The organism is Methylobacterium sp. GXS13, assembly GCF_001455965.1.
GTDB lineage: Bacteria > Pseudomonadota > Alphaproteobacteria > Rhizobiales > Beijerinckiaceae > Methylobacterium.
In genome coordinates this window covers 1-57,671 of sequence record NZ_LKKO01000018.1, presented here as the reverse complement: position 1 = coordinate 57,671, position 57,671 = coordinate 1, and the positions used below count along the sequence as shown (strand labels likewise).

The 57,671-nt window shown below is 64.9% G+C and carries 48 protein-coding genes, 2 tRNA genes and 2 pseudogenes (1 of these 52 running past the window's edge); 27 read left to right on the top strand and 25 right to left on the bottom strand.

Annotated features, from left to right (window positions below):
• The 3 genes from AO398_RS05345 to AO398_RS05335 form a co-directional block, all read right to left on the bottom strand.
• Positions 1 to 192, bottom strand: the start of a protein-coding gene (locus AO398_RS05345) for a Gfo/Idh/MocA family oxidoreductase (protein ID WP_058190996.1). The gene continues 744 nt to the left of window position 1, outside the view; 192 of the gene's 936 nt are visible here — the first part of the coding sequence; its start codon is at positions 190 to 192; its stop codon lies off the left edge, out of view.
• A 1-nt stretch (position 193) separates the two neighbouring features.
• Positions 194 to 1,174, bottom strand: a complete 981-nt coding sequence (araD1, locus tag AO398_RS05340; protein ID WP_058190995.1) for an AraD1 family protein — start codon at positions 1,172 to 1,174, stop codon at positions 194 to 196.
• Positions 1,175 to 1,249: 75 nt separating this feature from the next.
• Positions 1,250 to 2,857, bottom strand: a complete 1,608-nt coding sequence (locus AO398_RS05335; RefSeq protein WP_058190994.1) for an aldehyde dehydrogenase (NADP(+)) — start codon at positions 2,855 to 2,857, stop codon at positions 1,250 to 1,252.
• A gap of 145 nt (positions 2,858 to 3,002) precedes the next feature.
• Between AO398_RS05335 and AO398_RS05330 the strand changes: the two genes are divergently transcribed.
• Complete coding sequence (locus tag AO398_RS05330; RefSeq protein WP_058190993.1) at positions 3,003 to 3,743, top strand: FadR/GntR family transcriptional regulator; 741 nt, start codon at positions 3,003 to 3,005, stop codon at positions 3,741 to 3,743.
• A 40-nt stretch (positions 3,744 to 3,783) separates the two neighbouring features.
• On the opposite strand, the gene AO398_RS05325 is transcribed toward AO398_RS05330, so the two are convergent.
• The 3 genes from AO398_RS05325 to AO398_RS05315 form a co-directional block, all read right to left on the bottom strand.
• Positions 3,784 to 5,583: an IlvD/Edd family dehydratase gene (locus tag AO398_RS05325; RefSeq protein WP_058190992.1), complete on the bottom strand. Its 1,800-nt coding sequence runs from the start codon at positions 5,581 to 5,583 to the stop codon at positions 3,784 to 3,786.
• Positions 5,580 to 6,731, bottom strand: coding sequence for an aldose epimerase family protein (locus AO398_RS05320; RefSeq protein ID WP_058190991.1), 1,152 nt, complete (start codon positions 6,729 to 6,731; stop codon positions 5,580 to 5,582). Before AO398_RS05320 ends, AO398_RS05325 begins: the two co-directional genes overlap by 4 nt.
• Before the next feature lie 173 nt (positions 6,732 to 6,904).
• The gene (locus tag AO398_RS05315; RefSeq protein WP_058190990.1) at positions 6,905 to 8,008 is read right to left on the bottom strand and encodes an aldose epimerase family protein; all 1,104 of its coding nucleotides are present in this window, start codon (positions 8,006 to 8,008) and stop codon (positions 6,905 to 6,907) included.
• Positions 8,009 to 8,224: 216 nt separating this feature from the next.
• Between AO398_RS05315 and AO398_RS05310 the strand changes: the two genes are divergently transcribed.
• The 5 genes from AO398_RS05310 to AO398_RS05290 all read left to right on the top strand — a co-directional run bounded on the left by AO398_RS05310 (position 8,225) and on the right by AO398_RS05290 (position 13,436).
• Complete coding sequence (locus tag AO398_RS05310) at positions 8,225 to 9,532, top strand: sugar MFS transporter (RefSeq protein WP_058190989.1); 1,308 nt, start codon at positions 8,225 to 8,227, stop codon at positions 9,530 to 9,532.
• Positions 9,533 to 9,602: 70 nt separating this feature from the next.
• Positions 9,603 to 10,466 (top strand): SMP-30/gluconolactonase/LRE family protein, encoded by an 864-nt coding sequence (locus AO398_RS05305; protein ID WP_058190988.1) that lies wholly within the window; start codon positions 9,603 to 9,605, stop codon positions 10,464 to 10,466.
• 560 nt (positions 10,467 to 11,026) lie between these two features.
• On the top strand, positions 11,027 to 11,251 hold the full coding sequence (locus AO398_RS05300; RefSeq protein WP_058190987.1) for a hypothetical protein: 225 nt from the start codon (positions 11,027 to 11,029) through the stop codon (positions 11,249 to 11,251).
• Positions 11,252 to 11,396: 145 nt separating this feature from the next.
• A complete protein-coding gene (locus AO398_RS05295; RefSeq protein ID WP_152997423.1) occupies positions 11,397 to 11,726 on the top strand; it encodes a hypothetical protein in 330 nt (109 codons plus the stop codon).
• A 6-nt stretch (positions 11,727 to 11,732) separates the two neighbouring features.
• Positions 11,733 to 13,436 carry an HWE histidine kinase domain-containing protein gene (locus AO398_RS05290; RefSeq protein ID WP_058190985.1) on the top strand — a complete coding sequence of 568 codons (1,704 nt, stop codon included), beginning with the start codon at positions 11,733 to 11,735 and terminating at the stop codon, positions 13,434 to 13,436.
• 37 nt (positions 13,437 to 13,473) lie between these two features.
• Here AO398_RS05290 and AO398_RS05285 read toward each other — a convergent pair whose 3' ends face one another.
• The 3 genes from AO398_RS05285 to AO398_RS05275 all read right to left on the bottom strand — a co-directional run bounded on the left by AO398_RS05285 (position 13,474) and on the right by AO398_RS05275 (position 15,550).
• Positions 13,474 to 13,863, bottom strand: coding sequence for a phage holin family protein (locus AO398_RS05285; RefSeq protein WP_058190984.1), 390 nt, complete (start codon positions 13,861 to 13,863; stop codon positions 13,474 to 13,476).
• Between the two features lie 89 nt (positions 13,864 to 13,952).
• The gene (locus tag AO398_RS05280; RefSeq protein WP_058190983.1) at positions 13,953 to 14,381 is read right to left on the bottom strand and encodes an RNA polymerase sigma factor region1.1 domain-containing protein; all 429 of its coding nucleotides are present in this window, start codon (positions 14,379 to 14,381) and stop codon (positions 13,953 to 13,955) included.
• An 80-nt stretch (positions 14,382 to 14,461) separates the two neighbouring features.
• Positions 14,462 to 15,550, bottom strand: coding sequence for an acyltransferase (locus tag AO398_RS05275; protein WP_058190982.1), 1,089 nt, complete (start codon positions 15,548 to 15,550; stop codon positions 14,462 to 14,464).
• Positions 15,551 to 15,769: 219 nt separating this feature from the next.
• Here AO398_RS05275 and AO398_RS05270 point away from each other — a divergent pair.
• From AO398_RS05270 to AO398_RS28125, 3 genes are all read left to right on the top strand, one after another.
• Positions 15,770 to 15,846, top strand: a tRNA-Arg gene (locus tag AO398_RS05270).
• 105 nt (positions 15,847 to 15,951) lie between these two features.
• Positions 15,952 to 17,016, top strand: a complete 1,065-nt coding sequence (locus AO398_RS05265; protein WP_058190981.1) for a site-specific integrase — start codon at positions 15,952 to 15,954, stop codon at positions 17,014 to 17,016.
• 385 nt (positions 17,017 to 17,401) lie between these two features.
• Positions 17,402 to 19,270: a DEAD/DEAH box helicase gene (locus tag AO398_RS28125; protein WP_348272347.1), complete on the top strand. Its 1,869-nt coding sequence runs from the start codon at positions 17,402 to 17,404 to the stop codon at positions 19,268 to 19,270.
• Positions 19,271 to 19,814: 544 nt separating this feature from the next.
• Here AO398_RS28125 and AO398_RS27310 read toward each other — a convergent pair.
• From AO398_RS27310 to AO398_RS05260, 3 genes are all read right to left on the bottom strand, one after another.
• Positions 19,815 to 21,386, bottom strand: coding sequence for a DUF262 domain-containing protein (locus tag AO398_RS27310; RefSeq protein ID WP_210171924.1), 1,572 nt, complete (start codon positions 21,384 to 21,386; stop codon positions 19,815 to 19,817).
• A 32-nt stretch (positions 21,387 to 21,418) separates the two neighbouring features.
• Entirely contained in the window at positions 21,419 to 22,462 is a 1,044-nt protein-coding gene (locus AO398_RS28120; protein WP_152997421.1) for a hypothetical protein, read from the bottom strand.
• A 365-nt stretch (positions 22,463 to 22,827) separates the two neighbouring features.
• Complete coding sequence (locus AO398_RS05260; RefSeq protein WP_152997420.1) at positions 22,828 to 23,010, bottom strand: hypothetical protein; 183 nt, start codon at positions 23,008 to 23,010, stop codon at positions 22,828 to 22,830.
• 178 nt (positions 23,011 to 23,188) lie between these two features.
• Between AO398_RS05260 and AO398_RS27305 the strand changes: the two genes are divergently transcribed.
• From AO398_RS27305 to AO398_RS28755, 5 genes and pseudogenes are all read left to right on the top strand, one after another.
• A complete protein-coding gene (locus AO398_RS27305; RefSeq protein ID WP_152997419.1) occupies positions 23,189 to 27,589 on the top strand; it encodes a HEAT repeat domain-containing protein in 4,401 nt (1,466 codons plus the stop codon).
• 528 nt (positions 27,590 to 28,117) lie between these two features.
• On the top strand, positions 28,118 to 28,321 hold the full coding sequence (locus tag AO398_RS29790; protein WP_348272348.1) for a transposase domain-containing protein: 204 nt from the start codon (positions 28,118 to 28,120) through the stop codon (positions 28,319 to 28,321).
• A gap of 1,059 nt (positions 28,322 to 29,380) precedes the next feature.
• Positions 29,381 to 29,602: pseudogene (locus AO398_RS29785) on the top strand (SH3 domain-containing protein); the annotation flags it as partial.
• Positions 29,597 to 29,872 carry a YARHG domain-containing protein gene (locus AO398_RS05255; RefSeq protein WP_058191043.1) on the top strand — a complete coding sequence of 92 codons (276 nt, stop codon included), beginning with the start codon at positions 29,597 to 29,599 and terminating at the stop codon, positions 29,870 to 29,872. The pseudogene AO398_RS29785 and the gene AO398_RS05255, both read left to right, overlap by 6 nt.
• Positions 29,873 to 31,231: 1,359 nt before the next feature.
• Positions 31,232 to 31,408: a hypothetical protein gene (locus AO398_RS28755; protein WP_160329308.1), complete on the top strand. Its 177-nt coding sequence runs from the start codon at positions 31,232 to 31,234 to the stop codon at positions 31,406 to 31,408.
• Between the two features lie 78 nt (positions 31,409 to 31,486).
• Here the strand turns inward: AO398_RS28755 and wrbA are convergent, their stop codons facing one another.
• Positions 31,487 to 32,140 (bottom strand): NAD(P)H:quinone oxidoreductase, encoded by a 654-nt coding sequence (wrbA, locus tag AO398_RS05240; RefSeq protein WP_058190978.1) that lies wholly within the window; start codon positions 32,138 to 32,140, stop codon positions 31,487 to 31,489.
• A gap of 562 nt (positions 32,141 to 32,702) precedes the next feature.
• On the opposite strand from wrbA, the gene AO398_RS05235 reads away from it, so the two are divergent.
• On the top strand, positions 32,703 to 33,173 hold the full coding sequence (locus tag AO398_RS05235; protein ID WP_058190977.1) for a hypothetical protein: 471 nt from the start codon (positions 32,703 to 32,705) through the stop codon (positions 33,171 to 33,173).
• Positions 33,174 to 33,222: 49 nt separating this feature from the next.
• Here the strand turns inward: AO398_RS05235 and AO398_RS05230 are convergent, their stop codons facing one another.
• The 6 genes from AO398_RS05230 to AO398_RS05205 all read right to left on the bottom strand — a co-directional run bounded on the left by AO398_RS05230 (position 33,223) and on the right by AO398_RS05205 (position 38,162).
• A complete protein-coding gene (locus AO398_RS05230; protein ID WP_152997418.1) occupies positions 33,223 to 33,501 on the bottom strand; it encodes a hypothetical protein in 279 nt (92 codons plus the stop codon).
• Positions 33,502 to 33,744: 243 nt separating this feature from the next.
• Positions 33,745 to 34,131 (bottom strand): hypothetical protein, encoded by a 387-nt coding sequence (locus tag AO398_RS28115; RefSeq protein ID WP_152997417.1) that lies wholly within the window; start codon positions 34,129 to 34,131, stop codon positions 33,745 to 33,747.
• Between the two features lie 155 nt (positions 34,132 to 34,286).
• Positions 34,287 to 34,697 (bottom strand): DUF1236 domain-containing protein, encoded by a 411-nt coding sequence (locus AO398_RS05220; protein ID WP_058190974.1) that lies wholly within the window; start codon positions 34,695 to 34,697, stop codon positions 34,287 to 34,289.
• Between the two features lie 36 nt (positions 34,698 to 34,733).
• Positions 34,734 to 34,916, bottom strand: a complete 183-nt coding sequence (locus AO398_RS28110; RefSeq protein ID WP_152997416.1) for a hypothetical protein — start codon at positions 34,914 to 34,916, stop codon at positions 34,734 to 34,736.
• A gap of 217 nt (positions 34,917 to 35,133) precedes the next feature.
• Positions 35,134 to 36,525, bottom strand: a complete 1,392-nt coding sequence (locus AO398_RS05210) for an HD-GYP domain-containing protein (protein ID WP_058190972.1) — start codon at positions 36,523 to 36,525, stop codon at positions 35,134 to 35,136.
• 533 nt (positions 36,526 to 37,058) lie between these two features.
• Positions 37,059 to 38,162, bottom strand: coding sequence for an L-dopachrome tautomerase-related protein (locus AO398_RS05205; protein ID WP_058190971.1), 1,104 nt, complete (start codon positions 38,160 to 38,162; stop codon positions 37,059 to 37,061).
• 232 nt (positions 38,163 to 38,394) lie between these two features.
• On the opposite strand from AO398_RS05205, the gene AO398_RS28750 reads away from it, so the two are divergent.
• Positions 38,395 to 38,670, top strand: coding sequence for a hypothetical protein (locus tag AO398_RS28750; protein ID WP_160329307.1), 276 nt, complete (start codon positions 38,395 to 38,397; stop codon positions 38,668 to 38,670).
• Between the two features lie 69 nt (positions 38,671 to 38,739).
• Here the strand turns inward: AO398_RS28750 and AO398_RS05195 are convergent.
• Positions 38,740 to 38,814, bottom strand: a tRNA-Val gene (locus AO398_RS05195).
• Positions 38,815 to 39,132: 318 nt separating this feature from the next.
• Between AO398_RS05195 and AO398_RS05190 the strand changes: the two genes are divergently transcribed.
• The 9 genes from AO398_RS05190 to scpA all read left to right on the top strand — a co-directional run bounded on the left by AO398_RS05190 (position 39,133) and on the right by scpA (position 51,398).
• Positions 39,133 to 40,176, top strand: coding sequence for a hypothetical protein (locus AO398_RS05190; RefSeq protein WP_058190969.1), 1,044 nt, complete (start codon positions 39,133 to 39,135; stop codon positions 40,174 to 40,176).
• Positions 40,176 to 42,362, top strand: coding sequence for a glycosyltransferase family 2 protein (locus AO398_RS05185; protein WP_058190968.1), 2,187 nt, complete (start codon positions 40,176 to 40,178; stop codon positions 42,360 to 42,362). The genes AO398_RS05190 and AO398_RS05185 overlap by 1 nt, the downstream gene beginning before the upstream one ends.
• Positions 42,363 to 42,552: 190 nt before the next feature.
• Positions 42,553 to 43,890, top strand: coding sequence for an MFS transporter (locus AO398_RS05180; protein ID WP_058190967.1), 1,338 nt, complete (start codon positions 42,553 to 42,555; stop codon positions 43,888 to 43,890).
• Between the two features lie 118 nt (positions 43,891 to 44,008).
• Positions 44,009 to 45,265 (top strand): ubiquinol oxidase subunit II, encoded by a 1,257-nt coding sequence (cyoA, locus tag AO398_RS05175; RefSeq protein WP_058190966.1) that lies wholly within the window; start codon positions 44,009 to 44,011, stop codon positions 45,263 to 45,265.
• Positions 45,266 to 45,340: 75 nt separating this feature from the next.
• On the top strand, positions 45,341 to 47,341 hold the full coding sequence (cyoB, locus tag AO398_RS05170; protein WP_058190965.1) for a cytochrome o ubiquinol oxidase subunit I: 2,001 nt from the start codon (positions 45,341 to 45,343) through the stop codon (positions 47,339 to 47,341).
• Between the two features lie 4 nt (positions 47,342 to 47,345).
• Entirely contained in the window at positions 47,346 to 47,978 is a 633-nt protein-coding gene (gene cyoC / locus AO398_RS05165) for a cytochrome o ubiquinol oxidase subunit III (RefSeq protein WP_058190964.1), read from the top strand.
• Entirely contained in the window at positions 47,975 to 48,379 is a 405-nt protein-coding gene (cyoD, locus tag AO398_RS05160) for a cytochrome o ubiquinol oxidase subunit IV (protein ID WP_058190963.1), read from the top strand. The genes cyoC and cyoD overlap by 4 nt, the downstream gene beginning before the upstream one ends.
• 14 nt (positions 48,380 to 48,393) lie before the next feature.
• Positions 48,394 to 49,176: an SURF1 family protein gene (locus AO398_RS05155; protein WP_058190962.1), complete on the top strand. Its 783-nt coding sequence runs from the start codon at positions 48,394 to 48,396 to the stop codon at positions 49,174 to 49,176.
• Positions 49,177 to 49,232: 56 nt separating this feature from the next.
• Complete coding sequence (gene scpA, locus AO398_RS05150) at positions 49,233 to 51,398, top strand: methylmalonyl-CoA mutase (RefSeq protein WP_058190961.1); 2,166 nt, start codon at positions 49,233 to 49,235, stop codon at positions 51,396 to 51,398.
• 43 nt (positions 51,399 to 51,441) lie between these two features.
• On the opposite strand, the gene AO398_RS05145 is transcribed toward scpA, so the two are convergent.
• Positions 51,442 to 52,566: an alpha/beta hydrolase gene (locus AO398_RS05145; protein WP_058190960.1), complete on the bottom strand. Its 1,125-nt coding sequence runs from the start codon at positions 52,564 to 52,566 to the stop codon at positions 51,442 to 51,444.
• A 218-nt stretch (positions 52,567 to 52,784) separates the two neighbouring features.
• Here AO398_RS05145 and AO398_RS05140 point away from each other — a divergent pair, with 218 nt between their 5' ends.
• Positions 52,785 to 54,419: an alpha-D-glucose phosphate-specific phosphoglucomutase gene (locus AO398_RS05140; protein ID WP_058190959.1), complete on the top strand. Its 1,635-nt coding sequence runs from the start codon at positions 52,785 to 52,787 to the stop codon at positions 54,417 to 54,419.
• A 67-nt stretch (positions 54,420 to 54,486) separates the two neighbouring features.
• On the opposite strand, the gene AO398_RS05135 is transcribed toward AO398_RS05140, so the two are convergent.
• From AO398_RS05135 to AO398_RS05125, 3 genes and pseudogenes are all read right to left on the bottom strand, one after another.
• Positions 54,487 to 54,861 (bottom strand): VOC family protein, encoded by a 375-nt coding sequence (locus tag AO398_RS05135; RefSeq protein WP_058190958.1) that lies wholly within the window; start codon positions 54,859 to 54,861, stop codon positions 54,487 to 54,489.
• A 64-nt stretch (positions 54,862 to 54,925) separates the two neighbouring features.
• Positions 54,926 to 55,622 (bottom strand): annotated as a pseudogene (locus tag AO398_RS05130) (YafY family protein).
• Between the two features lie 50 nt (positions 55,623 to 55,672).
• Entirely contained in the window at positions 55,673 to 56,170 is a 498-nt protein-coding gene (locus AO398_RS05125) for a GNAT family N-acetyltransferase (RefSeq protein ID WP_058190957.1), read from the bottom strand.
• Between the two features lie 198 nt (positions 56,171 to 56,368).
• Between AO398_RS05125 and rpsD the strand changes: the two genes are divergently transcribed.
• Entirely contained in the window at positions 56,369 to 56,986 is a 618-nt protein-coding gene (rpsD, locus tag AO398_RS05120; protein WP_058190956.1) for a 30S ribosomal protein S4, read from the top strand.
• Positions 56,987 to 57,097: 111 nt separating this feature from the next.
• Here the strand turns inward: rpsD and AO398_RS05115 are convergent, their stop codons facing one another.
• Positions 57,098 to 57,367 (bottom strand): hypothetical protein, encoded by a 270-nt coding sequence (locus tag AO398_RS05115; protein WP_058190955.1) that lies wholly within the window; start codon positions 57,365 to 57,367, stop codon positions 57,098 to 57,100.
• Positions 57,368 to 57,671 lie beyond the last annotated feature (304 nt).

Genomic DNA, 57,671 nt, shown 5'->3' with positions numbered 1-57,671 from the left:
GAGGTCGGGCTGACCCGCCAGCATCTCCGTCAATGTACGGTAGTTCGGCACCCCCTCGTGGCGCCCTTCCCGGCTCGCCACCGCCGTCAGGGTATAGTCCGGCGAGGCGCCGATCACCGGCAGGTGCTGGTCCCGGGCAATCTTGCCGACGCCGACCAGCCCGATGCGGATCGTCCCGTTCGAAGCCGACATCTCAGAGCACCTTCACGGACAGGTCGCGGGCGGGCGCGATCGCGAGGGGATTGCGCAGCGGCAGGGTGAAGGGGGCGGCCTCGATCTCGAACACGTCCCCGGGCTGCGCCGTGACGCCGTCGCTGAACGACAGGGTGGCGGTGCCGAAGAAGTGGACGTGCAGGTCGCCGGGGCGTCGGAACGGCGCGTATTTGAAGTGGTGCCGCTCCAGGTTCTCGATCGTGTGGGACATGTTCGCCTCACCCGAGAGGAACGGCTTCTCCCACAGCACGGCGCCGTCGCGCCGGATCCGGCTGAGGCCGCGCACGTCGGCGGGCAGATCCCCCAGCCACAGTTCCGGGCCGAGCGCGGCCGGGCGCAGCTTCGAATGGGCCAGCCACAGGTAATTGCCGCGCTCGGTGACGTGGTCGGAGAACTCGTTGGCCAGCGCGAAGCCGAGGCGCACCGGATTGCCGTCCGGGTCGATCAGGTAGATGCCGGCGATCTCCGGCTCCTCGCCGCCGTCGAGGGCGAAGGCGGGCGACAGGAGCGGCTCGCCGGTGCCGACGATCGCGGCGCCGTCGCCCTTGTAGAACCATTCGGGCTGGACCCCGGTCTCGCCTGGCCTGGGCTTGCCGCCCTCGACCCCCATCTTGAACATCCGCATGGAATCGGTCGGGGCCGGATCCGCCGCCGCGGCGCGGTGCATCTTGTCCCGGCCCTCGGCCGAGCCGAGATGGGTCAAGCCTGTGCCGCTGAGCAGCAGATGCGCGGGATCCGCGTGGTCGATCGGCGGCAGCAGCCGCACGGCATCGAGATCCAGGGCGTCGCCGAGGCCGAGCCGGGACGCCGTCTCGGCCAGGCCGTCCCCCGCCGCGAGGGCGCGCCGGGCCAGATCCAGGACGCTGTCCACGCCGGACACGCTCCGCGCCCGGCCGTCCTCCAGCACCGCCACACCCCGCTGCCCGTCGGGTCTGCGGAATTGTAGGAGTGATTGACCCATCGTGATCCTCCCGGGGCCGGCCTTCGTCGGGCCGGCTCGAAATTGGGTTGCCGCGCGCGTCGGCGCGTCGGCGCGTCAGCGCTCGAAGGCCGGGCTGAGGGTGCCGTCGACCCTGCGAGTGAGATGCCAGGGATTGTCCGGGCGCAGGGGCTGCGGCAGCAGCGCCTCGGGCAGGTCCTGGTAACAGACGGGGCGCAGGAAGCGCTCGATCGCCAGGGTGCCGACGGAGGTGGTGCGCCCGTCCGAGGTCGCCGGGAACGGGCCGCCATGGACCATCGCGGGGGCGACCTCCACGCCGGTGGGCCAGCCATTGGCGAGGATGCGGCCGACCTTGCGGGCCAGGGCCGGGACCAGGCCGGCGGCGATATGCTCGTCGGCGCGGTCGAGGTGCAGGGTGGCGGTGAGCTGGCCCGGGAGCGCGGCGACGATGCGATTGACCTCGTCGAGGTCCGCCGCCGCCACCAGGATCGCCGCGGGTCCGAACATCTCGTCGGCGAGGCCGGGATCCGCCAGGAACCGCGCCCCGTTCGTCCGCAGCAGAGCGGCGGGGGCGCCCCCCGGCCCGGCCCCCTCCCCGCGGGCCGCCACGGTCACTCCCGGGCGGGCCGCCATCTCGGCGACGCCCTGCTCGAAGCGGGCGCGGATGTCGGCGGTCAGCATCGCGTGCGGCGTGCTCGCGCGGATCGCCGTCGCGGCGGCCTCTGCGAAGGCGTCGAGGTCGGAGCCTGCAATTCCGATCAGCAGGCCCGGATTGGTGCAGAACTGCCCGGCCCCCAGGGTCAGGGACTGGACGAAGCCGGCGGCCAGGCTCGCGCTCCGCGCCCGCAGGGCGCCCGGCAGCAGCAGGACGGGATTGACCGCGCTCATCTCGGCATAGACCGGGATCGGTTCGGGCCGGCCGGCCGCCACCCGCATCAGGGCGAGGCCGCCGCCGCGCGAGCCGGTGAAGCCCACCGCCTTGATTCGCGGGTCGGCGACCAGCGCCGTCCCGAGATCGTTCGACGGCCCGGGCAGGTAGGAGAACACGCCCGGATGCAGGCCGCTGGCGGCGACCGCCGCCCGCACCGCCCGGGCGACCAGTTCGCCGGTGCCGGGATGGGCCGGGTGGCCCTTCACCACCACCGGGCAGCCGGCCGCGAGCGCGGAGGCGGCGTCGCCTCCGGCTACCGAGAAGGCCAGCGGGAAGTTGCTGGCGCCGAACACCGCCACCGGTCCGGCGGCGACGTGGCGGCGGCGCAGATCGGGCCGCGGCAGGGGCGTGCGCTTGGGCTGGGCCGGATCGATCGTGGCCTGGACCCAGTCGCCCGCGCGGACGACGGAGGCGAACAAGCGCAGTTGGCCGACGGTGCGCGCGCGCTCACCCTCCAGCCGAGCACGCGGCAGGCCGGTCTCGGCCATGGCCCGCGCGATCAAGGACTCGCCAAGAGCGTTCACGGCCTCGGCCACGGCGTCCAGGAAATCGGCCCGCACCGCGGGGGGCGATTCGGAAAAGCTCGGGAACGCCGCATCCGCCAGGGCGCAGGCGGCCTCGACCTCAGCCGGGCCGGCCGCCGAGAAGGCGGGCTCCAGCGCTGCTCCGCTTGCCGCATCGACGGCTCGGAAGGTATCTGCCGTGGCCGAATCCGCGGCGCCGATCAGGATCGTGCCGCGAATCTCGGCGAGGGCACTCAGCTCTTTACTCATACAAATAACTTAGAGCAGTTGTGCAGTGGCTGCAAGCGCCACGGCACTATGATGCCTGCGGGTGTCGGCGCTTGCACTCCTACAACTTCCGGGTACGATCGCGGCGATCCTGCCCCGTCCTGGCGGCTCGGACTGGAGGTATCAGGTGAGGGGGGATCCGGCGTTCGAGGACATCAAGCTGCCGCTGGCCTCGGGCTCGCGCCGAATCCACGGCTCGGTGGCGCGCGATCTGGGCATCGCTATCCTGGCCGGCCGCTACGCGCCGGGGGACGTGCTGCCCGGCGAGATCGAGTTCTCGGAGCAGCTGAAGGTCTCGCGCACCGCCTATCGCGAGGCGGTCCGCATCCTGAGCGCCAAGGGGCTGGTCGAGAGCCGGCCCCGCACCGGCACCCGCGTGACCCAGCGCAGCCGCTGGAATCTGCTCGACCCGGACATCCTCGCCTGGGCCTTCGAGGCCGAGCCGAGTGAATCGTTCATCCGGGATCTGTTCGAATTGCGGATGATCGTCGAGCCGGCGGCGGCGGCTCTGGCGGCGGAGCGGCGCTCGGGCCTCGACATTTCCCGGATGGGCCACGCCCTGGAGGAGATGGGTCGCTACGGACTTTCCACCGAGATCGGGCGCGCCGCCGACCAGGCCTTCCACAACACGATCCTGGAGGCGGCGCGCAACGGGCCGCTGATGGCCCTGTCCAGTTCCATTGCTGCGGCCGTGACGTGGACGACGATCTTTAAACAGCGCCGTAGCGCCCTGCCCCGGGATCCGATGCCGGACCACCGAATCCTGTACGAGGCAATCGTGGCCGGCGACGTCGAGGCGGCGCGCACGGCGATGACCGAACTGGTCCGCCTCGCGCTCGCCGACACCGAGCTCTCGCTCAAGGCATAACAAACCCCGCCGCCATCGCTCGCGGCGGCGGGGCTTCGGCTCAGTGGTTGTCGCGCGGCAGCCCGCTGGTCTGCGCAATCCGCTGGAAGCGCTCGGCGCCCTCGAGGATCGCGCCGGTGTGCATCTGCCCCACGGATGCGCGTTGGATCGCCTGCCACGGGGTCTGGGACGCCGGATAGGCGTAGCCCCCTGCCTCCTCGAGGGCCTTGCGCCGACGCTCGATCTCGTCCGCGTCGAGCAGCATGTCGGCAGTGCCGCGCTTCAGGTCGATCCGCACCCGATCGCCGGTGCGCAGCAGCGCAAGGCCGCCGCCGACCGCCGCCTCGGGCGAGGCGTTAAGGATGGACGGCGAGGCCGAGGTGCCGGATTGACGCCCGTCGCCGAGGCACGGCAGCGCGTGCACCCCGGAGCGGATCAGGTAGGCGGGCGGGCGCATGTTCACCACCTCGGCCGCGCCCGGATAGCCGACGGGGCCGGCGCCCCGCATGATCAGGATGCTGTTGTCGTCGATCCCCAGCGCCGGGTCGTCGATGCGGTGGTGGTAATCCTCCGGTCCGTCGAACACCACGGCCCGGCCCTCGAAGGCCTCCGGATCCTCGGGGTTCGAGAGGTAGCGCAGCCGAAATTCCTCTCCGATCACGCTGGTCTTCATGATCGCGGCGTCGAACAGGTTGCCGCGCAGCACCAGGAAGCCTGCCGCCTCCTTCAGCGGCCGGTCGATCGGGCGGATCACATCCTCGTCCTCGATCACCGCGTCGCGGCAATTGTCGCCGATGGTGCGGCCGTTCACCGTCAGGGCGTTCTCGTGGAGCAGCCCGCGTTGCATCAACTGCGCGGCCACCGCCGGGAGGCCGCCGGCGCGATAATAATCCTCACCGAGATACTCGCCCGCCGGTTGCAGATTGACGAGCAGCGGCACGTCGAGGCCGTGCGTCTGCCAATCGGCGATGTCGAGCTCGACCCCCGCATGGCGGGCGAGCGCGGCCAGGTGGATCGGGGCGTTGGTGGAGCCGCCGATCGCCGAGTTGAGCACGATCGCGTTGAGAAAGGCCTCGCGGGTCAGGATGTCGGTCGGCTTCAGGTCCTCAGCGACCATCTCCACGATACGCTTGCCCGTGCGGTAGGCGACCTCCTGGCGGTCCCGGTAGGGCGCCGGGATCGCCGCGGAGCCCGGCAGCATCATGCCGAGCGCCTCGCCGAGGGCATTCATCGTCGTCGCCGTACCCATGGTGTTGCAGTAGCCGGTGGAGGGCGCAGACGAGGTCACCAGCTTGATGAAGCCGTCGTTGTCGATTTCCCCCGCGGCCAGCATCTGGCGCGCCCGCCACACGATCGTGCCGGAGCCGGTGCGCTGACCCTTGTACCAGCCGTTGAGCATCGGCCCCACCGACAGGGCGATGGCCGGGATGTTCACGGTGGCGGCCGCCATCAGGCAGGCCGGGGTGGTCTTGTCGCAGCCGGTGGTCAGCACCACGCCGTCGAGGGGGTAGCCGTACAGGAGCTCGACCAGGCCGAGATAGGCGAGGTTGCGGTCGAGGCCGGCGGTGGGCCGCTTACCGGTCTCCTGGATCGGATGGACCGGGAATTCGAGCGCGATGCCACCGGCCTCGCGGATGCCCTCGCGCACGCGCTCCGCCAGGACGAGATGGTGCCGGTTGCACGGCGACAGGTCCGAGCCGGTCTGGGCGATGCCGATGATCGGCTTGCCCGAGCGGAGTTCCTCCAGGCTCAGGCCGAAATTCAGGTAGCGCTCCAGGTAGAGCGCGGTCATGTCGATATTGTCAGGGTTGTCGAACCAGGCGCGCGAGCGCAGGGGGCGGTTGGTCGGGCGATCGGTCATGGCTGAGTCCGGGGTGCGGAGCTGGCGGAGAAGCGGTAGGTGATCACGTTCCGGTATGTGGCGCCGGGGTCGAGCCGGGCCGAGCCGAAGGCCGGCTGGTTCGGCGTGTCGGGGAACAATTCGGGCTCGATCGCGAGGGCGTCCGACTGCCGGTAAACGAGGCCGGATTTACCCACCACGGTCGCATCGATGAAGTTTCCGGTGTAGAATTGCACACCTGGCTGGTTGCTGGCGACCTCCAGAACCCGGCCCGAGTGAGGATCCTCGATCTTCGCAACGGGGTGCGGCTCGGCGGTGGGCGTCTCGGTCACGACCCAGTTATGGTCGTAGCCGCGCCCGCGCACGATCTGGATGTCCCGCCCGTCGCGGATGTGCGACCCGATCACCGTCGGCTTGCGGAAGTCGAACGGCGTGCCCGCCACCGGGACCTGCTCACCCGTGGGGATCTGCGTGGCGTCGACCGGGGTGTAGCGCTCGGCCGGGATGGTCAGAATCTGGTCGAGGACCGAGCGACCTGAGCCCTCGCCGGCCAGGTTGAAGAAGCTGTGGTTGGTCAGGTTGACGACGGTCGGCTTGTCGGTGGTGGCCTGGTAGGTGATGGTGAGCGTGTCGGCGGCGTCCAGCGCGTAGGTCGCGGTCACGGTGAGCGTGCCGGGAAAACCCTCCTCGCCGTCCGGGCTGACGTAGCGCAAGGTGACCGATGGCGTGGCACCGCCTTTCACCTCGGTGATGGTCCAAAGCCGCTTGTCGAAGCCGGCATTGCCGCCGTGCAGGGTGTTCGGGCCGTCATTGGTGGCCAGGGTGTAGGTCCGGCCGTCGAGGGTGAAATGCCCGCCTCGGATCCGGTTGGCGTAACGCCCGACGGTCACCCCGAACCGCTTCGGCTTGTCGAGATACGTGGCGAGATCGTTGTAGCCGAGGACGATGTCGGCGGGCTTCCCGGCGCGGTCCGGGACTTCGAGGGTCCGCAGCAGGGCGCCCCAGGCAATCACCCGGGCGGTGACGCCCTTGCCGTTGGTCAGCGTTACCTCCTCGACGGTGCGGCCATCCGGCAGGGTGCCGAACACGGTTCGGACCGGCTCGGCCGCCTGGGCGACCACCGGGATCGCCGCACAAGCGCAAAGCACCAACCAACTCAACCCACGCATCCGCACTTTCCTTTGCCGTCGGCGGGTTGGCCTGCCGATTACGTGCAGGCCACACCGTTTACTCATACACATCAGGTTGTGGTGCCTGGGGCGGTCGCAGTGTCCCGGCGCCGATGCTGAAATCAGGCGCGCCCTCGGGGATCGCGGTCATGTCGATCCTGCGGGGCAACCCGTCACTCGTGGCCTCGCTGCGCCGCGCTGGTGGAGAAGCGATAGGTGATCACGTTCCGATAGGTCGCGCCCGGATCGAGCCGGGCCGAGCCGAAGGCCGGCTGGTTCGGGGTGTCGGGGAACAGCCCGGGCTCCAGCGCCAGGGCGTCCGATTGCCGATAAGCGAGGCCGGATTTGCCCACCGCGGTCGCATCGAGGAAGTTGCCCGCGTAGAACTGCACGCCGGGCTGGTTGCTGGCGACTTCGAGGACGCGGCCCGATGCCGGATCCTCGACCCGGGCCACGAGGTGCGGCTCGGCAGTGGGTGCGTCGGTCACGACCCAGTTGTGGTCGTAGCCGCGCCCGCGCACGATCTGGATGTCGCGTCCGTCGCGGATGCGGGACCCGATCACCGTCGGTTTGCGGAAATCGAACGGCGTGCCCGCCACCGGGACCTGCTCCCCCGTGGGGATAAGCGTCGCATCGACCGGCGTGTAGCGGCCGGCCGGAATGGTCAGGATGTTATCCAGGACCGCGCGGCCGGAGCCCTCGCCGGCGAGGTTGAAGAAGCTGTGATTGGTCAGGTTGACGATGGTCGGCTTGTCGGTGGTGGCGAGGTAGGTGACCGTGAGGGTGTCGGTGTCGTCCAGGGCGTAGGTTGCGGTGACCGTGAGCGTGCCGGGATAGCCCTCCTCGCCGTCCGGGCTGACGTAGCGCAAGGTGACCGATGGCGTGGCACCGCCTTTCACCTCGGTGATGGTCCAGAGCCGCTTGTCGAAGCCCGCGATGCCGCCGTGAAGGGCGTTGGGGCCGTCGTTGGTGGCGAGTGTGTAGGTCCGACCGTCGAGCGTGAAGCGGCCACCACGGATCCGGTTGGCGTAGCGCCCGACGCTGACGCCGAAATAGTTGGGTTGGGCGAGGTAGCCGGCGAGATCGCCGTAGCCGAGGACGATGTCGGCGGGTTTGCCGGCGCGGTCGGGCACCTCGAGGCTCCGCAGCAGGGCACCCCAGGCGATCACCCGGGCGGTGACGCCCTTGCCGTTGGTGAGCGTCACCTCCTCGACGGTGCGGCCGTCCGGGAGGGTGCCGAACAGCGTCCGGACCGGTTCGGCCGCCTGTGCGGCCATCGGGATTGCTGCACAGGCACCCAGCGCTACCGATCCTGCTCCACGCATGCGATCCCCCCGTGCGATGCCCACCGCGTCGTGCCGACCGTTTGCCGACCGGGCGCGGGTCCTCGACGGAGGCCGCGGTTGACGTCCGTAGAATCGCTATATACTCATACAATTGTCTTCTACAACAAGGGGCCCCGGTAAGGCGGCTGCGGCAAGAGGAAACGTTCGATGGCAGGACCGATCGCGAGCCTCGGGTCGCCCGCGGCGGGGACGATGACGCGGGAGGAGGGCAGCTACCGCCCGGCTCTCTCGCTGCTCGCGAGCCTGTTCTTCATGTGGGGCTTCATCACGGTCATCAACAACACGCTGCTGCCCCATCTGCGGAGCGTGTTCGACCTCAGCTACACGCAGACCACGCTGATCGAGTCGGTGTGGTTCATCGCGTATTTCATTGCGTCGATCCCGGCGGCGAAGCTGATCGCGCGCATCGGCTACCAGCGCGCCCTGGTGGTGGGCCTCTGCATCATGGCGCTGGGGACCCTCGGCATGGTCCTGGCCTCGCACCAGGTCTCGTACGCGATCACGCTGACCGCCCTGTTCGTGATCGCCAGCGGCATCACCCTGCTCCAGGTCGCCGCCAACCCCTACGTGGCGGTGGTCGGGCCGCAGGAGGGCGCCCCGGCGCGCCTCAACCTCGTCCAGGCCTTCAACTCGTTCGGCACGACCCTGGCGCCTTTGTTCGGCGGCTACCTGATCCTCGGCCGCTCCGCCTCGGGCAACGTCGCCGCCGGCGTCACCCTGAGTCCGGCCGAACGGCTAGCCGACGCGCAGTCGGTGCAACTCCCCTACCTGATCGTGGCGGCGATCCTCGTCGTACTGGCCGTGGTGATCGCGCGCTTCCCGCTGCCGGCCATCGGAAGCGGCGGCGCGAAGCGCGCCGCCAGGGTCGAGCGCGCGGGCCTGTCGCTCTGGCGCCACCGCAACCTCGTGTTCGGCGTGCCGGCGATCTTCATCTACCTGATCGCCGAGATCGGGGTCTCGAACCTGTTCATCAACTTCGTCTCGCAGCCGGAGATCGGCAACCTCACGCACACGCAGGCCTCGCATTACCTGTTCCTGCTCTGGGGTGGGATGATGGTCGGCCGCTTCGTCGGCAGCTACCTGATGCAGGGGCGCTCCGCCGAGACCATCCTGGCCGGTGCGGCCATCGCGGCCTTCGCGGTGATGCTGGTGGCGACCTTCGCGACCGGGTCGCTCGCGATGTGGGCGCTGATCTCCGTGGGGTTGTTCCACGCCGTCATGTTCCCGACGATCTTCACCCTCGGCATCCGCGGCCTCGGGCCCCTGACCGAGGAGGGGGCGGGCCTGCTGATTATGGCGATCGCCGGGGGCTCCCTGGTGGTGGTGCAGGGCTGGGCCGCCGACCGGTTCGGCCTGCAGTATTCCTTCCTGATCACCGCCGCCTGCGAGCTCTACGTCCTGTTCTTCGCCCTCTGGGGCAGCCGGCCGGGCCAAGTCGCCTCCGACCGCGCCTGATCAGCCATCGTCGGCGAGGCCGCACGTGGCGGCGGGCCGTGCCCCGTCGCCGGACTGGACAAGGCAATCCATGGAAGCACAGTTTCGCATCGTCCCCCGTGCCGAGCGCGACCGACTCGGCGAAGGCCCCATCTGGGTGCCGGAGCGGGGGCGGCTGTTCTGGGTCGATATCGAGGCGCCGGCCCTCCGCTGGCTCGACCTCGCGAGCGGCCAGACGGGCACGCGCCCGTTCCCGGAGCCGATCGGCTGGATCATCCCCCGCGCCGGCCGGCGCGACTTCGTGATCGGCCTGAAGAGCGGCTTTGCACTGTTCGACCTAGAGGCCGGCAGCGTGACGCCGATCGGCGATCCGGAGCCGGATTACCCGGACAACCGCTTGAACGACGCCAAGGTCGACTCGGCCGGCCGGATCTGGGCCGGGAGCATGCACCAGGCCGAGACCGCAATCTCGGGGGCCCTGCACCGGCTCGATCCCGACCTGACCTGGCGCCGGATGGACGGCGATTACGGCGTTGCCAACGGCCCGACGTTCAGCCGCGACGGCCGGATCCTCTATCACAGCGACAGCGCGGCCCGGACCGTTTTCGCCTTCGATCTCGCTGCCGACGGGACCCTGTCGGGCAAACGCGAATTCCTGCGCTTTCCCGAGGCCTGGGGCTGGCCGGACGGGATGACCACGGATGCCGATGGCTGCCTCTGGATCGCCCATTGGGGGGCGGGCCGGATCAGCCGGCTGGATCCGGACGGGCGCCTCCTGCGGGCGATCCCGCTCCCAGCCACCAACATCACGAGCTGCGCCTTCGCGGGCCCCGGGCTCGATCGGTTGTTCGTCACGTCGGCGTCGCGGGGCGTCGAGCACGAGCCGTCCGCCGGGGCGCTGTTCGAGCTCGATGTCGAAGTGACCGGCCTGCCGCCCCGCGCCTTCGGCCGCTGATGGCTTGATCTACGGGGCCGGCCACACCCGGCCGAGGGATCGCTGACGAGGGATCGCTGAATCGTGTGGAGGCTGTCCCCCGGATGGGGGATGTAGCGATGGAATGCAGTGTTTAGGGTGCGGCCTTCTCCGAGACGAGATCACCTTCAAACCCGCCCGGCCTGTGCCGCGGCGGGTTCTTTGATCGCGGCGCCGTCACGCCCGGATCGGGACGCGGCCGACCACCGAGCCGGCCGCCTTCCGAACCACGAGGGTCCACGTTGCGCCGGGGGCGCCCGTCCCGACGGAGCCCGCCATTTCTTCGATCACGCTGTGCGCTTCGGCCAGGGCCTCCTCCAGGCTCCACTCAGGGATCAGACGCGGTGATGAAGCTTGGCAATCTTTAGCGGACCAGCCGGACCCGCGCGGACCGGGGTCACTATAGGCTCGCGCGCCGTCACCCCGCGGCACGGCAGCCCTCCCCTCGGTGGGATATGGCCGCCGTGCCGGCATCGATCCGGCAGGCCTATTAACCGTTCGTCAACCATGCCCCGACACAGTTACCGGCGGAGGGCAGGGCCATGGTTCGACGCCGGGATTTCGATGCGCTGAGTGAGGCTCAGATCGCCGCGAGGCGCACCCAGAAGCGCTGGGTCGAGCCCAAGGCGCAGTTCCGCCCTGACGCGCCGCAGGCGGTCACCGAGCTGCTCGACACGATCCAGCACGTGGCCGAGGCGGCTACGGGGGAGCGCAGCTTCCTGCATCTTCGCCCCATCGCAGGCGGCGCCCGCAGCCGCGAGCATTAAGGCAGTCGGCCTCCGAGGCCATCTGCGGGCTGGCGAGCGTCAGGCGGTTCTGCAACAAGGCCGAGATGAGCCGGCGTCCCGCCTTCGAACTCTCCCCTATCGCTCCTCCGGCTGTGCCCGGGCGATATCGCACTGCCCGCGCGCCGTGAGCTTGAAGCGCGCCGCCGAGGCCTTCGTGCCGCTCTGCGCCAGCCTGTCGAGGAACGACGGTTTGATCGAGCCGGCGGGACATGGCCGTATCGACGCCGAGTCGGTTTGCACCCGGACGGTCAAGCTCTATCTGTCGGGGCACGCCGCCGTCGTGGCACCCGAGACGGCGACGGCAGGCCTGACCGAAGCGCACCAGACCGGGCGCAGCGACAGCGTGCGCGTGGCAGAGGATGAGCCGGCTTTGCGCGACCTGATCGTGGAGGTTCCGGTCGACGTCGGAGGCGCCGCGCTCCAGGCTGCGCATTCCGGCGCGGGTCTCGACTGACCGCCGATGTCGCTCACCACGCGTATCCTGCTACTGGTGCTGCTGGCGCTCACCCCGGCGCTGGCGATCCAGGGCTACAACGAGGTCGCCCTGCGGACGAGCCGCGACGCGGCGCTCCGGGCCGACGCCCTTGCCACCGTCCGCGGCGCCGCCGAGGATTTTTCCCAGCTCTCGGAGCGGATGCGGCAGGCCCTCGATCTGATCTCCGGAGATCCGTCTGTGCAGGTGCGCGACCCCGCCGCCTGCACGGCCTACCTGAAGCGATCCGCGGCTCGGCTCCCGCACGTGATCCTGATCGCGCTTACGGATCCCGGCGGCAGCGTGATCTGCGACAGCGCCGGTTCGGCGCCGGGATCCTACTCGACCGGCGCGCGGGCCTATCATCGCCGCGCCCTGGAGGCGGGCGGCTTCGCGGTCGGAGGCTACACGCTGGGGACGGTATCGAACCGACCTTCGATCCACTTCGCCCGGGTTGTGGCCGGCGGGGACGCGATCGACGGCCCGGCCACGGGCCTCCTCCTGGCCGCCGTCGATCTCGACTGGCTGTCCGATCACCTGGAGCAGACATTGCACCAGGCGGAGACGGCCATCACGGTGACGGACCGCGACGGCCTCATCATCGCGCGGCGGCCGAATGGGGCGGACTGGATCGGCAAGCCGATCCCGCCGGAACGCGCCGTGATGCTGACGGCCGGGGACGGCGACGTTCGCATCGCCGAGGGCCTCGACGGCCGCAAGCGAATCATCGCAACGGCCATGCCGGGCGGACCGCTCGCGGGGGTGCGCCTGATGGTCGGACGCGACAGCGCGGCGGCCTTCGCGGATATCGACGCCGCCACGCGCCGCGGGTTGGTGCTGATCGTCCTGGGCGCGGTACTGGCGCTGGCGGCGGCGCTGTTGGCCGGTCGGATGTTCATCCGCCGCCCGATCGATCGCCTGCTCAGGATCGCAGCCGCCTGGCAGGCCGGCGACCTAACCGCCCGCACGGGCCTGCGCGGTATGACGGAGTTCGGACGCCTCGGGGGCAAGCTCGACGTCATGGCCGGCACGCTCCAGCGCAACGCCGATGATCTGCACGCCGAGATCCGCCGCGGGCGCGCCCTTCAGGAGCAGCAGGTGACGATGCTGCACGAATTGAACCATCGGGTGAAGAACACCCTGGCCACCGTGCAGGCGCTGGCCCGCCAGTCCCGGGGGGCCGATGGGGGGCTGGAGGCGCGGATCCTGGCCCTCTCGAAGACCCACGATCTCCTGACCCGCGAGGATTGGAGCGGCGCCTCCTTGCGCGAGGTGCTGGAGAGCGAGCTGAGCCCTTATCGTACGGGCGGCGATCAGATCGGCCTCGACGGGCCGGACATCTCCCTGTCCCCCCGGCATGTGCTGGCCCTGGGGATGACGATCCACGAACTGACCACGAACGCGGCCAAGTACGGCGCGCTCTCGGCCCCCGGGGGACGCGTGCGGGTCTCGTGGTCCCTCGTCACGCAGGAGGGCGAGACGCCGCGCCTGCAGCTCACCTGGCGGGAGAGCGGCGGCCCGCGCGGGCAGCCACCGGCCCGGGCCGGTTTTGGAACGCGCCTGATTTCCGGCGGGGTGCGGCGTGAGCTCGACGGCCATGTCGACCTCGCCTTCGAGGCCGACGGCCTGCGCTGCCACCTCGATGTGCCGCTCGCGCCGGGACTGAGCGCGATCCTGGCGCCGACGCAGTAACGCCTGTCGCGATCCCGGAGGCAGGACTGCCCGCGCGTCAGGCCCGGGTCCGCACCACCTCGCGGGCATCCTGCTTCAGCTGCCGCCAGGTCCGCCACGGCTCCAGATTCGAGAGCGCCATCCGGCGCAGGCCGAGCCAGCCGAGTCCGAGCGCCACGATCAGGAATGGCGCCGCGACGATCAGCGCTGCCGGTGCCTCGGAGCCGAACGGCACGGCGAGCAGCTTCACCACCGCGTCGAGCCCGAGGAAGAAGGTAACGATCAGCAGGACGGGGATCGTGCCCACGATCGCGATCAGCGAGACGATGGCCCGGACGTTGCCGTCGATCTCGGTCCGCGCCAGCGTCAGCAGCGCCTCCATATGCGCTGCGCTCTCGCGCAGGGCCGAGACCAGCAGGGCCAGGGTATTGTCGGCTCGTTGACGCATGGTTGGAGTTCGTCCTCTTGGTCCGCCAGGACCGGGGCCAACGGGGTCGGTCGCGGAAGCGTTCCGGCGCGGAGCCCCGCGGCTAGGCATCATAGCAACAGCGACACGGCGCCGAGCACGAGCAGAGTCGCGAGGCCCGCGAAGGCGACGGCCCGGGTGACGTCCCGGCCTTCGTCCGGATCTCGCTCGGTCGGGGTGGCGGCTGGACCCGGCGCGGGCTCAGTCAGCCAGGGCGGCGCGCCCGTCCCGCCCGCGGGCAGGACCAGAGGCTGCGTCCCGGAACGCTGCGCCGGCAGCAACACCGATCCCGGGACCGGCCGGTCCACGGGCGGCCCGAAGGCCTCCGGCTCGACGCTGACCCCCGCGGCGTCGAGTTCCAGCATCACCAGCACGAGGGCATCGACATCCATGCTGTCGACCGGCAGCGTGGCCTGGAGATCCTGGGCCGTGAGTTCACCACGCGCCCGGCCGAGGCCGATCAGCCGATCCAACGTCCCGCGATCGATCGTCTGCGACATCCGTGCCCCCGCCCCTGCCCGCCCCCTGCAGCCCGCGTTCCCTCTGAAAACGCGCGTGACCGCCAGCGGTTACCGGCCCCTCACGGGCTGAGCGCAGGCCTGGCCGTCAGCGCGTCGCCGGATTCCTGGCCCCCAGATCCGCCGGGCCGGTCACGGAGCATCGGCTTTTCGACCAGATACCAGCTCAGGAAGCCCAGGGGGATGGCCGCCGCAAGGGCGAGGAGCGCGGCCATCCAGGGCGAGAGTCCCGGCAGCCGGGCAACCAGCAGGTTCTGCACGGGCCAAGCGTAGAGATAGATCCCGTACGAGGCGTCGACCTGCGCGGTTGCGCGGCTGAGAAGGTTCGGGCGCACCGCCAGGGCGAACCAGAAGATCAGGTAGCCGCCGAGGATCGCGAAGGCGGGTTCGGCCAGCGGTGGGCTGAACATCAGCGGCAGAAGCAGCAGCGCGGCGAGGCTCGCGCCCCGGCCGGTATAGGCGATCCGGTCGCCGAACAGCCGGAAGGCCCCGCCGCAACAGAACACGAAGCTCAGGCGGATCATCTCCGACAGGGCGCCGAGCCCGTCGCCCGGCGCGCCTATCGGCAGGTAAAGCCGGCGCAGCATCAAGAGCCCTCCGAGGCCGGCGAGCAGCACGTGATGGCCGCCCCGCCGCCGCAGGGCGCGTGCGGTGCCGACAAGGCCGAGGAGAAGGTAGCAGCCGAACTCACAGGGAATCGTCCAGAGCGCACCGTTGAGCATCGGGTAGGGAAGCCCCTCGAATGCACCCGGGACCATGGGCATCAGCAGCAGCGACAGCCGCAGCACGGTCTCCACCGGCGAGACCGCCGCGACGTTCCCCCCGCTCAAAGGGGCGACGACGGCGATGCAGACCAGGGACGCCACCACGAAGCCCGGATAGATTCGCCTCGCCCGCCGCATCACGAAATCGGAGAACGAACGCTTGGCGCGATAGCTCGCGGTGATCAGATAGCCGCTGACCAGGAAGAAACCGTCGACCGCGATCTCGCCGAGCGACAGCGTGCCGAACACCTGCGTGAGCCATTCCCGCGACCGATTGCCGTCCGCCAGCTCCGGTGCGTGCGAAAGAACGACCAGGATGGCGAAGAGCACGCGCAGCGAGCCGAAATTGTTCGCGGCCCGGTCTCCCCTGCTGACCTCTTGCGACACCCGCCCCCGCCCCGTGATCCCCCGAATGATGTCCAGGGGCGGGCAAACGGCCTGTGAACACAAGGCCGCCCGGGCAACACCCGGCAACCGTCGTACTTCTGGCCGGGGCCCCGATCTTCGATGCCCGACCCGACACAGCCCCCGGACACGGTTTGGCCTCCAGGTGCACCCAAGCCGTTGCGCTGGCGGCGCTGTTGGGTTAGGGAATCGGCGCGGTTAGCACCCGTAGCTCAGCTGGATAGAGCGTTGCCCTCCGAAGGCAAAGGTCACACGTTCGAATCGTGTCGGGTGCGCCAACAAATCTCCTCGGAAAAGCAAGGCCTTAGCGCCTTGGTTTGAGCGCCAGACAAGCTCCTCAACATCAGCCGGTCCCAAATCGGTCCCAGCTGTGAGGAAATCTGATGGCTACCGTCCGCAAGCGGAACGGCAAGTGGCAAGCACAGGTCCGCAGGACCGGACATCCCTCGCGCGCCCGTAGCTTCGCTACCAAACCCGAGGCCCAGCGCTGGATACGAGATGTTGAGGCTGAGCTTGATGCCGCTGAGGCGCAGCTGGTCTCGGACGCGCGCGCCGATGCCAAGCTGCTCGCCAGCACGACAATCGCAGCCCTGCTGACGCGCTATAGGGATACAGTGACGCCTCGCAAACGCGGGCACATCCCAGAGGTAAACCGGCTGAACGCCTTCCTGGGCCAGCCCTGGGCATCCCTGCCCCTGTCTGATGTTACACCTCAGGTGTTCAGCCGCTACCGCGACGACCGCGCAGGGCAGGTAAGCCCGGGGACAATCATCCGTGAACTTGGCCTGCTCCGCTCCGTGTTCGAGACGGCTAGAGACGAGTGGGACATACCAATGCCCGCAAACCCCCTTGCGAAGGTACGAAAGCCGCCTGCACCGGAGGGACGTACGAGGCGGCTCGCAGAAGGTGAGTTGGACAGCCTACTGCAGCCCAGCTCGATCGGCCGAACCACATGGCTCAGAGCTGCAATCCAGCTCGCTATCGAGACCGGGATGCGCCGGGGTGAGCTCCTCAACGTGCGCTGGTCCGATGTTGATCTCAGAGCCGGCCTACTGACGATCCCACGGACAAAAACCGGCATTTCCCGTCGTATCCCGCTTACATCCAAAGCGGTCTCGATCCTTACAGAGAGACAACACGCACCAGAGGCTCGGAACGCGGGACGGCTTTTCTGGGTCAAACCCGATGCCTTCCAACTGGCTTGGCAGCGATGCAAGCTACGGGCTTCCCGCTCACAGCCGGAGATCCTCGATCTTCGCTTCCACGATCTGCGCCATGAGGCCGTTAGCCGGTTCTTCGAACTCGGACTGAGTACCGCAGAAGTAGCCCTCATAAGTGGGCACAGAGATATGCGGATGTTGTTCCGCTACACGCACCTTAAGCCCGAATCTATCGTCGTAAAACTACAGAAACGAAGCATGCAGCCCGGCTACGATCAGGATCATTAGACCGAAAATAGCAGGTATTGCGCTAGGCTGAGCAACAAGTTCAAGGCCAGATCTGCACATAGATCGTCGATACGATGGTGCCAGCATGAATTTGTCGCCCTGATTTGGGATTGTAGCTCAATGCTGCGCATGGAACATTAATTCAGTAAGTAGCTACGTATTCATCGCCGATAGAAGATCAGGCAACACATAAGATTGGGAGCAAATGAGGCTGTATCCTTCATAGGTGGAATAGCAGGCCGCTTGGCGACCAGGATGTTCCGGAATTTCGATTCTCGCAGCAAATCTCCCCAATTTTCAGGCTTCTCTCCTTTTAGGGAAATCTGGGGCCGTTTTGGGTCGCTTGCAGCACCGATGTAACAACCTTTCAGCGAAGGGAGACTTGATGGGACCTTGTCCCGTATATTTCGCGAAAAGCTTATCAGCTCGTAGGCTGATGCAGGGTAGACCAGTTAGCCAAGCCCAGAATCAAACATGGGAGATGTATGCAGACGTTCTAAACAAGGCCAAGGCCCGGAGGGATGGGAGTTGGGATGTTCTATGTCTGCCTACGGGAATTGGCAAGACAGAAGCTCTGTCTATTTACTGTGCTATGACAGACAATACGGATCATGGCGGCGTACTGATAGTAAGTCGAACAATCGATCAAGCCAACAAAATGGCCCAAGATATCAACTATATCGCCTCAGAAACTAGAGCTTTAGCTGCTCACAGTGATACATCGATCAATACGGATGCTATCACGCAGTGTGCTGTGCTATCCATCACGCATTCCGGTCTTGATCAGGCGTTCTTCAATCATCTAAACGGATGGTCGTCTGGTACCGATATACGATACCTAGACAATTGGCGGTACGGGCGCCGACAGCTTGTAGTGATCGACGAAGCTTTTCCTTTGGTAAGGTCGTTCAGCCTCACGCAGCATGATATCGGAGTGCTCCATAACGTCCTACGGAATTCCATCCATCCGGGTCTGCGAGAAATAGAAGAACTTACTGCCAAGCTCTTAGCCACTATGAAGATGGTACAAACGGCAGAAGCTCAGAAGGATTCTTTCTTGAGCAAAGAGCTAATGCTCAGGCTTTCGGAGCTTGTATATAGGGATATATCCTCCTGTTTTCGGGCAGTTAGACCGGACGATCTGCAATCATTCTGCCGTAAGGATACGGATCCGAGGAAAGAATTGGAATCTTGCCGGGCTGTTATTAACGAGCTCAGCCAGATAAAGCGGATCGGGAACGCTTTCACGACTAAATCCGGCAATGTCGTCACTATATCCGCTTCTGAGCCAGCGATCCCAGATGACATAGGCGGGGTTATCCTTGATGCGACTGCTTCCAAAGACAAGAGGTACGAACTGCTTCCTGCGCGCATGTCAATCATCCGTCCGAGCCGAAAGCTTCGGACCTACAATAAGGTCACCCTTTGGGTATCGAAGGGTCACCAAGTAGGTAAGCACTATCTAACAAAGAATGCTGCAAATGATTGGCCCGGGATAGCAAACTCGGTATCAATGCTTCGGGGCGATGATAAGGATGTCCTTGTTTGCTGCCATAAAGATGCAGAGGATGCCATACGCGAAGCTGTCACCAATCTCGGGTCGTGCCACACTGCTCACTACGGAAACATAACTGGAAAGAACGACTGGTACAAAGGCTCAACGGTCGTCATATTTGGGCTGCCATACCTAAATCCAATCGTCCCAACACAGATCTGTGCAGCTTTATTGCCACGTTCCGCGAATGCCGAAACGCATAGGCTTGACGACAATTTTCTCGATAGGGCTTCTGTAAGCTCGAAGCTGATTGCCTCGTACAATGTCATCGAAGTGATCCAAGCCATCAATCGGGTCAGATGCCGGCAGATGGTTGATGCAAACGGAGGCTGCGAGCCAACGGACGTGTTTATCCTGTGTCAGAAGGGGGAAGCTGGTGAAGATCTCATTGCGCAGCTTATAGACGAGATGCCTGGAGTCGTCGTGCGAGAATGGGAACTGAAGGCGAGTAGTAGGAAGACAAAGACAACGCCTTCCGCTAATAAGGTCCTTAAAGCGCTGAGCTCACTTGCACCTGGGGAGCACCTGAGTTCCGAAGTTCGGAAGATGGCTGATGTGTCCAGTACATCATACTCCCGCTTCGTGCAGGAGCTGAGCAGGCCAAACTCGGAAATGGCTAAGACAGTACGCGGCTACGGGGTAACATACATTTCTGAATGCGGAAGGAGCGCGCAGTGTCGCTTCAGCGTGGCGGCTTGAGGGCCCGTAGCCTTGAGCGGAACGGCGAATTCTCGCCAGTAGATTATCAGCAGGGAGCAAGCTAAGGAAAAGGGTTGGACACGCTACAGAACCGGCGAAGCTTGCCGGTTCGGTCACCACGACGAGCGGTATGTGTCCAACAAGCAGTGTGTGGCTTGCAACGCCGAGAAAGCTCGATCGAGGGAGGCTGCCCGATCACAAGACGATCCTTCGTACCGCATGTACCGAAGCGTGCAGCGCAGGACTGGTCAGGTGTTCAGGGGACGGCATAGTCCCAGACAAGCCCTGGGGTGTGATCATGCAGCCCTGCGTGAGCATATCTCAGCTCGCTTCAGGGAGGGCATGGTGTGGTCACGTTACGGGCAATGGGAGGTCGATCACATCGTACCTCTCTCTGCAGCCCGATCTGAGGCTGAGCTCTTGGAGTTGTGTCAGTTCAAAAATCTGCAGCCGCTATGGCAGCGAGAGAACCAAAAAAAGGGTGGGGCCTAGAGCTCCACCCTCCCACCGACGATCCTCGATCTGTGCAGAAAACATGATCTGCCTAGATTAAAGTTTCTGGCACAAGACGGTGCGGATTTACTAATTTCTCTGCGATGGCGCGCATCCTGAGTGACCTCCGCAGTAAAAAATCTGCGGCGTTGCCACGGGCCACATCTTCGGCCGCATCTAAGTCAATGAATTGTGAGATCAATGTATCATGACCATCGCGTTCTAGTAGATCAACGATCTCTCTCTTAATGTTGCGCGACTCTATGGAGTGACTGACGGTAGAGAGTGCGAGATTGGAGAATAGGCGCGAAGATGATCCAACATCAAAACCGGCATCTCTTAACTCGGCAGTATCGAAAATCGGATGGAAAAAGATGGGGTCCGAGTTCGACATGAACGTTGTTGAGTCAATGACTTCTGTTGTGGTGAGGTCGCGCGCATCGTTCAAGGCGAACATGGCAGAGAATGCACTTGATAGAGCACGCCCCTTAATCATTCTCCTTTCCATGAAATCGTTAGCTGTCAGCCGCAGCCGGGGTTCTAGGCCTCGGATCTGGCCTCGGACCAGAGCGCGCCAATTGTCCAACGCACGCACGACGTAGTGGTCAGGCTTGCCTCTGAGGCTCTCGTTAAAGCCGACCGCCCAGAACCAACTGGCAAGCAGATCAAATTCCTCCTGAGTCCTCACCTGTTTCATGCCGACAGCTTTGAACAAGACCAAGAATTGTCCTTCGTATGGAACGTACGAGAGATTCTCAATGCGGAAGTTTTCGTACAGGAAATATGTTATTCTATTGAAACATTCGTTGAAGCGATGGAAAGCGAGTTTGAGATCGTCAGGAGAATGGCCACGGAGTGAGAGCAGTCCCTTCGCTGTTGGTTCGACGTTCAGCAGCAAACCTACGCATTTTATAACTGTCTCATCGTCTAAGCCATATCCCTGAGAAGTCAGAGTTGTACGGACCTCATCGAGATATCTGTTAAGATCGAAGCTTCGATCCCAGGTTATAGCCCGCATGAAATCGACGGTATCTAACCTGGTGCCAGTTGAGTTTGTGCGCTCAAAGATTTCGACGATACGTGCTACATCTGTGCTACGGATTGTAACGACTGGAATCATGTACTCTTGGAACGCAGCTTGTACGTCAAGCAGCTCTTGGATCAAAGCGTCGCCGTCGGAGAGGCGAACAATGCGGGCTTGGTTGTCGAGCAGCTTGCGGGGCGAGAGCAAGGCAGCGAGCTGAATGCAAGCCTCATCAGGTTCGTCACCTAGGTCCTTCGCATGTACAAATCGCTTGTTGCGTAGATCGTAGTAAACGTCAAATCTTGCGTCTTTTCCTTCTGTATGATGGAACACTCCATATAAAGTGGAGAGCCTTTGCATCCCATCAAGGATATAATTAGTAGGTAACGTCTCTGAAACATCTGGGAAAGCCGTCAGATCGCTTCGTGCCAATTCGAGAAATTTGGTATTCACATGCCATAGAAGAACGCTTCCGATCGGAAACTGATCTCGAACACTCTTCAATAGGTCGGTGATTTGGTTGTTTTTCCATACGAACTCCCGCTGAAACGCGGGTATGCGGAGCTCACCGCCGTTTATCTGGCGGAAGACCGTAAACAAGTGGACGACAGTTGGTTGGGGCGAACTAATTGTCACTTGACGTCCCGCCTCTCTGTCTGTGTGGTCGTGGTCTTGCTGACTGTATCCATGGACGCTGGCCGTGATACCGCTTCGACAATGTCAGATGGTTCTGCAGTCACATCGATCGCAGGTTCCGCAGCTGCCAAAGTGTGAGCAGGCGACCGGTGGCTGAGCTCCTCACTGTCGGACGTAGCGATCTCAGCCGAACCATCTGTAGCTGGTTCCATAGCGGCTGACCCGTTATCGATTTCGCTTTCTCCAATGTTAAGTACGTCATCCCGAAAAGTTTGGATTATGCCCTCTAGTAGATGTAAGGTATGCCCGAGGTAAGCGGACCTAAACTGTTGAGTCCGAGGCTGCCATCGCCAGCTCTTGTTATCTTTCGGTTGCGGCCTTTCTCTATTCGTCTCGTAAAGTCCGTGTGTCAGTGCAGTTATAACTTCTGCGAGTTGTGTCGTTATTTGTATCTCTAAGGAGATGCGCCTTTCTTGAACATAGTTGTCAATCATCAGTTCCACTGGTAGGCGAAAATAGCAGTGCCACGCATAGTAGCCAAGTTCACTCGCCATGGGATAGTATGTGAATTCTATGTCGTTTTGCTCTGTATAGGCCGCCAGCTTGTTGCATACAAACTCGGGACCATCCATATATTTGCAAACTAATCGTGTCCGAAGAAGGTCATTTATCTTCTCGTACATCGTGCCTATCGTTATTATTCCAGCTTTTGGTGCTGCTGGATAGCGAGTGTTGTTCAGACAATTCGATCTGTAGACCTTGCTCAGTACGCTTACGTACGGCTTTGATACAACTGCTATATCCCCAGGGTCAGAAGGATAGTACAGCAGATGAGAATTACCGTTAGCGTACTCTTTTGCAATATTAGACAGTTCATCTACAATGTTTCTAATGAAGGTGCCTGCCTGTACATTCATCCGCGCTGCTTGTATATTAAACTCATAGATCCGCGATTGCTCGATGGCCGTGTACGAAAAGCCGATCTGATCGCCTTGATTTTCGAAATACTCTTCGATTGTAGGGAGTGGAGGCTTGCTCACACGCTCGTTCCCACTTCGTTGGTCATCGCCGGCATCCGTAACGAGACAGGTTGAGCATCTTAGAGTTTGCTCATATCTACGCAAGCGACGCTGTACCGGGTCGGTATGATCGGGCCGATTCGCAGGGGGGCTACGTCGGTCCAGGATTTTCCCGAGACGAGGTCATTGAGCCTCTGCATTTCCAAAGATAGACAGCATCTGACGGCGATACCGTGCGTTTTCGCGCTCCAATTCATTCATCTTCCTGAATCAATCTAGCTTAGGCCACCGTGATCCTTGCGCGGGCATTAGTAGCTCTGCTCTGAGATGTTCGCCTCCATGCAATCGACGGCGATGCTCTCAGCTTGCGCCGCCTGAACCTCGATCTAGCGCTGCAGCCGCGAAATCTGTTCCGCGGTCGATTCTTGTCCTCGCTTCATCCCATCTTCTCTGGTCCTAGCCGATTCTTTCAACCAGCCCGATCCGAAGCTGGCCTGTCGGGTCAGAATCAGCGCATCCGTCTGCCGTAGCTCGCCAACGATCTCCTCGGGCTTCGGGGGCTTGGCCATCTCATCCGTCCTCCTGGCTTGAAAGCCATACCAAAGGGCGGGCCACTTTAAGCAGGGCGTATGCGGGTAAATTCCAACGATGTCGGACGCCATCCCTTGTTCTCGTCTCGAACCATCGTCACAGTCACGCTAGCCTACGTTCTCATGGACGGCGAACGTCGATTGGAGCTGCTTGTTTATGGCGATCGAGCAGGAGATTTTTGAGCGAACTGCCGTGCCTGGGATCGAGCGGCTTTTTGTCCTCGGTAGCTTCGCGCGGCCCGCCACCTTGTACATGCAGCAGGTCCGGGCCCTTAACCTTATCTTCGCTCTCAACCAGACGCGGGCCCGCGGCTCCCTAGCCGTCGTCGGTGCCGGTGCGGGCGGCGTTACTGCGGCGGCCGCGGCGGCTATTTGCGGCTGGGACGTCACAATTTTCGACCGAATCTCTAATGACGTGCTCTCTCTGGCAGGTTCCGAAACCTCGCAAAGATGGCTTCACCCTCACATCTACGATTGGCCCGAAGAGGGAGCGGAAGAAGACGATGCCGGTCTTTGTATCCTCAATTGGCGGGCGGGAAAAGCTGACGATGTTATCGCTGGCCTTAGATCGCAGTGGAGGAAGATACGTAGCGCATATAATATAGCGGAGCGTCTCGGTGTTTCGGACCTCTCGCTTTCTACAACGGGAGGAAAGCACGTCCTAGCGTGGAACGGACAAGGATCATCCTCAAACGAAGAGGGGCGTTGGGGTGGCCGTACGGATCGCAGGATGCACGTCCAAGATTTCGACTTCGTGATCCTTGCAGTAGGGTTTGGCAAGGAAGAGCCATCGACAGCGTTCCCAATGACGAAGTCGTATTGGGACCCTGACACACTCGGCTCAAATCGTACTAAGGCAGCTGGGCCAGAGAACGTATTAGTCTCCGGGACAGGCGACGGAGGCCTGATCGACGTCCTCCGCCTATCATTTTCAGCATTTCGGCACGAGACAGTTCTTACAACTTTGCGCGAGCGGTGGCTCGGCCCAGCGCGTTTCGCTCAGCTGGTGAATGATGTCAAAGATATCGAAAGTCGCATCAGTAAACTCAGGGCCTCGGGCGAGTCGTACGAGGCACAAATGTACTTATCTTATTCTAAGCTCGCGGATGCGCTTCCCAATCCTGTCGACGCATTCCAAGTGAGGGACGATGTAGTACCTGTACTTACTGGTACTGGCGCTTATCCGCTTTCGCTCGTAGCCGCGCCCGTCAACCGTCTTCTCCTTACCCTGACCAACGCGCAGTTCATTCCTGGCGGACTAACCAGCGTCAAGGGAGAAGAAGGAAATTACCTGGCGCATTTCGCGAAATCAGGCACCCGTCAGTTTGCAACCGTCGTGATACGGCATGGACCGAGGCCGGTCGTAGAGGGACCGTTTCCAGATATTTTTAACCGCTGCAAACCATTTAGGGCTACGGTCGGCACGTCGGAGGATCCCACCCGACGCCCAATGTTTGATGAGGCTTTTGACACAGGCCTTCGCAGGGCTGCAAGTGCAGCGGCGGGGCCAACGGACGTCGGGCCGCTAAACGAGAGCGTGGTCGTTGTCCAGACCGACGATCGGTCAGCAGAGCGGGCGTATCGCAACGTGATCGCCGCTCGTGCCATAAATCAGTCGGAGGAGAATCCCTTACTCGGGCCAATTGCGCCCGATATGCGAGCGGTCGATATGCTGAGGCTTCCGACCGCCGTGGTCCGCAGCGGAGGTGTAGAGCTTGCCAACGCTATACGTCGGGAGACAATCGGCCGAGACTGGTTGCTCACGGGTCCTAACCTCCGTGCCATCGTTGGGCCGCCTGGGTCAGGAAAAAGCTACATCCTCAATTTCTTGGCCAGTGTAGCTGCCGCGGACGAAACTCTATTTCCCGTCATCGCGTCACTGAGTGAGTTCGACGAACTGCCAAGCAGCGATGTACTCGGTTTTATCTTCGACCAAGCGATACAGAAAATTGAAAATTGTGATAGAGTCAGTTTAGGCGGGATTTTTGCGCGACGACTTCTCCAGGGCCGAGTTATTTTCTTGCTTGATAATCTTGATGAAATGACTCCGCAATCCCGCGAACGTTTGATAAAGTTACTTACTGCTGACGACAGCAGAAATCACGTTGTCGTGGCGACCGGAAATTCCCACGATTTAGCCGATCAGGCGCGCTTTTCGATTTACCAAGTCGCACCCCTAGATTCCCGTGAGCTGAGCCGAAAGTTCGATGAGGTCGTTGAGGGATTCGGTGGTCGCATTTCGGGTAAGTGGCTGATCGATGCGTTGAGAGGCTTGCCGAGTTCCGCATTTGGAATTTTGATCGGGCCCACATTTAATACTATTATCGACGCGGTGCGCTCCGAATCATCACAAGGGCGCGCTATGGTCGATGCGCTCGGAAATTTAGCTTTTCAAATCTGGCAATCGGAGCGTGGACATAAAAACAATGCCAATTTTCAAAATTTGTCGGAAAAACGTGGGGACGTCGATGACGTGCCCGAGAATTGGATTGATCTAGCGCGCGAATATAATTTTTTATTGCAAGATATTGATGGTGAACTCAAATTTTCGCACAAGTTGCTCCTTGAATGTTTCGTCGGCAATCACCTCGCTCACTTCGATAACACTGCTGATCTCATTATTGAATTAATGTTCGATACGGCGACGATTGAAACTGAGATTTTGCCCATATGTATCGGTCGGCTTGCAGCACCGTCCCCTATATTCGAGCGGCTGAGGAATTTCCCGGACTCGCTTGACCGCGCGCTGCTTCGCCTGAGGATCCGCGCGCTGCGGTATCTCAGAAGCGTGCCAAGCGCTCCTATTAATGACTTGACCGAGGACCTGATTGCAATCCTGCGTGAGCCGGATACCTTCCCCGGCTCAGCACTGATTGGGTTTGCCGGTTCACTACGAGGTTTGCCGAGCAGCACAGGGGCAATGATTGGTAATGCTCTCTGGCGAGCAGCTGTTCTGGGGGGATCAGATCAACAGGTGCGAACTCTTGCCCTGATGGCCGCTTCCGCTCTTCCGGGTGCGGTTGAAGCCGCGCAATCACAGCTTCAAACGCGTGACGAGGCGCTTCGAGCTGCTGCAGCGGAAGCGCTCGGCGAGCTGAGAGCTTCGGCGGCCGTTCCCGACCTCGTCCGTTCCTATCTCGATTGGCCAGGGCAGATGGTCTTCGAGCCGGCGGTCAAAGCGCTGGCTGCTATCGGTGACGATGCGGCGATTGAGGCTCTCGCCGGCATCTTGAGTTCCTCTGTCTACCAGAATCTGAGATGGCAAGCTGCCCGCGCCCTTGGCACTATCAGAAAACTGGCTGCCATCGCTCCTCTCATCGAAGCCCTATCGGATACGCATGCCATCGTGAGAGCACATGCGGCGTGGGCACTCGGCGAGATTGGTAGTGTCAACGTGCAGGGACAGCTCCGGACCTGCTTACCCGATCTAGACGCGAATGTCCGGGGAAACGCCGCGGAGGCCTTAGGTAAGATCGGAGCCGTCGGCGCGACTGCGGAACTTAGAACCTTGTTGATGGGAGACAGTGAATTTCAGGTACGCGACAAGGCTGCCCAAGCTATGATGATTCTGGATCGGAATAGCCTACTTGCGGACCTGAAGCTAATCGTTACCAACCCTTTTGACCCCTTCCGCAGAGCGTCCGCAAGCCTATTGGTCGAATTAGCGAGCGACGAGGCGCTTCCCGTGCTTACCATCATGGCTTACGAGGCGGAATCAAATGTAAAAGAGGGGGTTGCGGCTGCGCTAAGTTTGATTCAAAGCAGGCCAGCATTGCAGTTACTCATTGAACTTGCGGGCGACACATCTGATAGTGTACGACAAGAGGCTGCCCGCTCACTAAGAAATCATACGGAGTATGAAGCTGTTGAGAAACTGATAGATCTTTTTAGTAGCGATCCCTCTGACGAAGTCAGGGCTAATGCAGCGGAGGCACTTCGCGCTCTGGCAGATCCTCGTTCAAGGCTCCCGCTTGAAGCTGCGGTAAGGGAAGGCGGCCTGCTAAGCGGCTTCGCGGCCTTGGCGCTCGGAAATATTGGTGACGAGGAATCTATTCCGGTTCTGACTATCGCTTGGCGACAAGCAGAGGGATCTCGGAAGTTCATCAAGGATTGGTACTGCTCCGCGATCGGCCGAATTGGGGGACCGAGGGCAGCGGCGTCTTTGCATTCTCTCCTAATTGATGCAGTAGACCGCTCCGAACGAATGGGCTTGGTACGAGCGCTTCAACAAGTCCGATCGTCTGAGGCTACGGCTGCGTTAATTGGATGTCTTGGTGATGCTGACACAATCATACGTAGCATGGCTACGGAAATATTATGGTCTAAATCCAATCGCGCCATAATTGAGGGTATGTCATGGGCCCTCCGGGGAAATGATTGCGGAGCACTCCTTGAGGCGATCAAGATAGCGCCCTACTACGCAAATTCCGAAATAACGCGAGTGATGTCCTCCCATCTTGATGGAAAATTTGATAAAGAGGTCCGCATTGCCCTCCGCTCTATCGCGGAGAGGGAGTCAGCAGTAAAACTGCAATTATTAGAAACAAAACATTCCTAAATTTGCGCGCTCTGACGTGAGTCCACCGGAATGTGATTTAAAACTATGTGTACACCGCGAGATTTGATGCTTCGGCAATCTGTGCCAGGTTGAGCTACGATTAAGCTAAGATTTCTTTTTGCCCCCGTTCAACCGTAGGATAGAGCCTAGCGTGAGCCTTCGGTCCTTGAGGGCGATCGCTATGGCTAGCAGACGCTTTGAGGCCATCAAAACTCAACAGCTGCTGGCAGACTTCTTGAGCTATGGAAGTCTGTTATGGGAGCTGGGGTGCCTCGTCTGAGTGCGGTTCAGCGCTTCGCTAGACGTTACGGCTTCCAGACAACTGCCACTCTCGCAGAGGTATCCCGCTGGATCGAGAAAGCGGCGTACGCATCCGGCTAAGGCCGCCTTGCGAGCGGGCTCGCTAAGGCTGAGGTCATAGGAGTAATCCTAGGACCTTGAACATGACGCAGGCGGGTACCGAACTAGTGAGAGCCGGACCGGGTCGCTGCTGGACGCGGGTGGGGGAGGAGCGGTTGGTCGCCGCAACTGGACCTTCGCCAGCTCGGGCGCGGGCGGCCATCGCGCTGTGAAACTCTACACGCTGATCGAGACCGCCAAGCTCAATGGTGCCGAGCCACAGCCTGGCTATCCGACATCCTCAGCCGTCTGCCCGGCCATCCGGCCCGGCACATCGACGATCTGCTGCCCTGGAGCTGGACCCCGCCTCAACCCAAGCAGATCGTCGCCTGACGCGCTGTCTCAGAGGCCAACGCGGCCTTCACCGGAGGCGTACAAAGCGGCCAACTCGATCGCCAGCGACCATATCAATCGTCAGCCGTGCCTTACAGATTCCAAGGAACAAGACCAAATCTGCACTACAGGACATAGCCTACACACTGCGCAATTAGTCATCCAAAAAGTACGGGTCTTAGAACAATCAGACATACGGCGCCCGCTACGACTGGTCGTACGGATAATATACTGAAGTAAGTTCTGCATTATTTTGGAGATTTGCTATTGAAAGCTGGAAACCATCCTATTATCTGTGCTATACTAACGTTAGAAAGGAGTTGATGTACTTGTCAAATACAAAGATAAAATCCCCTCGGTATCCGCATGTGTCGCTATACCTTGCAAGGCCTGTTGTCAAAGCACTGAAAGAGATTGCCTTGCAGAGAGAGTGCAAGGTGCACGATATTCTTATTCTGCTGGTGCGACGATTTTTAGAGGACAATGGCTATAGCTTCGAAGCGCTCAATGATCACTCAAGCTGATATGTTGTCAGGCTATGCCTGCTATCCTCTGATTCTTCTGTTCAGGTTGCGGCTATTGCGCTTTGGCGATGTGCTGGGTCGTTGTATTTAGCTGAAGCTGCCTTCCAAGGCCGTGCTCGTCGACGTATGGAACGACAGAATTTTGCGGGCAGGTATCAGATGTAGCGCGGTGCCTATGTCCCCCCCTACCCAGTGTCTCGGTCCCAAATCGGTCACACTGCAACGTGGGAAGGGGGCAAAAACCCCTTGACCACTGTGACTACAGGCGCATACGACTCTGCAGGTAAGTGGTTGATGCAAAGGGAATGGTCTGACGCTCCTCCGCAGAGACTCCGTTGCAGTCCATCCAGACGCGTTGCCCTCCGAAGGCAAAGGTCACACGTTCGAATCGTGTCGGGTGCGCCAATTTTCTGAATGACTTAGCAGGGGTCAGCCCTGATGCAGAGACTGGCGGTGTCACCGCATCGGGTCTTCGCCGAGTCGTTTCTCTCCCCTCCGCCTCCGTCTGTCCGCAACCGCGATCCTCGCCTTTGTCGTGGGTTGGCTGGCGCTGGCTCAGGTCCAGCAGGAAGCCTTCAGCTACCCTGTCGGCCTCGATCCCTGCGGCGACAATTTCCTGGCGCTGCGCAGCCTACCGAGCGGCACACAAGGTGTCCGCCTCGCGCGGCTCGGACCCGACACCCTGTTCACCGAGCTTGGCCGTCAGGGCGGCTGGGTCAACATCCAACTGCCGTTCGGGCAGACCGGATGGGTGAGCGCCGGGTCCGTCGGCTGCTGCCGCACGGCCGCGAGCGGTCGCAGCGCGCCGAGCGGATCCGCCTCGCCGTCGTGCGAGGAGCTGTGGTCCGAGCGGAACACGATCTTCAAGGCTGCGGGCTACTACTTCCGAACACCGCAGGCCATTCAGGCGTTCGGCAATGCGGGGTGTCAGTTCGACGACGAGGCCGATGTGCCGCTAACGACACGGCAGCGAGAGCCGGTGGCTCAAATCCGAGCGACGGAGCGACAGCTGGTCTGCGCGCGGTGACTGACTGGCTCGCCGGCCACAGGGCGATGTGCGGGACCGCGAACATCCTGAGGGGCGAGCTGATGCCCCTCACCGAGCACCTGAAGGCGAAGGGCTATCTGAAATGACGAGATGGTTTGCTGCCGGCTCTGTTGCTGCGATGATCATCATGGCGATCTCAATGGGCTCTCCGCCGCCAGCAAGAGCCGCTCAACAGTTCGTTCAGGCGCCTGCCGACGCAGAGGGGTTGCCGCCAAACCCCGTCCAGATTTCGGAGAACCCAGGGAAGGTCTCTCGGAGCAAGAGCGATCAGGAGCGCCGCCAGGCCTGCGAGCGGGACAGGTCGGCGAAGGCCCGTGCCTTCGGCGGCCCATCAGAGACCGCCATCCTGGATCAGGCGATAGAGATGGACTGCCCGAAGTAAGCTGCTCTGATCGGACTGACCCTATCCGCCCCCTTGCGGAAGAGGTGCTGAAAGCGAACGGGTCGTAGGGTGACCTGACCGGCTGGCTTTGGACCGGGCTGATTGAGAGGATCAGCCAGGACCAGAGGCGTTGGGGATCAGGCAAGGACAGATGTTTCTGGACAATGCGCACCCTGGCCGCCTCCTGTGGAGGGCGTGCTGATGGAGGTCGCCCGACGCATCGAGCTGGGCTGAGGCCACGCCTGGCGTCGCCCTGGCTGCCTCTGCGGGCGACAAACGCCATGGTGCATCTGACGCTGGTCCTCGTCGCCGTTAAGCGACGTGAGGGCCCTGGCGACTGAGTGCGAGGCTGACCTTGAGGCCGCCGGTGTCATTGATGCGCGAAGAGGACGGTAAGGGGGCGTGCGGGCGGCTGAGGAGAGCCTAGCTGTTTGGTCGCGGAAGGTTTCCGTCGGTAAGATCGCCCGGCCGATCATGCGGATCAAGGCCGACACGAGGTGCGCGACGGGTATCGGCCTTGTAAATCCTGCAGCGACCTTGACCGCCAGATGGATGCCGCGTGTGGAAAGTGTCGACAGCCGAGCGAGCCGTAGGACTGGCCGTGCTGCCCGGGCATGTGGCGAAAATGTTGAGGGCCGGGACGTTTGTCGACGCGGACCCTCGGCTTGATCGGCGCGTTGAGCGAGATGCACATCCAGCCATCAGCCTCGCCTGACCCCGCCCGTCTCGCCCTGACGGAGTCTGCGCTGGCCGTTGCGGACAGCCTGTGGCGGGCTGAGATGCGCCGAACCTATGGACCCGACGGGGTCCTGACCTACGCCTTCTCTCCTGAGGGACAGGGCGGGCTCGGGACACCGCTGCGCCGAACCTATGAGGCGCGGCGTGTGGCGGTCGCGCTGTGGCGCCACGAACGGCGGCGGGCAAGGTAGCAACTGGCGGAAACCAGAGAGGACATAATGGCCGAGACCGACAAGCCGCAGGGTGAAAGCGTCGTGCCGCCCACGGTGCCGATCCGGAATGTCAACGTGCCTGATCCGACGACGGGCAGCGAGCCTGGGAGCAAAGACCTGGTGAAGCACGCCGAGAGCACGCCCGATGATCCGGACGCGGCGGCTCAGGACGGCTTGGCTTAGACGCACCTCACAAAACGCCCGATCCTCGGGCGTCCCCCTCTGCACAAGACAGGGCAGAGGGCGTTTTGTGAGAGATTTTCAGGGGGCCTTCTGCCGGTTTGGCATTTCTCCAGCTGCGATCAAGGCGCTCGTGATCGCCACCATCCGCCGACCTTGATGGCGGGCCGCATCGAGATCCTCCGTCCGGGGCGGCCGGTTCTCTGAACCGACGATGGCGGACGCGCCATAAGGCGAGCCCGCTTCCAGCATGGCCGAATCGGTGTAGCCGGTCGGCAGGATCACCATGCCCAGATGCGCCATCGGGGCGTACAGCGAGAGCGTGACGACTTCGGATCCCCCGTGCGGCCAGGAAGCCGCCGCGAAGGCACCTCCGACTTTGCCGGCGAGCAAACCGCGTTTCCACTGTGGGCCGAGCAGGTCCAAGTAGTTCTTTAGCTCCGTCGCCATAGCTCCGAAATAGCAAGGTGTGCCGAACAGAATGGCGTCGGCCCACTCGGCATCCTCGTGTGTGGGAGCCGCGTACAAAGCATTCTGCCGGGCGGCACTCTCCGTCCACCCATCGACCTTCGCCATGACTGCCGCGTCGACGACTTCGCGCGGCCTTCGCACGCGTATCTCGGCCCCTGCCTCCCGTGCAGCTTCAGCCGCAGCGGTTGCGAGGGCTTCCACGCTGCCCGTGCGCGAATAGTAGACGATCAGCACACGAGTCGGATTCGGGAAGTTATCAGCCACACCACGCTCCTATGGGTTGACGCCATGGGCTGGCGGTTGCGGGTCGGATGAGACGTTGTGCGCCCCTGCAGGTCTGGCGGAAACCGACGAGGCATCTGCCGCATGGCCGACTGTTCGATGGGAGCTGGCCATCTGGCCGGCCATCAGCACGGTCAGCGCTGCCAGCATGAGACCGGTGCCGCCAATCACCCCGCAGAACATCGGCATGCCGGGACCACCGTGCTGACCGTTTTGACTGGAATGCCGCTCTGCCACTTGGAAACCTCGCTGATCCACAGGTGCGGATCCGAGGGGGCAACAGGTGCTCTACTCAATAGGTCCGTCCCTGTGGCGCCATGGCTCGCAGGTCGATCCGGATCGCAAATCTACAGATGCGGTCCGGATGCTTTTGACGGCCCCGAGCAGGGGGATCCACCAGCAGCCGTGCACGTCTCAAGCAGCTGGTCTGCCTTCGGCGGGTTTGATCCTGCGAGGCGGGGCCCCAGGTTCCGTCTCGGACGAGCCACGGCTGACGGCCATGTGCCACTCGCCGCTCGCCCTAATATAAGCTGGAGGAAACCACATGGCAGCGCATAGCTTCGACCAGAGCAACATCACGTGGCGCACACTCGACTGGCTCGATCACATCGCCTTCTTCGTTTACAAGGTCGATGAGGAGAACCGCATTGTCGACGTGCTTTTCAAGTTCGCTGCCAACCAGCGGGTGATGCTGCACCGGCATCATTGCCCCTACGTCACCTTGGTTATGCAGGGTGAGCTGCGGTTCTATCGTCCGGACGGTACATTGAAGGAAATCCGGCCCACCGGCAGCTTCGTCTCAGGCCCCGCCCATGGCGAGCCTCACGAGGAGGGCGGCGGCGATCAGGACGCGATCGTCTTCTTCAGCAATCGCAACATCGACGATGCGCTCTATGAGTTCCTCGACGCGCACGGGAACACGACCCAGGTGCTCGGAATCGCCGACTTTAAGGCGCAGCTCGAGGCACAGATCGCGGACGGGACAGCTGCGAAGGTCGCTGGTCGCCCCGCCTGATCGAACGTAGCCCCGCAGTTCTTCCGCTGCGGGGCCGGTGCGTCCGAAATCACATGCCGGAGCGGTGCATGTGATGCCGCCGGTGGCGGGTCATGTGTCGCCGTCCCATCATTCCGGTCTGACCACCCATCCGCTTCTGAGACGAGCTCTTCACGCTGCCGGGGTTGTTCATGTTGCCTTCGGCGCTGCCGCCGCCGGCGGGCGTCTGGGCCAGTGCCGCCCCGGTGACGGCGAACGTCAGCACAGCAGCGAGGGCAAGTGTCTTCATCGACATGGCGTTTTCCTTCAGACGGATCGATTCGGTCCGTCTTGGGCTGAACATCACCACGTTCGATATTGTTCAGGCCCTCAACAGATTTGAGGTTATAAATCCTGATGCTGTCGCACGCAGTGCGAGGATCAGCGCTCCGGGCCAGAACACGAATCTGAGCACGGCGATCGGCCCGATGGGGCGGCCCTTTCCCTCATACGATCGCGACCGGCGGGGACAGCGCGGAGATCGCGATCGCGAGGCGTGCCCAGACCTCAGCATCTGATAGGTCCATGCGCGATAGGTGAAGGCCTCCCGTCGCTACGCTTTCTTCATGCCCGGCGGCACGGGGCCGCCACCTCGTCGATCCGCCATCAGCACCGCTTCGTCTGCCCGAGAGATTTCTGCGTGGGACAAGCTCAAGGCCCGCCCCGAACACGCAAAACGCATCGACGACAGGAACTCGAACACGATCTTGAGCGTAGAGGTCCGATTTACCGGGATTATATCGCCATGTTTCGGCTTGCTCTGCTCGCCTTTACCTGTGTTATGGTTGTGCCGGCCACGGCCGAACCGGCGCGGTCGGTTGTCGGAGTCCAGTCGGCGCCTCTCATCGATCCTGTGACGCTCAAGGTGAACGAAGCGGCAGCCAGACGCATGGATGCCGCGAGCAAAGCTCGGGACGTCGCCTGGGACGCGAAGATCCATCGGACGATGTCCGGTGTCTGCCGCGGCTGCTGAACGGTTGAACGTAGGGCCGGGCGAATCAACGGCCTGCAAACGGTCGCCGGCCGCGCGGGCTACCAGCTTCGGGTTGCAGGCCGTATCCAGACTGTGCCGATGTCGAAGCGTCCGGAACCTGCCTACTCGATCACCTCGACGATGCGACGCGTCCGCGGTTCGACGAGGACGGGGTGGTCGTTGACAATGGTGTAGTTGTAGTTCGGCAGAGCGAACTCGGACGGCACGTCGTAGTAGACGACGCCGTCCTCCGGCAGCACCGTTCCGACCCGCACCGATCCCGCGTAGGCGAACGATGGCCGTCGCTCGCCAATCACGTAGATGCGGAAGCGCTCGCGCCGGTCGATGCCGAGCATGCTGTTGGCAGTCCCCACGGCCGCTCCGATTGCCTCGCCGACCACGGCGCCGAGCGGTCCCGCGATGGCCTCGCCCCGCTCCCGGCCATCCTGCGCACCGCGTGCCAAGCCCTGTGCATGAGCCGGCGTCACGGCGCCGAGCATCAGCACCACCGGAAGAGAGATCCAAAGTCGCATGGCGTCCTCAGCAAGCAGCAGGAAGGGTTACGAGAATCAGCGGCACCAGGGAGCGGCTCCACACCACCGGATCGGTGCCTGATTGATGGATCCTGTGGTCACCGGATCGCCCGTTGCCGGACGCGCCAGCGCGCCCTCCACCGGCCGGTTGGCCTTCGCCAGCATCACGGCCGAGAAGCAACAGAGCGCGAGGGCTGCGACCCAGAGGGCACCTCTCACGGTTCGGATCGTTCGTCTGGACATATCCGAGACGCTGACCGCCCTCGGTTAGCGAACTCTTGCACGGCGCGTGATGCGTTCGTGCGGATCCTCGCGGAGGAAGCCGCAGACACGCGATCATCGAAGGCCGGGGGCAGCCTCTGCGGCATCCTGCTGTTTCAGCCGTGCCGCCCCCGATGAGGCTTCAGGGGCGGCCTGCGTGGAAACCGGCTGTTCCTTACGCGGCCCGCGCCAGATCCCCCTCGATCGCGGCGAGAGCCAGTTCCAAGGCCGCGAAGCAGACCGGATCGAATGCCTTGTCTAGATCCGCTCGCAGAATGCCGAGGGCTTTCTCGAGCGGCATCGCCTTCCGGTACGGCCTGTCCGCGGTGAGCGCGTCGAACACGTCGGCGACCGAGACGATGCGCGTCTCCAGAGCAATCTCCTTCGCCTTCAGGCCACGCGGATAGCCCGCGCCGTCGAGGCGCTCGTGATGGGCGCCACCAATCCCCGCCAGATCGTGGAAAGCCGGGACTCGCTTCAGGATCGTCTCGGACAAAAACGCGTGGGCTCGCATATCCCGCCACTCGTCCTCGTCGAGCTTGCCGTTCTTGTCGAGGATCGTGTTCGAGACGCCGAGCTTGCCGATGTCGTGCAGGAGCGCCGCGCGCCGAAGCCAGCGACGACGGTGTGGGTCGAGGCCGAGCTCCGCCGCGATCATGTCCGCGTAGACCGCGACACGCTCGGAATGACCGGAGGTGAACGGGCTCTTCGCATCGATCACCTGAGCGAATGCGCGGGCGATATCGTCGAGGTATTCCTCGTCAATCACGATGAAGTTCTGTGCCGGCTCCAATGCCGAGACTGCACTGGTCACCTTCTCCTCGGAACCGAGGATCGTCCAGAACTCCGACGTGTCCGCGGCCCGCTCGAAGCAGGTTACCGCGTGCGGGTCGAACCATGTGCCCGACCGGCTTCTAACCTCGGCCAGCGCCGCAGCGGGACCGGCCGCGGTGTGGAACACGTCCGCCACCTGCGCGAGCAGAGCGATGCGGGCGTAGAGCGGAATCGCCCGCCCGCCGAGCTGATCCGGACGCCCCTTGCCGTTCCAGTGCTCGTCCAACGCGTGGATGGCCGCGCACCCGGCCGGCGGGAAGCGCAGGCGGGCTGCGATCTCGGCGCCGCGCTGGCAGCGGGTCTGGATCAGATCATCGACGATCGTACCGCCGTTCTGGAGGATGTTCAGCACGGCCTTGAAGCGTTCGGCCAAGCCTGCCTTCAGTCCGGTATGCGAGAATACGAAGCCCAGAACCTTCGGCAAGCTGTCGCTCACCGTTTTGAAGTCGCGCTTGAACCCGATGTCGTCGGATAGATAGAGCTCGCAGATCCGGGCGGCATTGCTGGAGCAGCCCAGGTCCTTGAGCATGATGGTATAGTAGAGTTCCCACAACTCGCGGGTGGGGAGCCCCATGGCGCGCCCGACATGCATTCCGATGAAGGTCGCCCGGACGCAATGGCCGGCCGGTTGTCCCTCGGTCAGGTCGAGGGCATGGCTCAACGCTGCCAGGATGTCCGATAGTCGAACGTCGCTGCGAGATGCCGTTTCAAGGCTGCTTGCGTCATGGACCATTCTGACTGTCCTCAATCAGGGCATGACGGGGTTTATATCGTAGGCGTTAATATCCGCTGTTCAGGCCTGAATTAGCCGGCGAGACCACGGCGGTCTTGCGTATTAGGCGGACTGCTCTGGTGGAGCCGGCGTCCTGTCGCCCGCTTTCAGGTTCGCAGGCATGGGTCTGGGTAGCGCCGCGTGAGCGTGACTGTCCGTGCACCCCGCGCGGTGCCGCCGCGCGTCCAGTACGACAGGCCGCGCGAACAGCCCGAAGAACCGTACGGTCTGCGGACAGGCGAGCGCCCGGCCGCGTCGGTGGACCCAGGGCGCGGGCCGGGTGGGGAGCACCGTCGGCGTCCATCGCGCCCTCCGACGACCCTCCCAAGCATCGTCACGCGCCCGGCCTGCAGGATGTCGAGGCTTGCCGTAGTGGTCACCACGATGAGGCGGCCCCGCCTGCCCCAGCGCGGGGCTCCATCGCGATCACCGTCGCCGCTGTGATCGGAAGAGGTCGCCGCGCTCACGCCTGAGCGCGATGGTAAGCCCTTCGATCAGTTGCGCAGCGGCTTCGCGCCAATCTGCAGCCGATAGATCGTCGTGGGGAATTTCACCGCCGATGCCTCGCCGCCGTTCATCGCCGGCGTGCGGTTCATCTGCGCTGCCGGGATCCACAGGCCGCCCTGCTCGTCGATCCACATCGCGTCGACCCAGACCAAGCGCGGATCCTCTACAAGCGTGCTCATGCTCCCGTCCGGGGCGATCTTGAGGATACGCAACCCGTCCGTGTCGCTCGCGTAGATCGTGCCGTCCGCGTCGATCGCCGTCCCACCCGTCGCGACCGTGGCGGCGAACAGCTTCACGTGCTTCGCCCGCTCGGCATCGCTCAGGCCGGCATCGTCCAGATAACGTGTCTCGATGCTGTAGAGGGGACCTGTGCAGGCCTGGTAGTAGAACGTCTTGCCGTCGGGGGAGACTTCGAGCTGATCGGCGTGGATGAACAGGAGCTTGCCCTTGTCGTCCCGCAAGGTGCGGCCCTGGCCGGTGAGCGGACGCTGCGCGATGGTCGACCAGTGCCCGTCGAGCGCGCGCCGCAAGGCTCCCGTGTCGAGATCGAGCACGATCAGCCCGGGCTGACCGGCATCCGTCAGGTAGACGTTGCGGCCATTGAACCGGAAATCGTCGATGAAGCTCCGATCGGTGGTCGCCGCCTGCAGCGGGTAGACCCGGCGCACAGCGTTGGTCGCGAGGTCGATCTGCACGAGTTTGGGGCCGCCTGCGAGGGGCGCCTCGCCCATGCCGGGTGCCCCCTTGTCGACCACCCACAGGTCGCCGTCAGGGCCGATGCGGATGGCGTTGACGGCCACGAAGGCCTTGGCCGGGTCGTCGCCCTGCTTCCACGCGTTCCACGCCTCGTCCGGGAACGCGACGGGCTTGCCGTCGCGCCACTCGCCGAGCTCGATGCCCTTGCCCTTCGTCTGGCGCTGGAATGGCGAGAACAAGCGGCCATCCTTCGCCTTCGTGACGCCGTTGAAGACCAAGCTCTCCGACTGAAGCATCGGCTGGAGCGCGTCGGGACCGGCCTGAGTCTCCGCAGCGTGGCTGGGCGACGATAGGCACCCGACGAGCAGGAGGGCGAAGATCGAACGGCGGGTCATGCGCATTCACGCCTGTTGCGGTTGCAGAAAATCCTGCGGCAAGGCTTGAAGCGCCGCCGGCGTTCCCAGGGGACAGCTGAATAGAGCAGCGGCCCATACCCGCACCGGCCGGGCAGCCGTATCATCCCGGTGTGTGACGCCGGGGCGGGCCGAGGCACCGGCGGGCGTCTGTCGCAACCAGTAGGCCGGCGGTCGAGGCCCTCCTGGCCTGGCGAGGCAGCCGTAGCGTTGCGTGGCCGGTACGCCGGCGAGATCGCAGTCCAATTCGGCCGAGCTACTGCAGGCGAACGGGACCGTCCATCAATCCCAGGCGAAGGGCCGGCGCCATGAGTTTACCGCTCGTGATCAAGTTGCCGTCGACCTGCCAGTGCTCGAATTCGGCATCGGGCTCGACCCTATGGCCGCTGGCACGAAGCGCCTCGACGGCCTCAACGACCCGATCGCAGCTCTCGGCCATCCCTCCACCGGCGTGACCTCGCGGCGGTGCTCGATCTGGATCAGGTCGTGATCTTCAGGGGGGTAAGGCGGCTCCGAGGGGCGCCATCGGCCGGCAGCGGGCCGGCTCGGTCATCGAGAATGGTGGAGACGACAGGGATCGAACCTGTGACCTTTCCCATGTCAAGGGAATGCACTACCGCTGTGCTACGTCTCCGTTTCGAACTGCTCAGGTTCAGTAAACCTGAAGCCGCCGAAATAGCTTTACCGGATCAGCGACTTATCGGGAGGAACCTCTACCCTGTCAAGGTAGTGCCCGCCCGCTGAGATACGCACCCGGGCCGGTGCCGTGTCAGCACCGGTGGGCCGGGCCTATAGCCGGTGCTTGGCGGGGGCGCAAGCGGAAGGTTGGCCGTCGCGGGCCGGAAACCGCGATGGTGCACGCGGGGAAGAAAATGCGCTATGGGCCTGCCGGCCGGTATTCGGCCGGGCCGCCGAGGCGGTTCCGGCATTCCGCCGCCTCAAGCTTCGGGACATGCGCTACTTCATCGATCACGATCACGGCGACTCGATCCGCGGCTGGATCGTCCCGGACAATCCCCTCGCCATCAGCCGGGTGATGGTCTCCGTCGGCGGCCAGCGCGTGGCTGAGATCCCGGCCAGCGTCATCGACGAGGCGTTCAAGCGCAACGGCTGGCACGCCACCGGGCAATGCACCTTCGTGGTGACATCGGCCGAGGTGCCGGGCCTGCCCGATATCCCGCGGCTCGAACTCTATGACGCCGACACCAACGTTCTGGTCTATCGCCGCATGCCCCCGGACGGGCTGGTGCGGCTGCGGACCATGCTGATCAACACCGGGATCGAGCCCGAGACCGCCCTCCAGGCGGCGCTCTTCCCGCATTTCCAGCACTGCTATTTCGGCATCCACAAGCTGCCGGACGAGATCCTGACCTGCGTCCTGACCGGGCCGGCCGCCCCCTCGGCCTTCCTGTCGGGGGCGGTGACGATCCCGCGCTATGAGAACTTCATGACGCCGGACCTGATGATCACCGCGATCCTGGTGCAGGACCCCTACATCGAGCTGGCGACCCGCATGCTCTGGCTGAAGGCCCGGGCCGGCGACGCCCTCGACCCCATGCGGGGTTGGCGCCTGGGGCCGCTCGCCGAGGCTGCATCCTTCTCGGGCGACTACGACTTCACCGACGTGAAGAGCCTCAAGCGCTATTTCCGCATGCTGCCGGAGCCGGCCTACCGGCTGCTCTACAACCCGCTGACCCGTCAGCTCGGCACCCGCATGCCGGAGGATCGCCTGCATCCGGGCAATTCCATTGCCGCCATCGAGATCCTCGCCCGGGTCGGCATCGTCGGCCACAAGACCCGGTACCACGCCTTCGCGTCGACCTTGTTCGACCACCTGGGCATCCACGCCCCCGTGCCGGTGCCGCCGCCGGTCCCGGTTGAGACCCAGGCGCTGGCCGAGCGCCTGCGGACGGTCAAGGCGGTGGAGGAGATGCTGGTGTTCGACGTTGCCATGTCGGATGCGGTGAAGGACTCGATCGACAAGAGCTGGAGCTGATCGTGCGGTCGAGCGAGACCGGGGCGCACGTGCCGCGCCTTCCGCCGGCGCACCTGACCGGCGCCGGGCGCAAGCGCCGCCCCCTGCCGGTGCGGGCGGCGGCGGACGGCATGCGGATCGAGCTTCCGGGGCTTGCGGGCCGCTGGCTCGAGATCACCCTGTCCAACGACCCGACGGAAGGGCTGGACACGGTTCCGAGTATGGCCTTCGTCGGCCCGGAGGGCCGTCTAGGACCGCTGCTGCCCCAGGAAGCCTCAGGCGGCGGCGCCTTCACGTGGATCGGCCGCCTCCCCGAGGACGTCATGGCGCTGCGGGTGGCCGATCCCGCCGGACGGATCCCGGCTCGACTGCGACGGGTCACCGTGCGCCGCCTCTCCCGGCCGTTCCTCGTGCCGCGCGCCCTGCCCCGCGAGCCTGCGCTCGCCCTGCAGGCGCTATACTGGAGGATCCTCGGCAAGAAGGTGCGGGCGCGGGGCCTCCTTGGCCGGGCGCTGGCCCATCGCCGGGTCACCGGATACGAGGCCTGGATCCGCACCCACGACTACCGCCGGGCCGCGCGGGCCGGGATCGCCGCCGAGATCGCCGCCTGGGCCAACCCGCCTCTGATCTCGGTCCTGATGCCGGTGCACGACCCGGATCCGAAGGTCCTCCAGGCCGCCCTCGCCTCCCTGCGGGCGCAGCTCTACCCGCATTGGGAGCTGTGCGTCGTCGACGACGCTTCGACCCGGCCCGCGATCCCGAAGATCCTCCAGCGCGCCGCCGAGGCCGACCCGCGCATCCGCCTGCATGCCCGGTCCGAGAACGGCCACATCGCCCGGGCCACCAACGACGCGCTGGGCCTCGCCCGCGGCGACGTCTGCGCCTTCATGGACCACGACGACGTGCTCACCGAGGATGCCCTCTACGAGGTCGCCCGGGCGCTCCGCCTCGATCCGGCGCTGGTGCTGATCTACAGCGATGAGGACAAGATCGACGGGCGCGGCCGGCGGTTCGACCCGCATTTCAAGCCGGGTTTCGATCGCGAATTGCTCTACGCGCAAAACTACATCAACCACCTCACCGTGGTGCGGACCGAGGCCCTGCGCGCCGTCGGCGGCCTGCGCCCGGGCTTCGAGGGCAGCCAGGACCACGACCTGCTGCTGCGCCTGACCGACGGGCTCGACCCGTCCCGCATCCGCCACATCCCCCGGGTGCTCTATCACTGGCGTGCCGCGCAGGGCTCCGGGACCTTCTCGGACCGGTCCCTGGCTAAGGCCGAAGCGGCGCGCCTGCGCGCCCTCGACGAGGTCGTGGCCCCCTGGGATGGTCGGGCCGAGCGCGGACCCTCGGGCTTCAACCGCCTGGTTCGGCCGCTTCCGCAGCCGGCCCCCCGGGTCTCGGCGATCATCCCGACCCGGGACCGCGCCGAGATCCTGTCGGTCACCCTCGACGGATTGCTGACCAGCACCGACTATCCCGACATCGAGGTGGTGATCGTCGACAACGACAGCCGCGAGCCCGAGACCGCGGCGCTGTTCGCCCGGTATCGGGACGATCCGCGGGTGCACGTCGTGCCCGTCCCCGGGACCTTCAATTTCTCGGACCTGTCGAATCGCGGTGCGGCCGCTGCTGCCGGCCCGGTTCTGCTGTTCCTCAACAACGACGTCGAGGTGCTGGAGCCCGGTTGGCTCGGGGAACTGGTCCGGCATGCGGTGCGGCCGGAGATCGGCGCCGTCGGGGCGAAATTGCTCTACCCGGACCGGACGATCCAGCACGGCGGCATCGTGCTGGGAATCGGCGGCGTCGCCGGGCACAGCCATCTCGGCGTGCCGGACGCGGATCCTGGGTATTTCTGCCGCATGGTCATCGCCCATGAGGTCTCCGCGGTCACGGGGGCCTGCCTCGCCATGCGTGCCGACGTGTTCGAGGCGGTCGGCGGTTTCGACGCCGAGGCTCTGAAGGTCGCGTTCAACGACGTGGATCTCTGCCTGAAGATCCGCCGGGCCGGCTATCGCATCGTCTGGACGCCATTCGCGAAATTGATTCACCACGAGTCCAAGAGCCGCGGGGCCGAGGACACGCCGGAGAAGCGCAAGCGCTTCGAGGGCGAGGTGCTCACCATGCTCGATCGCTGGGGACCGGAACTGCGGGCCGACCCCTACTACAACATCAACCTGTCACGGAACTCGGCGCATTACCGGGTCTAGGACGGCGCACCGGACCAGCCACGCGGGCCGGATTTCATCCCTGTCGGCGCGCCGCTCCCCCCGGGGTGGCATGCATGCGTCAGTGGGTGAACTTGCGTCGGAAGCCGGTTGCGATACCTCTGGACATGCCGCATGAGGCGGTTCCGGCCATGGTGCCCGAACGGGCGCGCGGCGAGGGCGGCAGTCAACCATGAGTGCGAACACCCCAATGGCCTCGGCCACGACTTTAGAGCGCGATGCTCAGCAGGCGATGGGAGACCACAAGGTCCACCCGAACGAGATCGCCATCGGCGTGGTCATCGGCCGCGCGTCCGAATACTTCGACTTCTTCGTGTTCGGCATCGCTTGCGTGCTGGTCTTCCCGAAGGTGTTCTTTCCGTTCGTCGATCCGCTGACCGGGACACTGTACGCGTTCTCGATCTTCGCGCTGGCGTTCATCGCCCGGCCGATCGGCTCGGTGATCTTCATGGCGATCGACCGCCGGCACGGACGCAGCGTCAAGCTCACCATCGCCCTGTTCCTGCTCGGTGCCGCGACCGCGGCGGTGAGCTTCCTGCCGCGCTACGACAGCATCGGGATTTCGTCGGTCTACATCCTGGCGGTGCTACGGGTGCTGCAGGGGCTGGCGCTCGGCGGCGCCTGGGACGGGCTCGCCTCCCTGCTCGCCATGAACGCCCCCCGGGAGCGCCGCGGCTGGTACGCGATGATCCCGCAGCTCGGCGCGCCCCTGGGCTTCATGGTGGCGAGCGCCCTGTTCGCGTTCTTCCTGGTCAACCTCGACGAGGCCGACTTCATCGATTGGGGCTGGCGCTTCCCGTTCTACTGCGCCTTCACCATCAACGTGGTCGCCCTGTTCGCCCGGCTGCGTCTGGTCGCCACCGAGGAGTTCGCCCGGATGATGGACCTCGACCGGCTGCGGCCGGTCCCGGCGCTGGAGCTGTTCCGGCACCATGCGGGCGACGTGATCCGTGGCGCCTTCGTGCCGCTCGCCGCCTTCGCGCTGTTCCATCTGGTGACGATCTTTCCGATCGCCTGGCTGGCGCTCAACAACACCCATCGCTCGCCCGGCGAGTTCCTGATCGTCCAGTTCTCGGGGGCCATCGTCTGCGCCGGCGCCATCGCGGCCTCCGGCTTGATCGCCGACCAGATCGGACGCCGCAACTGCCTGATCATGAGTGCCTCGCTGATCGCCTTCTTCGCGCTCGGCAGCATCATCGCACCGCTCCTGTTCGGCGAGAGCGCGATCGGCCAGACGATCTACGTCACGATCGGCTTCATGCTGCTCGGCCTCGCCTACGGCCAGACCGCCGGTGCGGTGACGGCCCGGCTCGGCAACCACTATCGCTACACCGGCGCCGCGCTGACCTCCGACTTCGCCTGGCTGGTCGGTGCCGGCTTCGCGCCGCTGGTGGCTCTGTTCCTGTCGCAGCGCTACGGCCTGGCTATGGTCGGTGTCTATCTCCTGTCGGGCGCGGCCTGCACCCTTGCGGCCTTGTTCCTCGACCGGTCGGAAATGCGCCAGATGTAGTCGGCCGCCGCGCGGCGAAGGCTGCGCGGTCACCCTCCAGAATCTGCCGGGACTGCCGCGTCTTGCGCGGCACGGCAGGGACGCCGCGTCTGCGGCTTGGGATAAAGAGACGAGTGCTGTGACCTCTTCGACCCCTCTTCCGGACAGGATCGCGCCCGCCCCACGCCGGGCCGGCCTCGCGCGGCGGCTCGTGCCGCTTCTCGCCCTGCCGCCGGTCCTGGCGCTGCTGGGCGGCTGCAACCTCGTGGTCATGAGCCCGGCCGGCTACGTCGCCGAGCAGCAGCGCAACCTGGTGCTCGCTGCCACTGGGCTGATGCTCCTGATCATCATCCCGGTGATCTTCTTCACCCTGTTCTTCGCCTGGCGCTACCGCGCCACCAACGAGGACGCGGTCTACGATCCCGAATGGCACCACTCGACCCAGCTCGAGGTGCTGATCTGGACGGCGCCGCTCATGATCATCATCGCGCTGGGCGCGCTGACCTGGATCGGGACCCACACCCTCGATCCGTTCCGGCCGCTCAGCAAGATCGACGCGAAGCGCGACGTCCCGGCCGGCGTCGAGCCGCTCCAGGTCGAGGTGGTCGCCATGGATTGGAAGTGGCTGTTCCTCTACCCGCAATACGGGATCGCCTCGGTCAACGAGCTCGCCGCCCCGGTGGACCGGCCGATCCAGTTCAAGATCACCGCCACCGACGTGATGAACACGTTCTACATCCCGACTTTGGCCGGCATGGTCTACGCGATGCCGGGCATGCAGACCCAGCTCCATGCGGTGATCAACCGCGAGGGCGCTTATGAGGGCCGCTCGGCGCATTACAGCGGCGCCGGCTTCTCGAACATGTTCTTCAAGTTCAACGGCGTGACCAACGAGGCCTTCGACCAGTGGGTCGCCAAGACCAAGGCGCAGGGCGGCGAGCTGACCCAGGACGCCTATCTGGAGTTGGAAAAGCCGAGCGAGTCCGAGCCGGCGCGGTTCTACAAGTCCTACGCGAAGGGCCTGTTCGATCGGATCATCGGCATGTGCCCGCGGCCGGAGCAGATGTGCGTCGGCGAGATGGTGAAGATCGACGCCCGGGGCGGTGCTTCAGGAGAGGAGGCCGAGGCGAATTACGACCGGCTCCAGTATGACAACCGCATGGCCGATCGCGGCAACGAAGCCCCCGGCGCGACCGGGCCGGCATCCGGGACCGGTCCGCACGGGCAGACGCAGCCGCAGGGCATGAAGCCCAGGCCCGATATGGGCAATCCGGACTCGCGCGGGCAGGGCGAAACCGCGCTGCCCGGGCAGGAGAAAGCGCCCGAGATCAAGGCGCCTGACAGCCAGGGCCAGAAAGAGGGCGGGCAGATCGCGCCCAAGCAGCTCAACCAGTAAGAACGCTCGCGTGAACGCGGGCCCCACACCCAAAACCCGGCGGTCGCCGTCGAACCCATTGAACGGGCCGATCCCATGTTCGCAAACTTGGACCTACAACAGTTGATCTTCGGTCGATTTACGATCGAGCAGATCCCGTATCACGAGCCGATCCTGCAGGCGACCTTCGCCGGCGTGGCCGTGGTCGGCCTCGCCGTCCTCGGCGTGATCACGTATTTCCGCTTCTGGGGGCCGCTGTGGCGTGACTGGGTCACGTCCATCGACCACAAGAAGATCGGTATCATGTACTGCATCTTCGCGCTGATCATGCTGCTGCGTGGCTTCGCCGACGCCTTGCTGATGCGCTCGCAACAGGCGGTGGCGTTCGGTTCGGAGCAGGGCTTCCTGCCGCCGCACCACTACGACCAGATCTTCACCGCCCACGGCATGATCATGATCTTCTTCGTGGCGATGCCGTTCGTCACGGGGCTCATGAACTTCGCGGTGCCGCTGCAGATCGGCGCCCGCGACGTGGCGTTCCCGTTCCTGAACAACTTCAGCTTCTGGATGACGGTGTCCGGCGGCATCCTGGTGATGGTCTCGCTCTTCGTCGGCGAGTTCTCCCGCGCCACCTGGCTCGCCTACCCGCCGCTCTCCGGGGCCGCGATGAGCCCCGGCGTCGGCGTCGACTACTACATCTGGGCGCTGCAGATCGCCGGCATCGGGACGCTGCTGTCGGGCATCAACCTGATCGCGACCATCGTGAAGATGCGCGCGCCGGGCATGACCATGATGAAGCTGCCGATCTTCGTCTGGTCGTCGCTGTGCACCAACATCCTGATCGTGGCCGCCTTCCCGATCCTGACGGCCGTTCTCGCGATGCTGTCGCTGGACCGTTACGTCGGCACGCACTTCTTCACCAACGACCTTGGCGGCAACGCCATGCTGTACTTCAACCTGATCTGGATCTGGGGTCACCCGGAGGTCTACATCCTGATCCTGCCGGCCTTCGGGGTGTTCTCCGAGATCACCTCGACCTTCTGCGGCAAGCGGTTGTTCGGCTACACCTCGATGGTCTACGCGCTGGTGGTGATCACCATCCTCGCCTACTTGGTGTGGTTGCACCACTTCTTCACCATGGGCTCGGGCGCCGACGTGAACTCGTTCTTCGGGATCACGACGATGATCATCTCGATCCCGACGGGCGCGAAGATCTTCAACTGGATGTTCACGATGTACCGCGGCCGGATCCGGTTCGAGGTGCCGATGATGTGGGTGGTGGCGTTCATCGTCACCTTCGTGATCGGCGGCATGACCGGCGTCCTGCTGGCGGTGCCCCCGGCCGACTTCGTGCTCCACAACTCGCTGTTCCTGATCGCGCACTTCCACAACGTGATCATCGGCGGCGTGCTGTTCGGCATGTTTGCCGGCGTGACCTTCTGGTTCCCCAAGGCCTTCGGGTTCAAGCTCGATGAGTTCTGGGGGAAGATGGCCCTCGTGTTCTGGGTGAGCGGGTTCTACGTCGCCTTCATGCCGCTCTACGTGCTCGGCCTAATGGGCGTGACCCGGCGCATGCAGCACTTCGACGACCCGTCGCTGCAGATCTGGTTCGTCATCGCGGCCTGCGGCGCGGGGCTCATCGCCTTGGGTATCGCCTCGCAGATCGTGATGTTCGTGGTCTCCATCCGCAACCGGGAGAAGCTGCGCGACCTGACCGGCGACCCGTGGGGCGGCCGGACCCTGGAATGGTCCACCTCCTCGCCGCCGCCGGACTACAACTTCGCCTTCACCCCGGTGGTCCACGATTCGGACGCGTGGTGGGACATGAAGAACCGCGGTTTCGCCCGGCCCATGACCGGCTACAAGCCGATCCACATGCCGAAGAACACCGCGTCCGGTGCCATCCTGGCCGGTCTGAACTTCACCTTCGGCCTGGCCATGGTCTGGTACGTCTGGTGGCTGGCGGCGCTCAGCTTCGTGGCGATCATCGTCGTCGCGATCCTCCACACCTTCAACTACAACCGCGACTTCTACATTCCCGCCGACACGGTCAGTCGGACGGAAGGGCAGCGGTCGCGCGAACTGGAAATGGCGTGATTCGATGATGCACGCAGAGACTGCACCCCCCGGCGCTGCGGCGCCGGTCTTCTACCAGACCGACGAGGAGGGCCATCATTCCGAGGGCTCGACGATGCTCGGGTTCTGGCTCTACCTGATGAGCGACTGCCTCATCTTCGCGACCCTGTTCGCGACCTACGGGGTGCTCGGCCGCAGCTACGCGGCCGGGCCCACCCCCAAGGACCTGTTCGACCTGTCGGGCATCGCGGTGAACACCGCCATGCTGCTGTTCTCGTCCATCACCTACGGCTTCGCCATGCTGGAGATGGACCGGGACCGGATCAAGCAGACGCAGATCTGGCTCGCGATCACCGGCCTGTTCGGCGTGGCCTTCGTGGCCCTGGAGATCCGGGAATTCGTCCACCTGTTCCATGAGGGCGCCCCGCCCTGGCGCAGCGCCTTCCTGTCGTCGTTCTACACCCTGGTGGCGACGCACGGTCTGCACGTCTCGGTCGGCATCCTCTGGCTGGTCGTTCTGCTGGTGCAGCTGCGCAAGCACGGCCTCATCGTCGAGAACAAGCGCCGGCTGATGTGCCTGTCGATGTTCTGGCACTTCCTCGATCTGATCTGGATCGGGGTCTTCACCGTCGTCTACCTGATGGGAGTGCTCGAATGAGCGCCGACGCGCACCACCTCACCGGTCACGGTGAGGGCACGCATGACCCGCACGCCCACAGCGAGGGCGGGCACGGCTCCTTCAGCAGCTACATCACCGGCTTCGCCCTGTCGGTGATCCTGACGGTGATCCCGTTCTGGCTGGTGATGGGCAACGTGCTCGACAACAGCCTCGTCACCAGCCTGGTGATCCTGGCCCTGGGCGGCGTGCAGATGGTCGTGCACATCATCTACTTCCTGCACATGAACACCAAGTCGGAGGGCGGCTGGACCTTCCTGGCGCTGATCTTCACCATCATGGTGGTGGTGATCATGCTCGCCGGCTCGGTGTGGGTGATGTACCACCTCAACCACAACATGATGCCGATGGATGCCCACGACGTCATGAACAACGCCCGCTGAGAGCGCGTCCGGCGATGAGGCCCGCGGGGTCGGGAGGGGGGGCTGAGCCGGGCTCGGCCCCCTCCCCGGCCCCGCTGTCGTTGTTGCGGCGCGTCGTGTTCGGCGTCGCCATGGGCCTCGTGTTCGTCGTCCTGCTGGGTCTCGGGACCTGGCAGGTCCAGCGCCGGACCTGGAAGCTCGATCTGATCGCCCGGGTCGATGCCCGCGTCCAGGCGCCGGCCGTGCCAGCCCCCGGCCCCGCCGCGTGGCCGCAGGTCGGCTCTGAGGACGCCTACAGGCACGTGTCGCTCTCGGGCGTCTTCCTCCATGATCGCGAGACGTTGGTGCAGGCCGTCACCGAGCGGGGCGCCGGTTTCTGGGTGCTGACACCCCTGCGCCGGCCCGACGCCAGCCTGGTGCTGGTCAATCGCGGCTTCGTGCCGAGCGCGAACCGGGATCCTGCGACCCGGCAGGCCGGGCAGGTGGCGGGCGAGACACGCGTGACGGGCCTCCTGCGACTGACCGAGCCGGGCGGCGCGTTCCTGCGGTCGAACGACCCGAAGGACGGGCGCTGGTACTCGCGCGATGTGGCCGCCATCGCGGCGGCACGGGGCCTCACCGACGTCGCTCCCTATTTCGTCGACGCCGACGCCGCGCCCAATCCCGGCGGCCTGCCGGTGGGCGGGCTCACGGTGATCGCCTTCCCGAACAGCCACCTGGTCTACGCCCTGACCTGGTACGGAATGGCGCTGATGCTGGCGGGCGCGGTGATCTACATCCTCCGCGGCCGTCGGACGTCTAGATCTGTGGGGGAGTAGCCCGGTTTCCGGGGGCGTCTATAATGAGGTGACAAACGCCATAACGAGTCACCGCCATGACCACCCGCATTCCGAACTTCGCCGAGATTCCTTGGGTCGGCGAGCCGCTCGCGGTGGCGTCGCCGACCCTCGGTGAACCCTGGATGACCCCGGAGGGCATTCCGGTGAAGGGCCGCTACGGGCCGGAAGACCGGGAGGGCATCGAGTTCCTCGATACCTATCCGGGCATCGCGCCGTTCCTGCGCGGCCCCTACCCGACCATGTATGTCACCCAGCCCTGGACGATCCGGCAATATGCCGGCTTCTCCACGGCCGAGGATTCGAACGCCTTCTACCGGCGCAACCTCGCGGCCGGGCAGAAGGGCCTCTCGGTGGCCTTCGATCTCGCCACCCACCGCGGCTACGATTCCGACCACCCGCGCGTCTCGGGCGATGTCGGCATGGCCGGCGTGGCGATCGACTCGATCTACGACATGCGGACGCTGTTCTCCGGCATCCCGCTCGACGAGATGACCGTGTCGATGACGATGAACGGGGCCGTGCTGCCGATCCTCGCCCTCTACATCGTCGCCGCGGAAGAACAGGGCGTGCCGCCGCAAAAGCTCGCCGGCACGATCCAGAACGACATCCTCAAGGAGTTCATGGTCCGCAACACCTACATCTATCCCCCCAAGGGATCGATGCGGATCATCTCGGACATCTTCGCGTACACGTCGCAGAACATGCCGAAGTTCAACTCGATCTCGATCTCCGGCTACCACATGCAGGAGGCCGGGGCGACGAACGACCTGGAGCTTGCCTACACGCTGGCGGACGGCGTCGAGTACATCAAGGCCGGGCTCGCCGCTGGCCTGACCATCGACCAGTTCGCCCCACGCCTGTCTTTCTTCTGGGCGATCTCGACCAACTTCTTCATGGAGATCGCCAAGATGCGGGCCGCGCGCCTGATCTGGGCCAAGCTCGTGAAGGGGTTCGATCCGAAATCGGAAAAATCCCTGGCCCTGCGCACCCACTCGCAGACCTCGGGCTGGTCGCTCACCGCCCAGGACGTGTTCAACAACGTCACCCGCACCAATATCGAGGCGATGGCGGCGACGCAGGGCGGCACGCAATCTCTGCACACCAACGCGCTGGACGAGGCGCTGGCGCTCCCCACCGACTTCTCGGCCCGGATCGCCCGCAACACCCAGCTGTTCCTGCAGCAGGAAAGCGGCACCAGCCGGATCGTCGACCCGTGGGGCGGTTCCTACTACGTGGAGAAGCTCACCGCCGATATCGTGGCGCGGGCCTGGGAGCATATCCGCGAGGTCGACCAACTCGGCGGCATGGCCAAGGCGATCGAGGCCGGCATCCCCAAGCTGCGGATCGAGGAGGCCGCCGCCCGGGCCCAGGCCCGGATCGATTCCGGCCGGCAGACGATCGTGGGCATCAACAAGTTCAAGGCCGACGACGACATGGCCATCGACCTCCTGCGGGTCGACAACGGCAATGTCCGCCGCCTCCAGATCGACAAGCTCAAGCGCCTGCGCTCCGAGCGCGACGAGGCCGCCGTCACGGCCCGGCTTGAGGCGCTCACCAAGGCCGCCGACACGAACGAGAACCTGCTGGCGCTGGCCGTCGACGCGGCCCGGGCCAAGGCGACCGTGGGTGAGATTTCCGAGGCCCTGGAGAAGGCCTGGGGCCGGCACCGCGCCGAGATCCGCTCGATCTCCGGCGTCTACAAGCGGGAGGTGGGGGGCATGTCGCCAGTGGTCGAGGAAGTCCGGGTCCTGGTGGAAGCGTTCGAGGAGAATGACGGCCGCCGGCCGCGCATCCTGGTCGCCAAGATGGGCCAGGACGGGCACGACCGCGGCCAGAAGGTCATCGCCTCGGCGTTTGCCGATCTCGGCTTCGACGTGGATATCGGGCCGCTCTTCGCCACCCCGGCCGAGGCGGCCCGGCAGGCGGTGGAGAACGACGTGCACATCGTCGGCGTCTCCTCGCTGGCGGCCGGGCACCTCACCCTGGTGCCGGAGCTGAAGGCGGCGCTCACCGAGCAGGGCCGCGACGACGTGATGATCGCCATCGGCGGCGTGATCCCGCCCGGCGACTACGACGCCCTGGTGGCGGCCGGCGCCTCGGCGATCTTCCCGCCCGGCACGGTGATCGCCGAGGCCGCGGTCAAGCTCATCCGCGCGCTGAACGAGCGGCTGGGCTACGCGGCGCGCCAGGCGGCGGAGTAGGGTCGGGTCCCGTCTCCCCGATCGCGGGGAGACGGGAGGACGCTCAGTTCAACGCCTGCGGGTCGGCCTCCGTGAGGAAGGCCGCCACCGCGTGGAGGAACTGCATGCGGTTCTTCTCCATCATCACCGTATGGGTGCCCTCGCCGAGCTCGATGAAGCGCTTGTAGGGGGCGTGGGTGAGCTGGGTGAAGTATTCCTGCGCCTGGTAGCTCGGCAGGTCCGCGTCCCACTCGGCGTGGATGAGCAGCACGGGCACGCGGATGTCGCCCGGGTCGTAGAGCGGCTTGCCCGCCGCCCAGTAGGCGTCCTTGTCGGCCACGGTGCCGTTCGGCGCACGCAGCACCGGCGGCGATTGCCGGGCGCCGACCGGGTCGCTGGCGAAGGTGGCGTCGGCCCATTGGTCGAACCAGCCGGGCGGGATCAGGTCGGCCTGCTTGTCCTCGGGCACCCCGGTGAGCCAGCGCACCTTGGCGTTGTCCCGGCTGACGCTGCGATAGGCGCCCAACGGCCCGGGACCGCCGCTCATCAGGGCCGGCGTGCGCGCCAGCCATTGCGGTGCGTACAGGACCAGCCGGTTGACCCGGTCATTGTGGGTGCTGGTGTAGAGCCCCATGGTCGAGGTTCCCCAGGACCAGCCCATCAGGTCGATCTTGTCGACGCTGCGCCGCTTCAGGATGAAGTCGACGACCTGCCCCACCACCTTGGCCGCGTCCGGCGTGCGCATGAACGGCGGGTTGTCGGCGGCCGCGGCGCCGCTGGGCGCCGGGCGCCCGGACTGCCCGTAGCCCGGCAGGTCTACGAGGTAGACGTCGAACCCCTGGCCGGCGAAGTAGTCCATCGCCGACATCCCGCCGAGCGGCAGGTCGAAGGCTGTGGAGGCCGGGTAGGTCGCGCCGTGCACGAACAGCAGGATCCGGTCGCCCGGGAACCGGTCTGTGCTGGCCGGGTGCTTGTTGCGCACGTAGATGTCGATGCCCGGCTCGCTCCACGGCAGGCGGAATTCCTCCGTCTGCAGCCGTGCCGACGGTGCGGCCGTCGCGGCGGAGGGCGGGAGGGTGGCGGCGAGGCCCGCCGCCGCGAGCGTCCCGAAGATCTGTCGCCGCGGCAATCCGGTCTCCACTTGTGTCCTGCCCAGGCGCGGGCGCGTCTGCGATGGTTCGTCCGACATGGATCCTCCCGGCCGCCTTATCTGGCAGCTCGGGCGATACAACCGTCGCGACCTGGCGGGCGCAACCGCTGGTGAACCGGACCGACACACGAAGAACCGGTTTCGTCGCCCGATCCGTTCAAACCGCTGTGACAAAGATGGCGCGATTGTGCGCTGCACGGGTGACGCCGGGTCCCAGGGCGGGCATGGAGGCGGGAGATCCAGGGAGACGCCCGTCCATGACGACTCCGACGACCATCGACACCACGCCCTTCCCCGACCAGAAGCCGGGCACCTCTGGGCTGCGCAAGAAGGTGCCGGTGTTCCGGCAGCCGAACTACGTCGAGAACTTCGTCCAGGCGATCTTCGACACCTTGCCCGACAAGGCCGGCGCCACCCTGGTGCTCGGCGGCGACGGGCGCTTCCTCAATCGCGAGGTGGTGCAGAAGACCCTCCGGCTCGCCGCCGGCAACGGCTTCGGCCGGGTGCTGGTCGGGCGCGGCGGCCTGCTCTCGACCCCGGCGGCCTCCTGCGTGATCCGCAAATCGAAGGCGATCGGCGGCATCGTCCTGTCGGCGAGCCACAATCCGGGCGGGCCGGACGGCGATTTCGGCATCAAGTTCAACGCTGCCAATGGCGGCCCGGCGCCCGAGACCGTCACCGACGCGATCTTCGAGCGGGCCAAGGCGCTCACCCGCTACAGCCTGGTCGAGGCCCCGGATCTCGACCTCGACACTTTGGGCGAGACCCGTCTCGGCGCCATGACGGTCGCGGTCATCGACCCGGTGGCCGATTACGCCGAACTGATGCGCACGCTGATCGATTTCGACGCGGTGTCGCGCCTGTTCGCCTCGGGCTTCCGCATGCGCTTCGACGCGATGAGCGCGGTGACCGGCCCCTACGCCACCGCCATTCTGGAGGGGATGCTCGGCGCGCCTCAGGGCACGGTGGTCAACGCCATTCCGAAAGAGGATTTCGGCGGCCATCACCCGGATCCGAACCCGGTCCATTGCCACGACCTGTTCGACCTGATGCAGGGGCCGGACGCCCCCGATTTCGGTGCCGCCTCGGACGGTGACGGCGACCGCAACATGATCGTGGCCCCGGGCCTGTTCGTGACGCCGAGCGATAGCCTCGCCCTGCTCGCCGCCCATGCTCACCGGGCGCCGGGCTATGCGGGCGGATTGGCCGGCATCGCCCGGTCGATGCCCACCAGCCGCGCCGCCGACCGGGTCGCGGCGGCTTTGGGCATCCAGGCCTACGAGACGCCCACCGGCTGGAAGTTTTTTGGCAACCTGCTCGATGCCGGGTTGATCACCCTGTGCGGCGAGGAGAGTGCCGGCACCGGCTCGAACCACGTGCGCGAGAAGGACGGGCTCTGGGCGGTTCTGCTCTGGCTCAACATCCTGGCCGCCACCGGCGAGCGCGCCGACGCCCTGGTCCGGGCGCATTGGCGGACCCACGGTCGCGACTACTATGCCCGCCACGATTACGAGGAGGTGGATTCGGACGCCGCCAACGGCCTGATGGACGCGCTGCGCGAAAAACTCGCCGGGCTGCCGGGCACGCGGCTCGGCGACCTCACGGTCTCGACGGCCGACGAGTTCGCCTATCGCGATCCCGTCGACGGCTCGCTCACCGAGCGCCAGGGCATCCGCATCGCCTTCGCCGAGGATGCCCGTGTGGTCTTCCGCCTCTCGGGCACCGGCACCGCCGGGGCGACGCTCCGGGTCTATCTGGAGCGCTACGAGGCCGATCCGGCCCGGCTGGACCTGCCCGTGGCCGAGGTGCTGGCCCCGGTGGTGGCGGCGGCCCGCGCCCTCGCGGAGATCGAGCCCCGCACCGGCCGGGCCGAGCCGAGCGTGGTGACCTGACCGGTTCGGGTTTCCAAAGGGCTCGGCCCTTTTGGCGGGGTATCGGGGCGGAGCCCGATGGCAGCGCTCATTGGTCCTCGGCGGGCGCATAAACCCGCAGGCGGTGCCCGTCGGGATCGACCGCGACGAAGCTCCGGCCGAAATCGAGATCCGTCGGCGCCAGGACGATCTCGGCCCCCGTCGCCAGCCAGTCGGCGTGGAGTGCATCCACGCGGGCGGCCGTGTCCACCCGGAAGCCGATCTCGCTGCCGCCGCCGGGCGTGGTGGAGGCGGGTACGACACCGCTTCGTGCCCACAGGCTCAGCGCCAGCCCCGAGGGCAGCGCGAACAGCACGAAGGTCGGGCTCGCCTCGACCGGCTCCCGGCCGAGCAGGCGCGCGTAGAGGCGTGCGCTGGCCTCCGGGTCGGTGACGTAGAGAAGGATGTTGCTGGGCTCGGTCATCGGTCGCTCCTGTCGGTGAAGGCGCGACCTCGATATCCGGCGCAGCTGCCAGATTCCGGCAGCATCAAGCAGCGGGATCAGTGATCCCCTCGACCTGCCGCCAGTCCTTGAGCAGGGTCTGCCGGCGCTTCGGATAGCGGGCGTCGAGCAACTTCGCGGCGGCGATCCGGTCGGTGCGGAAATGCCGGAAGCCTTGGCGCAGCTCGCACCAGCCCAGCAGGATGCGGGCGGCGTCGAAGAACGCCAGCGCGAACGGCCAGACGACCCGCTCGGACACCGCGTCCGCCCCGTCGCGATAGCGGAGCGCCAGCTTGCGCTCGGTGCGGATCGCCCTGCGCAGCAGCGCGGGATCGACCGCCTCAGGTGGGGCGGGCGTGCCGGGGCCGACCAGCAGCGCCGCGCTCTCGAAGGTCTCGCGCAGGTCGTTGGGCAGGACCGCGCCGATCCGGGCGAGGGCGCTCCGGGCCGCGCCGCTCAGCCGGTCGTCGGCGCGGTCGGCGACCCAGCGGGAGCCCAGGACCAGCGGCTCGATCTCCTCCGGGCTGAACATCAGCGGCGGCAGCAGAAAGCCCGGCTTCAGGACGTACCCGACTCCGGGTTCCCCCCGCGATGAGGGCGCCCATCGCCTGGAGGCTCGCGATGTCCCGGTAAAGGGTGCGCAGGCTCACGCCTATCTCTTCCGCCAGCACGCGCCCGCTGACCGGACGCCGGTGCCGCCGCAGGACGTGGAGCAGGTCGAACAGGCGTTCCGAGCGGGACATCGGGCGCGTCTACGCCCGGGTCACTGCCAGCGGATGACAGCATCCAACATTCAGGCTCGATGCCGGCTCGGGCCGAGATCCTTGACCATATGCACGGTGATGTCGTCGTCCAGCGTCCGGCCCGGGCCGCCGTAGAGTTCCTCCCGCTCCACCCGGTAGCCGAGGGCGGCGTAGAGGCGCAGGTTCGCCGTGTATTTTTTATTCGTGTAGAGGCGCAGCCGTGGGAGCCCGGCTTCGGCGGCGATCGACTCGGCGTGGGCCAGGAGCTCGGTGCCGTAGCCTCGGCCCTGATCATTCGGATGGACCGCGATGTTGACGATCAGCAGATCGTCGTCTCTGCGCAGAGTCTCGATCAGCGCGGCCAATCCTTCGCCGGATTGGAGCAGGTCGAAGCGGTGATTCAGCACTGCCTGCGCATAATTGGCCTGCATCGGCGTCGGCAGGCGGCCGATCAGCGGGATCCACTTGGCGTAGGCCGCGTCCACCAGCGCTCGGATCGCCGCCGCGTCCGCCGGCTCCGCCTGTCTGATCCGGAATGTCTCGGCCACCCGAAAAGACCCCTTGTGGTTGACCCGGGCGGGTCCATCCCCTAAAGACCCGGCCGTCGATGGGGCTCCGCACGGGGCCCCGTCGCGTTTTTACGCGCACCCGTGGGCGGGATCCTCCCGCCCTGTCGTCCCGGCCCTCGAGCGTCCGGGAAAAGGAGGGCGCGTTCCTCAATCTCGGTCACGAGAGGACGCGAAACAATGTCGAAGCGGATTCAGGCGAAGCACAAGCTCGACCGCCGCATGGGCCAGAACATCTGGGGCCGCCCAAAGAGCCCCGTCAACCGCCGCGAATACGGCCCCGGCCAGCACGGCCAGCGCCGCAAGGGCAAGATGAGCGACTTCGGCACGCAGCTGCGCGCCAAGCAGAAGCTCAAGGGCTATTACGGCAACATCACCGAGAAGCAGTTCCGCCGCTACTACGCCGAGGCGATCCGCCTGCGCGGCGATTCCGGCGAGAACCTGGTCGGCCTGCTCGAGCGGCGCCTCGACGCCGTGGTGTATCGGGCGAAGTTCGTGGCGACCCCGTTCGCGGCGCGCCAGTTCGTCAACCACGGCCACGTCAAGGTCAACGGCATCCGGGTGAACATCCCGAGCTATCAGGTGAAGGCCGGCGACCTCATCGAGGTCAAGGAATCCTCCCGCCAGCTCGAGATCGTCATCGTGGCGACCCAGCTGCCGGAGCGCGACGTGCCGGACTACATCGAGGCCGATCACGCCAAGATGACCGCCCGCGTCACCCGCATCCCCAGCCTGTCCGAGGTGCCCTACCCGGTGCAGATGGAGCCGAACCTCGTCATCGAGTTCTACTCCCGCTGAGTTGTCGGGATGCGCCCCCCGAGGCCGAGTCGGCATCGGGGTGTGCTTCGGGACTGTAACCGACGCAAACAAAGGGGCTGCCCGCAGGGGCGGCCCCTTTCCGTATCGGGCTCAGCAGCCGCTGCAGATCGTGCCCATCGTGTGGCGCATCTTGCTGTCCCAGGCCTTCGAGCGGGCTTCCGCGGCCTTCTGCGCCTTGATCATCGCGACCTCGTTGATAGGCCGGGGCGCACCCGTGACCGCCGGGCTAGGCGGCTTGGTCTGCCCGGTGGCCGTGACCCGGCGGCCGAGCCCTGCGCCGTCGGGAGCCGGGCTCTGGGCGAGGGCCGGCGCCGCCCCGAGCAGGACGCCCAGGATCACCGCGTGACGGATCGTTGCCATGGACCTGATCTCCCCGTCGGCGGGCTGTCTGAGGGCCACGCCACATTTGTCGACGACCTTAGGGCTGCCACCGCTCGCGGCGCAATCCGGGGCGGCCCTAAGCCTCTGGCCTGACGCGCGCACTTGCGCAGGACCGGTCTTCGTTTCGGCTGTGCGCATCCTCGCCGGTCGCGGCGGCAAAATCATGGTGCCCGGGGCCGCGCTCGATCGCGCCCGCGCGCGCCCAAGCGGCATCCGCTTCGGCGGCGCGCGCTCCAGGCCGGGAGGCGCCCGGTGAGCGGCGCCCCGCCCCTGCCCCGGAACC

What these genes read in the sequence shown, in the direction of transcription:
- araD1 (WP_058190995.1), bottom strand. Translation starts at nt 1,174, where the DNA reads ATGGGTCAATCACTCCTACAATTCCGCAGACCCGACGGGCAGCGGGGT.
- AO398_RS05335 (WP_058190994.1), bottom strand. Translation starts at nt 2,857, where the DNA reads ATGAGTAAAGAGCTGAGTGCCCTCGCCGAGATTCGCGGCACGATCCTG.
- AO398_RS05325 (WP_058190992.1), bottom strand. Translation starts at nt 5,583, where the DNA reads ATGACCGATCGCCCGACCAACCGCCCCCTGCGCTCGCGCGCCTGGTTC.
- AO398_RS05320 (WP_058190991.1), bottom strand. Translation starts at nt 6,731, where the DNA reads ATGCGTGGGTTGAGTTGGTTGGTGCTTTGCGCTTGTGCGGCGATCCCG.
- AO398_RS05315 (WP_058190990.1), bottom strand. Translation starts at nt 8,008, where the DNA reads ATGGCCGCACAGGCGGCCGAACCGGTCCGGACGCTGTTCGGCACCCTC.
- AO398_RS05310 (WP_058190989.1), top strand. Translation starts at nt 8,225, where the DNA reads ATGGCAGGACCGATCGCGAGCCTCGGGTCGCCCGCGGCGGGGACGATG.
- AO398_RS05305 (WP_058190988.1), top strand. Translation starts at nt 9,603, where the DNA reads ATGGAAGCACAGTTTCGCATCGTCCCCCGTGCCGAGCGCGACCGACTC.
- AO398_RS05300 (WP_058190987.1), top strand. Translation starts at nt 11,027, where the DNA reads ATGGTTCGACGCCGGGATTTCGATGCGCTGAGTGAGGCTCAGATCGCC.
- AO398_RS05290 (WP_058190985.1), top strand. Translation starts at nt 11,733, where the DNA reads ATGTCGCTCACCACGCGTATCCTGCTACTGGTGCTGCTGGCGCTCACC.
- AO398_RS05285 (WP_058190984.1), bottom strand. Translation starts at nt 13,863, where the DNA reads ATGCGTCAACGAGCCGACAATACCCTGGCCCTGCTGGTCTCGGCCCTG.
- AO398_RS05280 (WP_058190983.1), bottom strand. Translation starts at nt 14,381, where the DNA reads ATGTCGCAGACGATCGATCGCGGGACGTTGGATCGGCTGATCGGCCTC.
- AO398_RS05265 (WP_058190981.1), top strand. Translation starts at nt 15,952, where the DNA reads ATGGCTACCGTCCGCAAGCGGAACGGCAAGTGGCAAGCACAGGTCCGC.
- AO398_RS28125 (WP_348272347.1), top strand. Translation starts at nt 17,402, where the DNA reads ATGGGACCTTGTCCCGTATATTTCGCGAAAAGCTTATCAGCTCGTAGG.
- AO398_RS05260 (WP_152997420.1), bottom strand. Translation starts at nt 23,010, where the DNA reads ATGGCCAAGCCCCCGAAGCCCGAGGAGATCGTTGGCGAGCTACGGCAG.
- AO398_RS27305 (WP_152997419.1), top strand. Translation starts at nt 23,189, where the DNA reads ATGGCGATCGAGCAGGAGATTTTTGAGCGAACTGCCGTGCCTGGGATC.
- AO398_RS28755 (WP_160329308.1), top strand. Translation starts at nt 31,232, where the DNA reads ATGGCCGAGACCGACAAGCCGCAGGGTGAAAGCGTCGTGCCGCCCACG.
- AO398_RS05235 (WP_058190977.1), top strand. Translation starts at nt 32,703, where the DNA reads ATGGCAGCGCATAGCTTCGACCAGAGCAACATCACGTGGCGCACACTC.
- AO398_RS28115 (WP_152997417.1), bottom strand. Translation starts at nt 34,131, where the DNA reads ATGGATCTTCGCGTCCCAGGCGACGTCCCGAGCTTTGCTCGCGGCATC.
- AO398_RS05220 (WP_058190974.1), bottom strand. Translation starts at nt 34,697, where the DNA reads ATGCGACTTTGGATCTCTCTTCCGGTGGTGCTGATGCTCGGCGCCGTG.
- AO398_RS05210 (WP_058190972.1), bottom strand. Translation starts at nt 36,525, where the DNA reads ATGGTCCATGACGCAAGCAGCCTTGAAACGGCATCTCGCAGCGACGTT.
- AO398_RS05205 (WP_058190971.1), bottom strand. Translation starts at nt 38,162, where the DNA reads ATGACCCGCCGTTCGATCTTCGCCCTCCTGCTCGTCGGGTGCCTATCG.
- AO398_RS05190 (WP_058190969.1), top strand. Translation starts at nt 39,133, where the DNA reads ATGCGCTACTTCATCGATCACGATCACGGCGACTCGATCCGCGGCTGG.
- AO398_RS05180 (WP_058190967.1), top strand. Translation starts at nt 42,553, where the DNA reads ATGAGTGCGAACACCCCAATGGCCTCGGCCACGACTTTAGAGCGCGAT.
- cyoB (WP_058190965.1), top strand. Translation starts at nt 45,341, where the DNA reads ATGTTCGCAAACTTGGACCTACAACAGTTGATCTTCGGTCGATTTACG.
- cyoC (WP_058190964.1), top strand. Translation starts at nt 47,346, where the DNA reads ATGATGCACGCAGAGACTGCACCCCCCGGCGCTGCGGCGCCGGTCTTC.
- cyoD (WP_058190963.1), top strand. Translation starts at nt 47,975, where the DNA reads ATGAGCGCCGACGCGCACCACCTCACCGGTCACGGTGAGGGCACGCAT.
- AO398_RS05155 (WP_058190962.1), top strand. Translation starts at nt 48,394, where the DNA reads ATGAGGCCCGCGGGGTCGGGAGGGGGGGCTGAGCCGGGCTCGGCCCCC.
- scpA (WP_058190961.1), top strand. Translation starts at nt 49,233, where the DNA reads ATGACCACCCGCATTCCGAACTTCGCCGAGATTCCTTGGGTCGGCGAG.
- AO398_RS05145 (WP_058190960.1), bottom strand. Translation starts at nt 52,566, where the DNA reads ATGTCGGACGAACCATCGCAGACGCGCCCGCGCCTGGGCAGGACACAA.
- AO398_RS05140 (WP_058190959.1), top strand. Translation starts at nt 52,785, where the DNA reads ATGACGACTCCGACGACCATCGACACCACGCCCTTCCCCGACCAGAAG.
- AO398_RS05135 (WP_058190958.1), bottom strand. Translation starts at nt 54,861, where the DNA reads ATGACCGAGCCCAGCAACATCCTTCTCTACGTCACCGACCCGGAGGCC.
- rpsD (WP_058190956.1), top strand. Translation starts at nt 56,369, where the DNA reads ATGTCGAAGCGGATTCAGGCGAAGCACAAGCTCGACCGCCGCATGGGC.
- AO398_RS05115 (WP_058190955.1), bottom strand. Translation starts at nt 57,367, where the DNA reads ATGGCAACGATCCGTCACGCGGTGATCCTGGGCGTCCTGCTCGGGGCG.